Origin of the sequence: Solimonas variicoloris DSM 15731 (genome assembly GCF_000382285.1) — a bacterium.
Lineage (GTDB): Bacteria > Pseudomonadota > Gammaproteobacteria > Nevskiales > Nevskiaceae > Solimonas > Solimonas variicoloris.
In genome coordinates this window covers 1-44691 of sequence record NZ_KB907947.1, presented here as the reverse complement: position 1 = coordinate 44691, position 44691 = coordinate 1, and the positions used below count along the sequence as shown (strand labels likewise).

The 44691-nt window shown below is 69.3% G+C and carries 39 protein-coding genes and 1 pseudogene; 16 read left to right on the top strand and 24 right to left on the bottom strand.

All coding sequences use genetic code 11. From position 1 onward, the window contains the following. The 12 genes and pseudogenes from H149_RS23855 to H149_RS0117140 form a co-directional block, all read right to left on the bottom strand. A pseudogene (locus H149_RS23855) lies at positions 1 to 470 on the bottom strand (MotA/TolQ/ExbB proton channel family protein); the annotation flags it as partial. A 46-nt stretch (positions 471 to 516) separates the two neighbouring features. After that, positions 517 to 1143: an energy transducer TonB gene (locus H149_RS0117190; RefSeq protein ID WP_020651014.1), complete on the bottom strand. Its 627-nt coding sequence runs from the start codon at positions 1141 to 1143 to the stop codon at positions 517 to 519. A gap of 83 nt (positions 1144 to 1226) precedes the next feature. Beyond that, on the bottom strand, positions 1227 to 3029 hold the full coding sequence (locus H149_RS0117185; RefSeq protein WP_020651013.1) for an acyl-CoA dehydrogenase: 1803 nt from the start codon (positions 3027 to 3029) through the stop codon (positions 1227 to 1229). After that, entirely contained in the window at positions 3026 to 4207 is a 1182-nt protein-coding gene (locus tag H149_RS0117180; protein WP_020651012.1) for an acetyl-CoA C-acyltransferase, read from the bottom strand. The genes H149_RS0117185 and H149_RS0117180 overlap by 4 nt, the downstream gene beginning before the upstream one ends. Continuing rightward, positions 4204 to 6342, bottom strand: a complete 2139-nt coding sequence (locus H149_RS21520; RefSeq protein WP_051101890.1) for a 3-hydroxyacyl-CoA dehydrogenase NAD-binding domain-containing protein — start codon at positions 6340 to 6342, stop codon at positions 4204 to 4206. Before H149_RS21520 ends, H149_RS0117180 begins: the two co-directional genes overlap by 4 nt. Positions 6343 to 6374: 32 nt before the next feature. Continuing rightward, positions 6375 to 8078, bottom strand: a complete 1704-nt coding sequence (locus tag H149_RS0117170; RefSeq protein WP_020651010.1) for an AMP-binding protein — start codon at positions 8076 to 8078, stop codon at positions 6375 to 6377. A 127-nt stretch (positions 8079 to 8205) separates the two neighbouring features. Next, entirely contained in the window at positions 8206 to 10719 is a 2514-nt protein-coding gene (locus tag H149_RS0117165; RefSeq protein WP_020651009.1) for a TonB-dependent receptor, read from the bottom strand. A 121-nt stretch (positions 10720 to 10840) separates the two neighbouring features. Next, positions 10841 to 11362 carry a DUF1254 domain-containing protein gene (locus H149_RS0117160; protein WP_020651008.1) on the bottom strand — a complete coding sequence of 174 codons (522 nt, stop codon included), beginning with the start codon at positions 11360 to 11362 and terminating at the stop codon, positions 10841 to 10843. After that, positions 11359 to 11949, bottom strand: coding sequence for a DUF1214 domain-containing protein (locus tag H149_RS0117155; protein ID WP_026353265.1), 591 nt, complete (start codon positions 11947 to 11949; stop codon positions 11359 to 11361). The genes H149_RS0117160 and H149_RS0117155 overlap by 4 nt, the downstream gene beginning before the upstream one ends. Continuing rightward, on the bottom strand, positions 11946 to 13508 hold the full coding sequence (locus H149_RS21515) for a carboxylesterase/lipase family protein (RefSeq protein WP_083931090.1): 1563 nt from the start codon (positions 13506 to 13508) through the stop codon (positions 11946 to 11948). Before H149_RS21515 ends, H149_RS0117155 begins: the two co-directional genes overlap by 4 nt. Positions 13509 to 13758: 250 nt before the next feature. Next, a complete protein-coding gene (locus tag H149_RS22400; RefSeq protein ID WP_020651005.1) occupies positions 13759 to 14433 on the bottom strand; it encodes a GntR family transcriptional regulator in 675 nt (224 codons plus the stop codon). Positions 14434 to 14475: 42 nt separating this feature from the next. Then, a complete protein-coding gene (locus H149_RS0117140) occupies positions 14476 to 15825 on the bottom strand; it encodes a serine hydrolase domain-containing protein (protein ID WP_169518369.1) in 1350 nt (449 codons plus the stop codon). Positions 15826 to 15945: 120 nt separating this feature from the next. On the opposite strand from H149_RS0117140, the gene H149_RS0117135 reads away from it, so the two are divergent. Continuing rightward, on the top strand, positions 15946 to 18096 hold the full coding sequence (locus H149_RS0117135) for a TonB-dependent receptor (RefSeq protein WP_020651003.1): 2151 nt from the start codon (positions 15946 to 15948) through the stop codon (positions 18094 to 18096). A 75-nt stretch (positions 18097 to 18171) separates the two neighbouring features. After that, the gene (locus tag H149_RS0117130; protein WP_020651002.1) at positions 18172 to 19161 is read left to right on the top strand and encodes a hypothetical protein; all 990 of its coding nucleotides are present in this window, start codon (positions 18172 to 18174) and stop codon (positions 19159 to 19161) included. 42 nt (positions 19162 to 19203) lie between these two features. On the opposite strand, the gene H149_RS0117125 is transcribed toward H149_RS0117130, so the two are convergent. The 7 genes from H149_RS0117125 to H149_RS0117095 all read right to left on the bottom strand — a co-directional run bounded on the left by H149_RS0117125 (position 19204) and on the right by H149_RS0117095 (position 27275). Then, the gene (locus H149_RS0117125; protein ID WP_154654900.1) at positions 19204 to 19980 is read right to left on the bottom strand and encodes a GntR family transcriptional regulator; all 777 of its coding nucleotides are present in this window, start codon (positions 19978 to 19980) and stop codon (positions 19204 to 19206) included. A gap of 141 nt (positions 19981 to 20121) precedes the next feature. After that, positions 20122 to 21045: an oxygen-dependent coproporphyrinogen oxidase gene (hemF, locus tag H149_RS0117120; protein WP_020651000.1), complete on the bottom strand. Its 924-nt coding sequence runs from the start codon at positions 21043 to 21045 to the stop codon at positions 20122 to 20124. Positions 21046 to 21047: 2 nt separating this feature from the next. Continuing rightward, positions 21048 to 21608, bottom strand: coding sequence for an L-threonylcarbamoyladenylate synthase type 1 TsaC (tsaC, locus tag H149_RS0117115; protein ID WP_020650999.1), 561 nt, complete (start codon positions 21606 to 21608; stop codon positions 21048 to 21050). Next, a complete protein-coding gene (locus H149_RS21505) occupies positions 21608 to 24073 on the bottom strand; it encodes a DNA topoisomerase I (protein ID WP_020650998.1) in 2466 nt (821 codons plus the stop codon). Before H149_RS21505 ends, tsaC begins: the two co-directional genes overlap by 1 nt. 342 nt (positions 24074 to 24415) lie before the next feature. After that, entirely contained in the window at positions 24416 to 24883 is a 468-nt protein-coding gene (locus H149_RS0117105; RefSeq protein WP_020650997.1) for a Smg family protein, read from the bottom strand. An 80-nt stretch (positions 24884 to 24963) separates the two neighbouring features. Continuing rightward, on the bottom strand, positions 24964 to 26088 hold the full coding sequence (dprA, locus tag H149_RS0117100) for a DNA-processing protein DprA (protein WP_020650996.1): 1125 nt from the start codon (positions 26086 to 26088) through the stop codon (positions 24964 to 24966). A 32-nt stretch (positions 26089 to 26120) separates the two neighbouring features. Next, a complete protein-coding gene (locus tag H149_RS0117095) occupies positions 26121 to 27275 on the bottom strand; it encodes a LysM peptidoglycan-binding domain-containing protein (protein WP_020650995.1) in 1155 nt (384 codons plus the stop codon). A 106-nt stretch (positions 27276 to 27381) separates the two neighbouring features. Between H149_RS0117095 and def the strand changes: the two genes are divergently transcribed. The 9 genes from def to H149_RS0117050 all read left to right on the top strand — a co-directional run bounded on the left by def (position 27382) and on the right by H149_RS0117050 (position 35297). After that, entirely contained in the window at positions 27382 to 27885 is a 504-nt protein-coding gene (gene def, locus H149_RS21500; RefSeq protein ID WP_020650994.1) for a peptide deformylase, read from the top strand. Next, positions 27882 to 28379, top strand: coding sequence for a hypothetical protein (locus H149_RS0117085; RefSeq protein ID WP_020650993.1), 498 nt, complete (start codon positions 27882 to 27884; stop codon positions 28377 to 28379). The genes def and H149_RS0117085 overlap by 4 nt, the downstream gene beginning before the upstream one ends. Further along, positions 28376 to 29305 carry a methionyl-tRNA formyltransferase gene (gene fmt / locus H149_RS0117080; RefSeq protein WP_020650992.1) on the top strand — a complete coding sequence of 310 codons (930 nt, stop codon included), beginning with the start codon at positions 28376 to 28378 and terminating at the stop codon, positions 29303 to 29305. The genes H149_RS0117085 and fmt overlap by 4 nt, the downstream gene beginning before the upstream one ends. Then, on the top strand, positions 29302 to 29484 hold the full coding sequence (locus tag H149_RS0117075; protein ID WP_020650991.1) for an oxidoreductase-like domain-containing protein: 183 nt from the start codon (positions 29302 to 29304) through the stop codon (positions 29482 to 29484). The genes fmt and H149_RS0117075 overlap by 4 nt, the downstream gene beginning before the upstream one ends. 250 nt (positions 29485 to 29734) lie before the next feature. After that, entirely contained in the window at positions 29735 to 30181 is a 447-nt protein-coding gene (locus tag H149_RS21495) for a hypothetical protein (protein WP_020650990.1), read from the top strand. Positions 30182 to 30254: 73 nt separating this feature from the next. Beyond that, on the top strand, positions 30255 to 31574 hold the full coding sequence (gene rsmB, locus H149_RS0117065) for a 16S rRNA (cytosine(967)-C(5))-methyltransferase RsmB (protein WP_051101891.1): 1320 nt from the start codon (positions 30255 to 30257) through the stop codon (positions 31572 to 31574). Between the two features lie 34 nt (positions 31575 to 31608). Then, positions 31609 to 32112 (top strand): hypothetical protein, encoded by a 504-nt coding sequence (locus H149_RS0117060; protein WP_020650988.1) that lies wholly within the window; start codon positions 31609 to 31611, stop codon positions 32110 to 32112. A gap of 302 nt (positions 32113 to 32414) precedes the next feature. Next, positions 32415 to 33791: a Trk system potassium transporter TrkA gene (trkA, locus tag H149_RS0117055; RefSeq protein WP_020650987.1), complete on the top strand. Its 1377-nt coding sequence runs from the start codon at positions 32415 to 32417 to the stop codon at positions 33789 to 33791. A 6-nt stretch (positions 33792 to 33797) separates the two neighbouring features. Then, on the top strand, positions 33798 to 35297 hold the full coding sequence (locus H149_RS0117050; RefSeq protein ID WP_020650986.1) for a potassium transporter TrkG: 1500 nt from the start codon (positions 33798 to 33800) through the stop codon (positions 35295 to 35297). Between the two features lie 13 nt (positions 35298 to 35310). On the opposite strand, the gene H149_RS0117045 is transcribed toward H149_RS0117050, so the two are convergent. After that, positions 35311 to 36201, bottom strand: a complete 891-nt coding sequence (locus H149_RS0117045; protein ID WP_020650985.1) for a MipA/OmpV family protein — start codon at positions 36199 to 36201, stop codon at positions 35311 to 35313. 259 nt (positions 36202 to 36460) lie between these two features. Between H149_RS0117045 and H149_RS0117040 the strand changes: the two genes are divergently transcribed. Then, complete coding sequence (locus H149_RS0117040) at positions 36461 to 37402, top strand: homoserine kinase (protein WP_020650984.1); 942 nt, start codon at positions 36461 to 36463, stop codon at positions 37400 to 37402. 59 nt (positions 37403 to 37461) lie between these two features. Here H149_RS0117040 and H149_RS0117035 read toward each other — a convergent pair whose 3' ends face one another. Continuing rightward, the gene (locus H149_RS0117035) at positions 37462 to 38496 is read right to left on the bottom strand and encodes a fatty acid desaturase (protein ID WP_020650983.1); all 1035 of its coding nucleotides are present in this window, start codon (positions 38494 to 38496) and stop codon (positions 37462 to 37464) included. A gap of 186 nt (positions 38497 to 38682) precedes the next feature. Further along, entirely contained in the window at positions 38683 to 38928 is a 246-nt protein-coding gene (locus H149_RS0117030; protein WP_020650982.1) for a hypothetical protein, read from the bottom strand. 147 nt (positions 38929 to 39075) lie between these two features. On the opposite strand from H149_RS0117030, the gene H149_RS0117025 reads away from it, so the two are divergent. After that, on the top strand, positions 39076 to 40368 hold the full coding sequence (locus H149_RS0117025) for an MFS transporter (RefSeq protein WP_020650981.1): 1293 nt from the start codon (positions 39076 to 39078) through the stop codon (positions 40366 to 40368). Between the two features lie 130 nt (positions 40369 to 40498). After that, positions 40499 to 41800: an MFS transporter gene (locus H149_RS0117020; RefSeq protein WP_020650980.1), complete on the top strand. Its 1302-nt coding sequence runs from the start codon at positions 40499 to 40501 to the stop codon at positions 41798 to 41800. A gap of 9 nt (positions 41801 to 41809) precedes the next feature. On the opposite strand, the gene H149_RS0117015 is transcribed toward H149_RS0117020, so the two are convergent. Continuing rightward, positions 41810 to 42811: an integron integrase gene (locus H149_RS0117015; RefSeq protein WP_026353260.1), complete on the bottom strand. Its 1002-nt coding sequence runs from the start codon at positions 42809 to 42811 to the stop codon at positions 41810 to 41812. Between the two features lie 137 nt (positions 42812 to 42948). On the opposite strand from H149_RS0117015, the gene H149_RS0117010 reads away from it, so the two are divergent. After that, positions 42949 to 43353, top strand: coding sequence for a hypothetical protein (locus H149_RS0117010; protein WP_020650978.1), 405 nt, complete (start codon positions 42949 to 42951; stop codon positions 43351 to 43353). A gap of 8 nt (positions 43354 to 43361) precedes the next feature. Here the strand turns inward: H149_RS0117010 and H149_RS22905 are convergent, their stop codons facing one another. Then, positions 43362 to 43676: a hypothetical protein gene (locus H149_RS22905; protein WP_211213628.1), complete on the bottom strand. Its 315-nt coding sequence runs from the start codon at positions 43674 to 43676 to the stop codon at positions 43362 to 43364. Between the two features lie 104 nt (positions 43677 to 43780). Between H149_RS22905 and H149_RS23440 the strand changes: the two genes are divergently transcribed. Then, positions 43781 to 44257 (top strand): hypothetical protein, encoded by a 477-nt coding sequence (locus H149_RS23440; protein ID WP_154654899.1) that lies wholly within the window; start codon positions 43781 to 43783, stop codon positions 44255 to 44257. Positions 44258 to 44691 lie beyond the last annotated feature (434 nt).

Genomic DNA, 44691 nt, shown 5'->3' with positions numbered 1-44691 from the left:
CCGTCCTTGATGTTCTTGCTGGTCCAGAACTTGGCGTTGGCGTCCTTGGCCTGACCGTACAGCTTCTGCTGTTCGATCAGCTTCATGATCATGATGTACCAGGTCGACGCCGACATGATCAGCATGATGATCAGCACGCCCTTGGCCACGAAGTCGCCCTGCGCCCACAGCGCCGACAGGCCGTACGGGTTTTCGACTTCTTCGCTGTGCGCCGCTTCGGCCAGCGCCGGGCCCTCGGCCGGGGCGGCTTCCGCCGCCGGTGCCGCGTCGGCCGGCGCTTCGACCGCCGGGGCCGGTTCGGCCGCCGGCGTCTCCGGCTCCGCCGCTGCCGCCGGCGCAACCGGCGCCAGATTCTTGAACGCGAAAACGGCGGCCTCGTTGGCGGCAGCAGGCAGCGGCAGCGAGGGCATCGCCATCAGCAGCGCACAGAGCGCGGGAACGGCGAGAATGGTCTTGAACGCCTTGTACATCTGATATCTCCAGATCGGATTCTTTCTTGGCCGAACGCGCGGCCGCTTACTGCTCGGGCTTGAACGTGTACTTCAGCGTGCCCCACGCCGCGGTCGGTACACCCTCCACCACCGCCGGATCGAACTTGCACAGGCTCAGCGCCTTGCGCGCCGCTTCGTCGAGCCGCGGGTAGCCGCTCGTGGTCACGATCTTGCTGTCCGTGACGCGACCGTTGGTGCCGACCAGCAGCTGCAGCACCACCGAGCCGGCTTCGCCCAGACGCTGCGACACCGCCGGATACTCCGGCAGGCGGCAGCGCCGGCTGTCGATCTTCAGCGCCACCGACGGCGGCGCCTTGACCACCGGCGCCGGCGCCGGCGGCGGTGTCGGCACGGTGCTCTGCGCGACGATGGTGTTGGTGCGCGGCGGCGGCGTCGCGATGTTCACTTCCGGCGGCGGCACGAACGGCGGCGGCGGAATGTCCAGCGTCGGCGGCGGCGGCGGCGGCGGGATGTCCTCCGGCGGCCGCACTTCCTCGATGATCCTGGTCTCGATCGGCGCCGGCAGAATCTCGATCGCCTTGCGCGCCAGTCCCGACACCAAGGCCCAGATCAGCAGCGCGTGAAACACCACCACGCCGCCGATGCCGATCAGGCGACGATTGCCGGCGCCCTGCGTGTTACCGAATTCCATGCGCGTCCCTCCGCGGTGACCTCAGGCGCCGCGCCGGGAACGCCGCGTCGGCGGCGTGGCGTTCCCGGCCTGCGGCCGCAGGCTCAGAACTCGTCGTCGGCTGCATTCAGGCAGGTGTCGTCGAACGAGGACAGCATCGCGCACAGCGGTGCGATGCGCGGCACGTCGTAGCGGAAGAAGTAGCGGCAGGCACGCAGCTTGCCGCGCGTGAAAGCCGACTCCGGCAGCGCCGCGGCGACCAGCGCCTGGCGCAGCCAGATCCAGCCGAGCACGAGCAGGCCCATCGCATCGAGGTAGAGCGTGGCGTTGGCCAGCGCCGGCAACACGCGCCCTGCGGCGAGCGCCGCGGTGAGCTCGCCGGTCGTGCGCCGGAACGCGTCGAGCGCGCGCGTCAGCGCCTCGGCTTCCTCGCGCAGGCGCGGCACCGCCGCGGCCTCGGCGATCGCCGCTTCGATCCGCGACAGCAGCAGGCGCAGGCCCTCGCCGTCGTGCATGCGTACCTTGCGGCCGAGCAGATCGAGGCCCTGGATGCCGGTCGTGCCTTCGTGGATCGGGTTGAGGCGGTTGTCGCGATAGAGGCGCTCGACCGGGAAGTCGCGCGTGTAGCCGGCGCCGCCCAGCACCTGGATCGCCAGCTTGTTGGCCTCCAGGCAGTATTCCGACGGAAAGGTCTTGGCGATCGGCGTCAGCATCTCCAGCAGCAGGTCGATCTCGCGACGCACGCGCGGGTCTTCCTCGACGCGCTGGCGGTCGACCAGCATCGCGCATTCGAGCGACAGCGTCAGGCAGCCTTCGACGTAGGCCTTCTGCTGCAGCAGCATGCGGCGCACGTCGGCGTGCTCGATGATCGGCACCGGCGGCGTCGACGGATCACGGCAATCCGGACGCCGGCCCTGCGGGCGGTTGCGCGCGTATTGCAACGCATTCAGGTAGCCGGTGTAGCCGGCGCTGGTGGCGCCGGAACCGACGCCGATGCGCGCCTCGTTCATCATGTGGAACATCAGCGCCAGGCCGGTGTGCGGCTCGCCGACGAGGTAGCCGACGCAGTCGTCGTGCTCGCCGAAATTGAGCAGGCAGTTGGTCAGGCCGCGCTGGCCCATCTTGTGATTGAGGCCGACCAGACGCACGTCGTTGCGCGCGCCGCGCGTGCCGTCGGCCTCGATGCGGTGCTTGGGCACGATGAACAGCGAAATGCCCTTCACGCCGGCCGGGCCGCCGGGAATCTTGGCGAGGACCAGATGCACGATGTTGTCCGACAGCTCGTGATCGCCGCCGGAGATCCACATCTTGGTGCCCTTGATGCGGTAGCTGCCGTCGGCAGCCGGCACCGCACGCGTGCGGATGTCGGCGAGCGACGAACCGGCGTGCGGCTCGGACAGGCACATCGTGCCGAAGTAGCGGCCTTCGACCATCGGCTGCATGAAGCGCCGCTTCTGCTCGGCGCTGCCGTGCGTGGCCAGCAGATGCGCCGCGGCGATGGTCAGGAACGGATAGCCGTTGATGGCCTGGTTGGCGGCGCAGAACACCATGCTGACCGCGGTCGCGATCGTGAACGGCAGCTGCAGGCCGCCATCCTCGTGATCGAAGCTCAGGCTCATGAAGCCGGCGTCGATGTAGGCGCGCAGCGCCTCGGCGACTTCGGGAATCACGTGCACGCGCTCGCCGTCGAAGTGCGGCTCGTTGGCGTCGAGCTTGCCGGCGCTCGGCGCGAACTTGTCCTGCGCCAGGCGATAGGCGGTGTCGATGATGCTGTCGACCGTATCGCGGCCGACGCCGGCGTAGCGCGGCGACTGCAGCAGCGCCTCCAGGCCGAGCATCTGGTACAGCTGGAAGTCGAGATCGCGGCGATCGATCAGCAGCTCGCCCGGGCTTTTTTCCTGCGTCATTTCATCACCTCGAAGAGTCCGGCGGCACCCATGCCGCCACCGATGCACATGCTGACGACGACGTAGCGCACGCCACGCCGGCGGCCCTCGATCAGCGCATGACCCGTCATGCGCGCGCCGCTCATGCCGTACGGATGGCCGATCGCGATCGCGCCGCCGCTGACGTTGAGGCGCTCGTCGGCAATGCCGAGACGGTCGCGGCAGTAGACGACCTGCACGGCGAAGGCCTCGTTGATCTCCCACAGGCCGATGTCCTCGACCTTCAGCCCGTGACGCTGCAGCAGGCGCGGGATCGCGTAGACCGGGCCGATGCCCATCTCGTCCGGCTCGCAGCCGGCGACCGCCAGGCCGCGGAAGACGCCGAGCGGCGTCAGGCCGCGGCGTTCGGCGTCGGCGCGCTCCATCAGCACGCAGGCGCTGGCGCCGTCGGACAGCTGGCTGGCGTTGCCAGCGGTGACGCTGCCGCCCTCGCGCACCGGCTTGAGCGCGGCCAGACCCTGCGCCGTCGTCTCCGGACGATTGCCTTCGTCGCGCGTGAGACAGGTCGTGCGCGCTTGCGGCGCGCCGTCGGCGCCCTTGACCAGCGTGCGCGTTTCGAGCGGCACGATCTCGGCGTCGAAGCGGCCCTGCGCCTGCGCTTCGGCGGTACGGCGCTGACTCTGCAGCGCGTAGGCGTCCTGCGTCTCGCGGTCGATGCCGTAGCGGCGCGCGACCACCTCGGCGGTGTCGAGCATCGGCAGATACAGGCCGGGGAAATCGCGCGCCAGCTCCTCGTCGTGCTCGCGGTAGTGGTTCTGGTGCTCGTTCTGCACGAGGCTGATCGACTCGACGCCGCCGGCGACGCAGACCGGCACGCCGTCGACGATGATGCGCTGCGCGGCGAGCGCGATGGCCTGGAGGCCGGAGCCGCACTGGCGGTCGAGCGTGGTGCCGGCGCAGCCGACGCCGAGCCCGGCGCGCAGCGCCGCCTGACGCGCGACGTTGAAACCGGTCGCGCCCTGCTGCAGCGCGCAGCCGAGCATCACGTCCTCGACCTCGTCCGGCGCCAGCGCGGCGCGCGCGACGGCGTGGCGGATGGCGTGCGCGGCGAGCGCCGTGCCCTGGGTGTCGTTGTAGGCGCCGCGATAGGCGCGGCCGATCGGCGTGCGCGCCGTCGACACGATGACTGCTTCCTTCATGAATGATCCTTCTGCGAAGAACGGGGGGACGGGGTGTAGGAATCGAGCCTGCGGCCGGCCGCCGCCAGCGCGCGCAGCAGTGGCGCCGGCGTCCACTGCGGACCGAAGCGCCCGGCGTAGTGATCGAGCCGCTCGACGACCTGCGGCAGGCCGAGGCGATCGGCGTGGAGCATCGGACCGCCGCGCCAGGCCGGGAAGCCGTAGCCGTTGATCCAGACCAAGTCGATGTCGCTCGAACGCAGCGCGATGCCTTCTTCGAGGATGCGTGCGCCCTCGTTGATCAGCGGCAGCACCAGGCGCTCGACGATCTCGTCGGCACTCAAGGCGCGGCGCGCGATGCCGAGCCGCTGCGCCTCTTCCGCGATCAGCGCCTCGACCTCCGCATCGGGCTGCGGACGGCGGCGGTCCTCGCCGTAGCGGTAGTAGCCGGCGCCGCTCTTCTGGCCGTAGCGGCCGAGCGCGTAAAGGCGGTCGGCAATCACGTAGCTGGCTTCGAGTCCGGGCGCCGGCGGATATTCCTGGCGCACGCGCCAGCCGACGTCGAGACCGGCGAGGTCCTGCATCGCGAACGGGCCCATCGCCAGACCGAAATCGGTCAGCGCGCGGTCCACCGCCTCCGGCGTCGCGCCTTCGAGCAGCAGCGCGCCGGCCTCGCGCAGATAGCCGTCGACCATGCGGTTGCCGATGAAGCCGTAGCAGACGCCGGAGACGATGCCAAGCTTGCCGAGCCGCTTCGACAGCTTCAGCGCCGTCTTCAGCACCGCCGGCGCGGTCGCCGCGCCACGCACGATCTCGAGCAGGCGCATGACGTTCGCCGGACTGAAGAAATGCAGACCGAGCACGCGCAGCGGATTGATCGTCGAAGCGGCCAGCACATCGACGTCGAGCGTCGAGGTATTGGTCGCCAGGATCGCGTCCTGGCGGCAGACGCGGTCGAGTTCGGCGAACACGCGCCGCTTGACGTCCATCGACTCGAACACCGCCTCGACGACCAGATCGGCGTCGGCGAGATCCTCGTAGCGCTCGGTCGGCTGGATCTGCGCCAGACGGCGCTGCAGCGTCGCCTCGTCGATGCGGCCCTTGGCGAGCGCGCCGCGGTAGACCGATTCGATCGTCTTCAGGCCGCGCGCCAGCGCCTGCGGCGAGCCGTCGAGCAGGCGCACCGGCAGGCCGGCGTCGGCGAGGCAGACGGCGATGCCGGCGCCCATCGTGCCGGCGCCGATCACCGCGGCGCGCGCGATCGGCAGCTCCGGCGTCGCCGCGTCGATGCCCGGCACCACGCCGGCGGCGCGCTCGGCGAAGAATACGTGCCACAGCGCCTGCGCCTGCGGCGAGCGGTAACAGTCGATGAACAGCGCGTTCTCGCGACGCAGGCCGTCGGCAAGCGGCAGCGTGCACGCCGCCTGCAGCGCATCGATGCAGGCGATCGGCGCCAGCTGGCCGCGCGCGCTGCGCCGCGCCTCGGCGCGGCCACGTTCGAAATCGGCGGCGCCGAAGCCGCCCATGTCGACGCTGCGCTCGCCGGTGCGCCGCGGCGGCGCGCCGGCCGCCACCAGTTCTTCGGCGTAGGCCAGCGCCGCGGCATCGAGCTCGCCGTCGGCGATGCGGTCGACGAGGCCGATCGCCAGCGCGCGCGCCGCGTCGACCGGCCGGCCCGAGCCGATCATGTCCATCGCCACGCCGAGGCCGACCAGGCGCGGCAGGCGCTGCGTGCCGCCGGCGCCCGGAATCAGGCCGAGGCGCACCTCGGGCAGGCCGAGCTTGGTGCCCGGCGCGGCGATGCGGTAGTGGCAGCCCATCGCCACCTCGAGGCCGCCGCCGAGGGCGGTGCCGTGCAGTGCGGCGATCACCGGCCGCGGAAACGCCTCGATGCGGTCGACCAGACCCGGCAGCTGCGGGCCGGGAATCTCGCCGCCGAATTCGGCGATGTCGGCGCCGGCGAGGAAGGTGCGGCCGCGGCAGCGCAGCAGCAGCGCGCGCACGCCGGGGTCGGCCTCGGCGGCATCGAGCGCCGCGGCAAGGCCCGCGCGCACGGCCGCCGACAGGGCGTTGACCGGCGGGCTGTCGATATCGATGAAGCCGAGATCGCCGCGCCGGCGATACGACACGGGTGCAGCGGAAGCGAGGTGTGACATGAGAGAAAAAGTCCGTCGTGGAAGGGGCGTCCTCAGACGCGGAAGGCGGGATCGGTGTAGAGCCGCACGAGCTCGTCGCCGCGCTGCTCGGCGATGCGGCGCGCGTTGAGCGTGCCCTTGGCGGTGAGCTCGCCGGCCGCCGCGTCCGGTGGCCGCACGGCGACCAGCACGCGACCGATGCGCTCGGTCGCGCCGCGGCGGGCACGGTTGAAGTCGCGGCAGGCGGCGAGCAGCTGCGCCTGCGCGGCCTCGCGCGCGGCGTCCGGTTCGGCGAGCCAGACCAGCGCCGCCGGCTCGTCGCGGTTCTCGCCGAGCACGACCAGATCGGCGGCCAGCGGCCGCAGGTGATCGAGCAGCGCCGCGCGCAGCGGTCCGACGCGCACCCAGCTGCCGTTGGCGAGCTTGAAGTCCTCGCGCAGGCGGCCGGCGTAGATCAGGCCCTGCTCGGGGCATTCGCGGTCGGCGAGCTCGACGGCGTCGCCGGTGACGAAGAAGCCTTCGTCGTCGAACGCCGCGTCGTCGCCGCCGCCGAGATAGCCGTCGAACACATTGGCGCCGCGCACGCGGCACTCCCAGCGGCCGCCGTCGCCGCGCACCAGCTTGAGTTCGATGCCGGGCAGCGGCAGGCCGAGCAGATCGCCGCGCTCGGTATCCCACCAGACCAGCGCGATCACGCCGCAGGTCTCGGTCATGCCGTAGCCGCCGCCAAACGGCATGCGCGTGCCGCGCACGCGCAGCGACAGCGCCTGGAAGCGCTCGATCACCGCCGCGCTCAGCGCCGCGCCGCCGAAACTGCAGACGCGCAGGCGGCTGAAGAAGCGCGCCGCCAGCGCCGCGTCGCGTTCGAGCGCGTCGAGCAGCAGCGGGTAGCCGGTCGGCACCGTCGTGAAGCTGGTCGGGCAGACGTCGGCGAGATTGCGCAGCGTCTGCTCGAAGCGGCCGGCGACCGGCGCGCCGGCGTCAATGTGAAAGCTGGCGCCGCGCAGCAGCGCCCAGTGCAGATTGGCGTTGCCGCCGAAAGCGTGCGTCCACGGCAGCCAGTCGAGCACCACCGGCGACTCGTCGTCGGGCAGCCGCGGCCCGACCTGATCGAGCATCGCCGCCGCCGCCGCGAGCGCGCCGTGCGTATTGACCACGGCCTTCGGCGTGCCGGTCGAGCCGGACGTGAAGAAGATCTTCGCCGCCTGCCGCGATGCGATCGCCGCGGCGCGCTCGCGCAGCGTCGGTACCGCGTCGCTGCCGCCGAGCCGGCGCATCAGCGCGCCGAGCCCGACGCGGCGCGGCGCCTCGTCCCAGGCCGGCAGCGTCTCGTCGTGGAGCAGAACCTCGACGCCGGCGCTGCGTGCCAGCTGGCCGAGCAGCGCCGCGCCGCGCGGATGCGCGAGATAGGCCGGCGACAGCGGCACGGCGACCGCGCCGAGCGCCAGCACGGCGAAGCTGGCGACGGCGTGGGCGATGCCGTTCGGCGCGAGAATGCCGACGCGGCGGCCGGCAGCGATGCCCTCGGCGGCGAGCACCGCCGCCGCCTGCTCGACCGCGGTCGCGAAGGCCGCGAAGCTGAGGCTGCGCCAGCCCTCGCCGTCGCGCTCGGACAGGAAGCGGCGCGCCGCGTAACGCGCGCAGCAGCGTTCGAGCAGCGCCACCAGATTGTCGTCGGCGGCCTGCAGCGGCTCGGGATGGCGCAGGCGCAGGATCGCCTCGCCGTCGGCGCGCAGCTCGGCGCGCGGCGGCAGCATGATCGGTTTTCCGGGACAGGCGAGCGTGGGCAAGACGACTCCTTCGCGCGCCGGCGGCGCACGCAGAAAAGGACAGGGCGAGAGGAGAGCCGCCGCCGGCATCGGGTGCCGGCGGCGGGCGTCACGGTCAGTAGTTCACGGTCAGCTCCACGCCGAAGCTGCGCGGTTCGTTCCAGAAGTAGTCGGCGCCGACGATGTCGAGCACGTAGCGCTGGTTGCCGAGGTTGCGGCCGAAGGCCGACAGCTTCCAGCGCTCGCCCTGCACGCCGAGGCGGGCGTCGAGCAGCGTGTAGCCTTCGTAGCGGGCGGTGTTCTCGGGCGTCTCATAACCGCCGTTGGCGGCCTGGAAGCTGAGTCCGGCGATGCCGGTCAGACGCTCGCTGAGCGGCGCCGTGTAGGCGAGATTGACGGTCAGCTGGTAATCGCGCAGACGCGGCACCTGCTTGCCGCCGAGATCGGCCTGGTCAGGCGTGCCGTCGCCGTTGGTGTCGAGCAGCGCCGTGGCGCCGTCGCGGAACTCGCCATCCTGCGTCGACACCGCCAGCGAGCTCATCAGGCGGCCGGGGCCGAGGCGCAGGTTCTTGCGCAGCTCGAGTTCGGCACCGTAAACGTAGGCGTCGCCGGCGGTCTGCAGCACGAAGCTGCGCGACGTGGTCGACGGCACGGTGACCACCTGCACGTCGCGCGTGTCGGTGTAGAACACCGCCGCCTCGCCCTCGATGCCGCCGAACAGGCTGCCCTTCCAGCCGAGCTCGTAGGAGTTCGCCTTCTCCGGCTTGTAGACCAGCATCGCCTGCAGATCGTCGCGCACCGTGGTCGGCGGCGGCTGCGTGTTGAAGCCGCCCGGACGGTAGCCGGTCGCGAAGCGCACATAGACCGCCTGCTTCGGCGTGAAGCTGTAGTGGAGCGTCGCCGCCGGGGTCCAGAAGGTCCAGTCGCGCGACTGCTTCAGGTGCACGGTCTCGTAGCCGGCCGGGCACTGCGCGGGATCGATCGACGGCGGGCAGAACTGCACCGGTGCGGCGGTGCGCGGACCGGCGGCGCCGTCCGGATCGATGCTGATCGGCGCCATCATGCCGGCCGGCGGTGTGCCGCCGCCGAAGTAGACCAGCGGATCGTCGGCGTAACGAGCGAAGTTGAATTCCTTGCTGTCGCGCTGCACGCGCAGTTCGAGGCCGAGCTTGAGCTTTTCGGTCAGCTTGCGGTCGAGCGAGCCGTACAGCGAGTACGAGTTGAGGTCCTCGGCGAAGTCGTCATGGTTGAGGCCGAGGCGTACCGCCGAACGCACCTGCGCGCCGGTCGCGCTCAGCGTGCCGGCGAGGCCCGGATAGCAGCCCGGCGTCGCCGCGTGCGCGGTGCCGGTGTAGTCCGGGCACAGGTTCGGGCCGTTGGCCACGTCGCTGCGCGACCACAGGCCCTCGATGCCGCCGAGCCAGCTCCACGGCCCGTCGCCGGTCGACGACAGGAAGGCCTGCAGGCCGGTGCGGCGATAGGTCTCGTCCTGGGCGACCGTGTAGTCAGGCCCGGTGGTGTCGGCGCCCGGCGTCACGTCGATGCCGGACTGGCCGGCATAGTGGGCGTTGTCCTCGTTGTGGCGGCCGCCGTCGCGGACCGCATGGCTGAGCTTGACCGCCAGCGCCGCCCACGGCAGCGAGTAGTCGGCACTGAGCAGGCCGTAGTTCTGATCGACCTTCGTGCGGCCTTCGCGGCTCAGTTCGGCGCGGTGATCGCGGTCGGTGTCGAGCGGCGTGCCGTCGACGCGCAGCGGCCGCTGGCCGAGATTGGAGAACGCCGGGCCGTCCGACTTGTAGTACTCGTACATGGCGCCGAGGCGCAGCGCCTCGACCGGCGTGTAGTCGAGCTGCGTGCGCAGGCCGGTGTAGCGCTGGTCGTCGATGGCGTGGCCGGTGCTGTCGTTGATGACGTAGCCGTCGTTCTGATCGTTGACGAGGGCGCCGACGCGCAGGCCGACACTGTCGCTTAGCGGCGCGTTGACCACCGCCTCGACGTCGCGGCGCTCGCGGCTGGCGGCGCGCACGGTGAGCTGGCCGCCGGATTCGGCTTCCGGCCGCTTGGAGACGACGTTGATCGCGCCGCCGACCGAGTTGCGGCCGAACAGCGCGCCCTGCGGACCGCGCAGCACTTCCATGCGATCGAGATCGAACAGGTCCATGCGGCTCAGCGAGCGACCGCCGTAACCGCCACCGGCGGCGTACATGCCGTCGCGGTAGATGCCGGTCGCGGTCTCGGAGAACCCGAGGCGGCCGCTGCCCTGGCCGCGGATCGAGACGTCATTGAGATATTCGGGGCCGGACGTCACCAGCGTCGTACCGGGCACCTGGCGCAGGTAGTCGTCCATGTTGTCGAGCGCCAGCGACTCGCGCATCGCCTCGGTGATCGCGCTCGCCGCCAGCGGCACGTCGCGCAGGCGCTCCTCGCGCTTGCGCGCGGTGACGATGACCTCGGCCATGCTGTTCGCGTCGTCGTCGCCGGCGCTCGCCACCGTTGCCGGCGCCGCCGGCGGCGGCTGGTCCGCAGCAGCGCCAGGCGCGGCAGCCGGATCGGCCTCCTGCGCCAGTGCCGAGAAACTGCACAGCAGGCCGGCCATCGCGCCGCCTCCGATTCGCAGCCAGGTTTTCATGTGTTCTCCTCGAATGATTCTTGTCTTGTGCAACGGGGTGATGTGCGTGCGTCGGGCCGCCGCGGGCCGCAGCCCGCCCGCGGCGCCACCCATGGCGGCACCGGGGAGCGAACGGCCGCGCTCAGGATTTCAGCTGTTCACAGATGTCGTGCCGGCGCGCGGCATTGGCCGCCTCCCAGCGTTCCTGGGTCGGCGCCACGCGGCGCTGCAGGACGATGCCTCGTCGGCTCGGCGATTCGACGACCAGCGCCGCGCCGGGCGGATGCGGCTCGCCCTTGCGCACGATGATCATGTCGACGCCCTGCGGTGCCTGACGGTCGTTGATGACGAAGATGTTGTCGCTGTTGTGCGCGAACACCGACACCGACATGTAGTCGTCCCAGGCCGAAGCGGTGACATGGACCGGGCCGCCGTCGAGGTCGTAGACGCAGGCCGAGTAGGCCAGGTCCGGCGACGGCCGCACGACCTTGCGCGAGGTCTCGGTGGTGCGCGGCGGATGTGTCCAGTGGTTGATGCCGTCGGCCTTGCTGACGCGCGCCATCGCCACGTCCATCAGCACATAGGGTGCGGCCAGCACCGTCGCCAGGTGCGTCACCACGGCGACGACAAACGCGAGGACCGCGTACTTGATCAGGCGCTTCATGCGTGGCCCTCCGAGCAGTTCAGGCGAGTGATCGACGGATACGGAATCGTCGAGACGTCGTCGCGCGCACCCGCATCCGGGTTGTACATGCGCAAGGCGAGGTTGAACGAGCCGGCGTGCCGCGTGGAGATCCAGTTGGCCGCGTCGCCGCGTTCGGCGGCGATGCGCACGCGCCAGCGGCCGTCGGCATCGCGCTGCAGCTGCGTGGCGTCGACCGAGTAGGCGCCATCGCCGTTGACCGGCAGGAAGTCGTCGCCGGCGTAGGCCGTGATCGACCACCAGCGCGCCGGCAGGTTGCCGCCGCTCATCTCGTAGACGCAGCCTTCGCGCAGCTGACGGCCGTCCTGATCCTTGTAGCGGTGGAAGTAGATCGTCTCCGAACGGTTCAGCGCGAGCAGACCGATCTTGGCGATGATGCCGCGCGTGTACGGATCGGCTGCCGTCGAGCCGGCCTTCTCGTTGCCGAACCAGTAGTCGTACTCGGTGCGGCTGAGCAGCTGGCCGTTGTCGAGCACCAGCCAGGCCGAGCCGAAGCCGGCGGCGATGCCGACCAGCACGGCAGCGAATACCGCAAACGCAGATCTCATCGTGCACCTCCTGTTTCCTGTTCGAATCGTTGTTGCTGGAAGTCCAGCGCCGCCGCGCGGAAGCGCTCGCGCAATGCGCTCGGCGCGCCGAACTCCAGCAAGGTATCGGTCTTCGGCTGATAGGCCGGCCAGGCCGGCGCGCCGGCGCAGGCTGGTACGCCGCTGCGCGCGAACGCCACCCAGCAGGCGCTGATCGTGTCGCTCATCGCGCGATCGCGGTCGCGCAGGAACAGACGCAGCGCCGGCAGCACGCCGAGCGTCTTGAACACGTACGGAATCTCGGCGCCATGGCTGGCGCCCGGCGCGCCGGGGCGCAGCGTGTAAGAGAAGCGGTAAAGCCAGGACGGCGCGCCGTCATGCGCGTGCGCCGCGATCCAGCGCGCCGGCGCCGCGAAGGAGGCGTCGGCGAAGTAGGCACGCGCCAGCGCATCGTCGTCGCCGGCCAGTTCCGGATAGACCGCGCGCAGGGCCTTGAGGTCCGCCGCGGACAGGCGCTGCAGCAGCGTCGCCGGCGGCACGCCGACCGTGTCGAGCAGCGAGGCCTCGTAGCTGTTGCTGCCGATGATCAAGGGCACGTCGAGCGCGTGGCCGGCGGCGAAGCGCTGCGCCGGCGACGCCGTCACCGTGCGGCCGTCGACGAACGGGCCGAAGCTCAGCACCGGCGCCACCGAAATCGCCCGGTTCAGCGCCTCGACCGGCAGCGCGCGCAGCGCGGCAGCGCTGGCCTTGGCGCCGTCGAGGCCGGCCGCGTTCGCGGCGCGCACGCCTTCGGCTTCCTTGTCGGCCAGCGCCAGCGAGCGCTGCCAGCCGCCACCGGATTCGACGATCGCCTGCGCGAACAGACCATTCGCAGCCGGCGTCGTCAGCAGATAGAGGATGCTCGCGCCGCCAGCCGATTCGCCGAACACCGTGACGCGCGCCGGATCGCCGCCGAATTGCGCGATGTTGCGCTGCACCCAGCGCAGCGCCGCGAGCTGGTCGAGCAGGCCGTAATTGCCGAACGCACGCTCGGCGCCGGCTTCCGCCGTCAGCGCCGGATGCGCGAAGTAGCCGAACAGGCCGAGCCGGTAGTTGAGGCTGACGAGCACCACGCCCTGCCGCGCCAGCGCGGCGCCGTCGTAGAACGGCTGCGAGGCGGCGCCGTAACGATGCGCGCCGCCGTGGATCCAGACCATCACCGGCGCCTTGCCGGCCAGCGACGGACTCCACACGTTGAGGCTGAGGCAGTCCTCGGACTGCCGCTCCGGCTCGCCACCGAGACCGTCGCCGCGCTGCCCGCCCTTGCCGCGCGGCGGCTGCGGACAGGCCGGACCGAACGCGCGCGCCGCACGCGGCGCGGTCCACGCTTCGACCGGCTGTGGCGGCTGCCAGCGCAGCGCGCCGAGCGGCGGTTGCGCGTACGGAATGCCGCGGAACACCGCCACATCGCCGTCGGCGAGGCCCTGCACGACGCCGCTGTCGAGACGCACCGAGGGCTCGGCCGCGCCGGCGACGCTCGCCCAGGCGCAAGCCGCCGCCCAGACCATCCATCCGCCGATGCCAACCGCCGTTCGCCGCATGCCGTTCTCCTCCTGCAAATGCGCCGGCCTCCATGGGCCTTCGCGTTTATTGTGTACAATTTTTAGCAGTGCACTGCGCGGAAGTCAAACTTTCTTATTGATATTGCCTACGGTCCGGTCAGAGCGCTTACCGGAGTCTTGATTATTGAGCACAATTTTCAGGAATGGTCCGCGGCGCGCACACCGGGGGCGGACGGCGGCGACGCCCGGCCCCGCAGCGGATCGCGGCGGGCCATCGGCAAAATCTGCGTCAGGCGCCGCCGGCGGCCTGCAATTGCGCGAGCAGCATGCGCTGCAGCGCGGCCTCGACGATGGCGCGGCCGGCCGCTTCGGCGCGCACCGGATCGCGCAGGCGGAACGCGACCGCCAGCGCCTCCCAGCGCTGCGCCGCTTCAAGCCGCGCCTCGGCACTCGCCACCGCCGGCGCGGCGTAGCCCGACAGTGCGCCGCGCGGCACCGGGCCGATGATGTCGTCGATACAGCGGTTATCGGCCAGCGCGATGATGTAATAGCCCGCCTCGCGCGCAGCCGCGGCAAAGGCCTCGGCGCTCGCCGCCTCGTCGCGGCCGAGCTGCACGACGCGGCGCACGCGCGCGAAGAACGCTTCCACCTCGGCATCGCGCGCCTTGGTGACAGCGAAGCGGCAGGCCAGGCCGAGCATCGCCGCGCCGATCAGCGCGGTCTCCAGCGCCGGCGCGCGCTCGCGGTGCGCGACGCGCGCGCCGTGGCGCGGCAGCAGGTCGATCCAGTTGCGCGCGGCGAGCACCTTCAGCGCATCGCGCACCGGCCCGCGGCTGGTACCGAATTCGTCGGCCAGCGCTTGCTCGACGATGCGCTCGCCGGGCCGCAGACGACCGTCATTGATGCGCTGCACGAGTTCGGCGGCGATACGTTCCGACGGCGGCATTTCGAGCGGAGTCGACATCGTCCTCGGGCCCCGGAGATGACGCACGACCTTAACGCGCGCTCACAGCGAGCGGTAGACCAGACGCCGGAACTCGTCGCGCAGCGGGCGCACGCCGGACGGCAGCTTCTGCGTCATCAGCACGGCGCCGAGTCCTTCGCGGCGATTGACCCAGAAGGTCGTGCTCGCCGCGCCGCCCCAGCTGTACTCCCCCGCCGAGCCGATGCCGCCGGCCAGCGCCGCATCGCGCAGCACCGAGCCGCCGAGCCCGAAGCCCAGACCCTTCACTTCGCCACCGAGGCCGAAGCGCGCCGCGCCCGACAGCGGCTCGGTGCCGAACGACGGTCCGAGCTGGTCGGTCATCATCTGCCGCACGCCGGATTCGGCGAGCACGCGCACGCCGTCGAGCTCGCCGCCGTTCATCAGCATGCGCACGAAGCGCGAGTAATCCGCGAGCGTCGAGAACAGGCCCATGCCGCCGGTCGGCACGACGTGCTCGTCGCCCCAGGACGGAATCTGCTCGGGCGGCACGCGGCGCGTCTCGGCGTCCGGCGCGGCGATGTAGAGCGCGGCCAGTCGCGACTTCTGCGCCGCCTGCAGCTGGAACGTGGTGTCCGCCAGCCGCAGCGGCGCCAGCAGCTGCTCGCGCATCAGCTGCGCGAATTCGACGCCGGACGCGACTTCGGCGACGCGACCGGCGATGTCGAGCGACGTGCCGTAGATCCAGCGCGTGCCCGGCTGCGCCGCGAGCGGAATCTGCGCGATGCGCCGCGACAGCGCAGCGAGGCTGTCGACCGTGCCGTCGGCGCACTCGTGGCCGGCGACGAGGCCGGCCCGCTTGTAGAGCGCGCCGGTCGGCTCGATGCCGTCGTTGAAGCTGTGGCTGAGCCCCGAGGTGTGCGTCAGCAGGTGGCGCACCGTGATCGGCCGCTGCGCCGCCTCGGTTACCGGCGTCTCGCCGTCGAAGCGCACGAAGACGCGTGGCGCCGCGAATTCCGGCAGGAAGTCGGCGATCGGCTGATCGAGCGACAGCTTGCCGCGCTCGACCAGCTGCATCACCACGACGGCCGTCAGCGGCTTGGTCATCGAGTAGATGCGATAAATCGTATTGTGTTCAATTTTCTTCCGGGCCTCGCGATCAGCCCAGCCTTGCGCGGCTTCGACGTCGAGCCCGCCGCGCGTGAACACGCGGGCGGCGACGCCGACCACCCAGCCTTTGTCGACAATTTCGGCGAGCCAGCCGTCGAGCGCCGCACGCAGGCGCGACGCGCCGGTGTCAGGCGCTGCGGACCAGGCACTTTTCGGCGAAATTGCTAGGGCAAGCGCGGCACCGGACAACAGCGTCAGCGCTTCGCGGCGACGCAGATCCGGCGTTTCACACAGCGGCGCACACGACTTCAGCAGGGGGTACATGAGCATCTCCTCGATGGTCGCCGGGCAGCTTTGTCAGCGTTTCGGCGTTTTGTTGACAATGAAAAACATTGTGCACAATATCGCCGCAAAATAAATACTCAAAGCGTGGAGGAGAGACCCATGTCCAGATTCATCCGTCTGGCGCTGTCGGCCGTGCTCGGCAGCAGCGCCCCTGTCCTGGCACAAAGCGCAGCGCCGCCCGACGTCGCGGCGGAAGCCGGCCCGGCGCCGGCCGCCGCCGGCGCTGCGGCCGACAGCGCCGTACACGTCGAGGAAATCGTCGTCACCGCGCGCAAGCGCGAGGAACGCCTGCAGGACGTGCCGGTCGCGGCGACGGTGCTGGGCGCCGGCTCGCTCGAGGACCGCGGCATCGACAACATCAAGGAACTCGTGCAGCTGGTGCCGAACGCGACCACTGCCGACCTCGGCGCCAGCCACAGCGACGAGATCATCATGCGCGGCCAGGGCACCGGCCGACACATCAACGCCGACACCGCCACCGGCCTTTACCGCAACGGCATCTTCATCGCCGGCGGCAATACCGGCGGCCGCAACTTCAGCGACATGGACATGTTCGACGTCGAGCGCGTCGAAGTGCTGCGCGGCCCGCAGGGCGCGCTGTACGGCCAGAACGCGGTCGGCGGCGCCATCAACGTGATTTCGCGGCGGCCGCTCGCGGAACTCGGCGCGGCGCTGAACGCGACTTACGGCAACAAGGACTATCTGCTCAACACCGGCATCGTCAACGTGCCGGTGTCGTCGGACTTCGGCGTGCGCGCCGGCTACCGCTTCGTCGACCGCTCGGACGGCTTCTTCACCAACACCCGCGACGGCAAGGCGCTCGACCAGGAGAACTTCCTCGGCGGCCGCGTCGCCGCGCAGTGGCGGCCGGCCGAGCGCCTGAACCTGGTACTGACCAACGACTACTACAAGGACGACGGCCCGAGCTACGCGGTGGGCACCTTCAACCCGCTCGCGCACGAGAATCCGTACCACTCCTACCAGGACGACACGAGCCGTTACGACCGCCACGAGCTCAGCTCGATTCTCGAAGTCGAATACGAGCTGGGCTTCGCGCAGCTCAGCGCGGTGACGCTGCTGCGCAAGCGCTCGGCCACCACGCGCGACGACCTCGACGCCTTCTTCAACCTGCCGATCACCGGCTTCACGCGCGTGTCCGACGAGGACTACCGGCGCATCGGCCAGGAAGTGCGGCTCGCGTCGACCGGCACGCAGCGCCTGACCTGGCTGCTCGGCGGCTCGTACGCGAAGACCGACGGCACCTTCGAGGTCATCACCAACAACTCGAACCTGTCGCGCACCGAGACCGACAACTGGTCGGCGGCGGTGTTCGGTTCGCTCGGCTACGACCTGACGTCGCAGCTCAACGCCACCGCCGAGCTGCGCTACACGCGCGAACACAAGGCGCAGGACCTGCTGTCGCGACTGACGGCGGTCTCACTCCCGGTCAGCCAAAGCGACGACGTGAGCTTCAACAAGCTCTCGCCGGTGGCGACGCTGAGCTACCGGCCGAACGAAGCGCTGAACCTGTACGCGCGCTACGCGACGGCCTATCGCGCCGGCGGCTTCAACAGCGTGCCGGACGACAACGCGCCGGCCGCGCCGCGCTTCGACCTGCCCTACGACAGCGAAACCATCAGCTCCTACGAACTCGGCGCCAAGACCAGCTTCCTCGACCGCCGCGTCGTGCTCAACCTCGCCGCGTTCCGCTCGCTGACGAACGACCTGCTGATCGTCAACCAGGCGCCGTCGGCGACCGCGCCGGGCACCAACCTCAACTACCTGTCCAACGCCGGCGACGCGACGCAGTGGGGCATCGAGCTCGACGGCTCCGCCGCGTTCCGCGTCGGCGGCGGACGCCTGAGCCTGGATCTGAGCGGCAGCTGGGCGCACAGCGAGATCGACAGCAACGGCCCCTACGACGGCACCGAGGTGCCGTACGTCTACCACTGGAAGACAGCGGCCTCGGCGACCTACCGGCGCCCGTTCGGCACCCGCGGCACGATCGGCTTCCTGCACTACGGTTTCCGCGGCGCCTGGGGCGGCTATCAGGACGAGGTCTACAAGCGCGAGCTCGACAATGTGCTGCTGCACGACCTCGGCCTCGGCATCGAGCAGGGCCGCTGGAGCCTGACCGGCACCGTCGACAACCTCTACAACTACTTCTACGTCACGCAGATCGTCACGCCGATGGTGTCGCGCGCGAGCACGCCGCGGACCTGGAAGCTGAACCTGAAGGTCGATTTCTAGCGATCCGGCGCCCGGGCGGCGCGCCGTCCGGGCTCCGCTGCATCACCGCTGTCCCAAAACCATGGAGGAGAGAACATGCTGAAGAAATCGAAGGCTACGCGGATGCTCGGCGGCGCCACACTCGCATTGCTGGCGGCGCCGACCGCGGCGTTCGCCTATGACATCGCCGCGGCGACCGCCGCCGCCGAAGGCGCGGCCTGCACCGACGCGCGGCCGTTCTACTGGGAGATCGGCGGCTCCAGCGGCGCCCCGATCGCGTCCGGCCAGGTCGGCGGCACCGACTTCGCGCGCAACACCACGGTGACGCTGGCCTCGGCATCGAAGTGGGTGTTCGCCGCCTATGTGCTGCAGCGCTACAGCGGCATTCCCACCGGCAGCGGCGGCGCCCAGATCGTCGACGCGCTGAACATGAAGCTCGGCTACACCTCGCTGAACGACTACCTGTGCCAGCTCACGCTGACGGTGTCGGGCTGCTTCACCGTGGGGTCGAACGACAATCACGACAGCGCCGCGGACGGCCACTTTTTCTACAACAGCGGCCACGGCCAGTACGTCGCCTCGCAGGCTTCACTGCTCAACCTCGGCAACAAGACGCGCAACACCCTGTTCACTGAAGTGAACAGCTATCTCAACCTCGGCTCCAGCTTCGGCTATGCCAACCTGCCACTGTCGAGCGGCATGCAGGGCAACGCTGCGGACTACGCGACTTTCCTGCAGCGGATCATGACCGGCTACTACGTCATTTCCAGCTACCTGAACTACTCGCCGGTCGTCACCTACCCGTGCGCGAGCGGACTCAGTGGCTGCACGCCGCTCGGCAGCGTCGACTTCCACTACTCGCTGCATCACTGGATCGAGGACAACACCGGTGGCACGCTGTCGAACGGCAAGACGCTCGGCCCCGGCGACGGCGCGCATTCGAGCCCCGGCGCGTTCGGCTTCTATCCGTGGATCACCGCCGACAAGCAGTACTACGGCATCCTCTCGCGCGAAGCCTCGTCCGGCGCGCCCGGCGACAGCATTCCGTGCGGCCAGGCGATCCGCAAAGCCTTCCTCGGCACCTGAGCGGGGTCGCGGTCCGGGCGTCGCGACGGCGCCCGGACCGCTTCAGGCTTCGCGCGGCTTGCGCGGTGCCCTGGGCTTGCGCGCCGGCTTGCCGTCGGCGGCGGCGCGCTCGGCAGCCGCCAGACGGATGCGCGGCACCAGGAAGCTGCGCGACAGCGCGACGATCTCGCGCGCGGCGCGCTCGGCGGCTTCCGGCCGGCGCGCCTTGACCGCCTCGATCAGCTCGCGATGCAACTGCAGCGAGCGCTGCGCGGCGGCCGGCACATCGAAGTCGAAGAAGCGGTGCTGCCACTGCGCGAGGCTGGCGACGCGCTCGACCATGTCGTACGCCAGCTGGCTGCCGCTCCAGCGCGCGAGGCGCCGGCCGATATCGAACGCGACCTGAATGCGGTCGCGCATCGAATTGCGCGCGGCGGCGTCCTCGCCGGCGCGCATCATCTTGTCGAGCGTCGGGAAGTAGCGCTCCGGCACGCTCTCGGCAGCGATGCGCATGGCAGCGCCGTAGACGACTTCCAGCATGTCGAGCACATGCCGCGTGTCCTCCGGCGACAGCTCCAGCACCTGCGCGCCGCGCCACGGCCGCACATCGATGAAGCCGGCCCGCGCGACCTGGCGGAAGGCATTGCGCACCGGCGTGCGGCTGACGCCGAAGCGCGAGGCCACTTCCTGCTCGCGGATCCACTGCCCCGGCGCGTAATGGCCCTGGACGATGTCGCGAATCAGGCGCCGGGCGATGGCCGCATCGAGCGGCAGGTCGTGCAGCTTGCCCAGCCCTTCGGCAGCGGGCTCGGCGGAAGTCTCGGGGTCAAGTTCGTCCATGAAGGCGGCAGCGATGGCATTGTGCACAATCTTGCCGCAAATTACGGCCACATGACAGATGCGCGCGCCGCCGGCGGCAGCGGCGCGGCGGCGCCTGCGGCCGTTCAGGCTCCGGCACCGGCGTGCGCGAGCAGGCCCGCTTCAGAGCCAGTCGCGAGGGCGCAGGTAGCGCTCGTAGAGCTCGGCTTCCGGCGTGCCGGGTTCGGGGCGGCGGTCGTACTGCCAGGCCGCGAGCGGCGGCATCGACATCAGGATCGACTCGGTGCGGCCGCCGGCCTGCAGGCCGAACAGCGTGCCGCGGTCCCAGACCAGATTGAATTCGACGTAGCGGCCGCGCCGGTAGAGCTGCCAGTCGCGCTCGCGCTCGCCCCAGGCCATGTCCTTGCGACGCTCGACGATCGGCAGGTAGGCCGGCACGAAGTGCTCGCCGACGCTGCGCAGCAGCGCGAAGCTCTGCGCGAAGCCGCCGCGATCCCAGTCGTCGAAAAACAGGCCGCCGATGCCGCGCGGCTCGTCGCGGTGCTTGAGGAAGAAGTAATCGTCGCACCAGCGCTTCAGCTGCGGATGCACGTCATCGCCGAACGGCGCGCAGGCGGCGCGCGCGGTCGCGTGCCAGTGCCGCGCATCGTCCTCGAAGCCGTAGTACGGCGTCAGGTCGAAGCCGCCGCCGAACCACCAGACTGGCGCTTCGCCGGCCTTGTCGGCGACGAAGAAGCGCACGTTGGCATGCGAGGTCGGCACATAGGGATTGCGCGGATGGATGACCAGCGACACGCCCATCGCGCGAAAGCCGCGCCCGGCGAGCTCGGGCCGGCCGGCGCTCGCCGACGGCGGCAGGCGCGCGCCGCGCACCTCGGAAAACGCCACGCCGGCGCGTTCGAACACGACGCCGCCGCTCAGCACGCGCGTATCGCCACCGCCCTGCAACGGGCTGTCGGCCGGCTTGGTCCAGACGTCGCGCTGGAAGCGCCCGCCGTCGACGCCTTCGAGCGCCGCGCAGATCTGGTCCTGCAGGCCGCGCAGGAAACGTTCGACGGCGACGGAATCGACGGCTTCGGTGTTCATGGCTAGCGGCGCAGGATGTGGCCGGTGGCGACGTCGCGGATCGTGGTCGGCTTGGCCAGTCCACCGAGCAGTCCCGGCACGATGGCGTCGAGTTCGTTGCGGAAATAGCGGCGCACGTCGAAGGCGCTGCGCGCCGGTTCGCGCCCGGCCGGATTGGCGCTGGTCGATACCAGCGGACCGCCGAAACGCTTGCACAGCGCGCGCAGCACCGGATGCGCGGTGACGCGCACGGCGACGCCGTCGTGATCGCCGCTGATCCACATCGGCGTCTCGTCGCTGGCCGGGAAGATCCACGTCGCAGGGCCCGGCCAGGTCGCCGTGGCGCGCTTCATCGCGTTGTTCGACGGCACGATCACGTACGGTTCGAGCTGCGCGAAATCGGCGGCGACCAGGATCAGGCCTTTTTCCCAGGGCCGGTCCTTGAGGTCGAGCAGGCGCATCACCGCGCGCTCGTCGAGCGGATCACAGGACAGTCCCCAGACCGCTTCGGTCGGACAGGCGATGATGCCGCCGCGATCGAGCGCGGCAATCGCCGCGCGCAAATGCCAGGGCGCGACGTCCATCAGGTCTTCTTCGCTGCGGCTTTCTTGGTGGCTTTCTTCGCGGCCTTCTTGACCACCTTCTTGGCCGCCGCCTTCTTGGCCGGCGCCGCGCCGGCGTCCGCCGCTGCGGTCTTGGCCGCAGCCTTCTTGGTCGCGGTCTTCTTCGCGCCCTTCTTCGGCGCCGCCGCCGCTTCAGCGAGATAGGCCTCGCACTCGAACACGCTCAGCGATTCGGCTTCGCGGCCGCGCGGCACCGGCGCGCGGCGCGCGCCGTCGCTGATGTACGGGCCGAAACGGCCCTTGATGATGCGGATGCCGGTACCGTCGAAGCTCTTGATGGTCGCCGCTTCGAGCGCCGCCGCCTTCTGCTCGATCAGCTCGACCGCGCGCGGCAGTTCGATCGTGTACGGATCGTCGTCCTTCTTCAGCGACACGAAACTCTTGCCGTGGCGCACGTACGGGCCGAAGCGGCCGATGTTGACCTCGACCTCCTCGCCGTTCGGCAGCGTGCCGAGCTTGCGCGGCAGCTGGAACAGCGCCAGCGCGTCGTCGAGCGTGATCGTGTCGATGCGCTGGTTGGCGCGCAGCGAGGCGAAGCGCGGCTTGTCGCTGTCTTCCTTGGTGCCGATCTGCACGAACGGCCCGTAGCGGCCGAGGCGCGCCGACACCGGCTTGCCGGACGCCGGATCGATGCCGATCTGCCGCGCTTCCGAGACTTCGGCGCGCGACAGTTCCATCTTCTCGTCGACGCGCGGCTTGAAGCCGCTCCAGAAGTCGGCGAGCAAGGGCTTCCACTGCTTCTCGCCGCGCGACACGGCGTCGAGCTGGTCCTCGAGATGCGCGGTGAATTCGTAGTCGACGTACTGCGTGAAGTGATCGGTCAGGAATTTGTTGACGATCATGCCGACGTCGGTCGGGATGAAGGCCTTGCCGTCCAGGCGCACGTAGTCGCGCGCCAGCAGCGTCGAGATGATCGACGCGTACGTCGACGGGCGGCCGATGTCGTATTCCTCAAGCGTCTTGACCAGGCTCGCTTCGGTGTAGCGCGGCGGCGGCTCGGTGAAGTGCTGATCGGCGATCAGGTCGAGGAGCTTGACCAGATCGCCGACCGCCAGCGCCGGCAGGCGCTTGTCGTCATCCTCGTCTTCCTTGCCGCTCGGCGTGTCGACGCCCTGCAGATAGGCGGCGATGAAGCCCGGCTCGACCAGCGTCGAACCGGAGGCGCGGAAGGCGTGCGCACCGCGGCTGCCGGCCGGCGCGTCGCCGGCGCGCAGCTCGGCGGTGACGGTGTCATAGACCGCCTGCTCCATCTGGCTGGCGATCGTGCGCCGCCAGATCAGCTCGTAGAGCTTGGCCTGGTCGGGCGCCAGATACTTGGCGACTTCCTTCGGCAGACGGCCGGCCGAGGTCGGGCGCACGGCTTCGTGCGCTTCCTGGGCGTTCTTGCTCTTGGTCTTGTAGAAGCGCGGTTCCGGCGGCAGGGCCTTGGCGCCGAACTGCTGCGGGATCACCGAGCGAATGTCGGCGAGCGCGTCCTGCGCCAGATTCACCGAGTCGGTACGCATGTAGGTGATCAGGCCGACGGTCTCGCCGCCGATGTCGACACCTTCGTACAGCTGCTGCGCGGCGCGCATCGTGCGGCTCGCCGAGAAGCCGAGCTTGCGGTTGGCCTCCTGCTGCAGCGTCGACGTCGTGAACGGCGGCGCCGGATTGCGGCGGCGCTGCTTCTTGTCGACACTGGCGACGCGCAGCGAGCCGTTCGCGGCCTTCTGCACCGCCGACTTCGCCGCCATCGCGCCGACCACGGTGTTCAGCGTGAACTGCTCGACCTTGCGGCCGTCGAACTCGACGAGCTTGGCACTGAAGCTCTGCGTCGCCTTCTCGACCTGCGCCTCGAGCGTCCAGTACTCGCGCGGCACGAAGGCCTTGATCTCTTCCTCGCGCTCGCAGATCAGGCGCAGCGCCGGCGACTGCACGCGGCCGGCCGACAGGCCCGGCTGGACCTTGCGCCACAACAGCGGCGAGAGATTGAAGCCGACCAGATAGTCGAGCGCGCGGCGCGCCTGCTGGGCGTTGACGAGATCCTCGGAAATATCGCGCGGATGCTGGATCGCGTTCTGCACCTCGCGCTGCGTGATCTCGTAGAAGACCACGCGCTTGACCGGCTTGCCCTTCAGCGCATTCTTCTCGCGCAGCAGTTCGGCCAGATGCCAGGAGATCGCCTCGCCCTCGCGGTCAGGGTCGGTCGCGAGCCAGAGCTCGTCGGCGTCCTTGAGCGCGGAAACGATCGCCTTCACATGTTTTTCGTTGCGATCGATGATCTGGTACTTCATGTCGAAGCCGTGCGCGACATCGACGGCGCCGTCCTTGGGCACCAGGTCGCGAACATGGCCGTAGGAGGCCAGGACTTCGAAGTCCTTGCCCAGATACTTCTTGATCGTCTTCGCCTTGGCCGGCGACTCGACGATGACCAGATGCTTGCTCATTGACGCCCAGGTTGGGGGTGACGGCCGCGCGGCCGCAGTTCGGCGCCTTATAAGCGGAAGGCTCCACCACTGTCCAGCCAACCGCGCGTGCGCGCGTGCGCGCGCGAGACGGCGGTCATGAAATGCGCAAAGCGGGAAGCCGCCGGGCCCGCCGCCTGCGGCCCTCCATGCGCAGCGCGAGGGTGGCCGAACTCAGCGCGCGGCCGCTGCTCCAAGGACGCGGCGCCGGCGAGCGAGCGTCGGGAGCGAGGACGAGGTCGCGGCTGCCGCGCGCCGCTGTGCTGAAGCCCAGCGCGCACGAAAGTCGCGAGATCGGCCCGCACAGCCGCTCGGCCGCTGGCGCTAGTGCTTGAACTCGCCGTGGTAGTAGACCATCTCCTCGAGATGGCCGAAGGCTTCCTCGGCGTCCGGCTGATTCATCAGCACGAGCAGGCAGACCCACTTGACGCGCTCGAGATCGATTTCCTCGGTCAGCGCCATCAGGCGGTCGACGATCAGCTCGCGCATCTCCTGCGTGATGATGCCCAGCTGCTCGAGGTACATGATGAAGCCGCGGCATTCGGTCGAGATGCGCGCGGTCTCTTCGCGGGTGTAGAGGCGCATCGCCCGGCCCGGCCCGAAGACCAGCGGCAGCTGCCGCTGCTGGGCGAGACCGTCGAGCCAGGTGAAGGCGTGGCCGACTTCTTCGCCGGGGAATCCGGCGGCAATCAGTTCCTCGCGCAGCGTGCCCTGATTCTCGGCGTCGGAAAATTCGCCTTCCTGATAGTTTTCGAACAGGTACATCAGCACATCCAGGACCGTTTCTTTCATGTCGAGTCTCCAGTGCTGTGAACGCAGTGTAATGCCTTTCGCGGCGCACGTCGGTCCGCCCGGACCGCGACGGCGACCGCTCAGACGTCCCGATGCAGGCGCTGGTAGCGTCCTCCCGGCGCCAGCGCGACGAGGCCTTCGAGTTCGAGCCGCGTCAGCGCCGATTGCACGGCGACCAGCGGCTGGGCGGTACGCGCCAGCAGCGCGTCGAGGTCGAGCAGCTCATCGCCGAGCGCGGCGAGCACCGCCTCCATCTGCGGGTCCCGACCGGCCGGCGCCGCTTCCGCCGCCGGCGAGGAATCCTTCGCAACTCGCGTGCCGAGCAGCGGCCCCAGCAGCGGACCGAGCTCCTCGAAGATATCGTCGACCGTCTCGACCAGCTTGGCGCCCTGGCGGATCAGCGCGTGGCAGCCGCGCGCCTGCGGATTGTGGATCGAGCCCGGAATCGCGAACACCTCGCGGCTCTGTTCGAGCGCGTAGCGGGCGGTGATCAGCGAGCCGGACTCGCGCGCCGCCTCGACGACCAGGGTGCCGAGCGACAGACCGGAAATGATGCGATTGCGCCGCGGGAAGTTCTCGGCGAGCGCCTGTACGCCGATCGGGAATTCCGAGACCAGCACGCCGCGCTCGACGATCTCGTGGGCGAGCGCCTTGTGCCGGGCCGGATAGACGCGGTCGAGGCCGGTGGCGCAGACCGCGACCGTGTAGCCGTCGGCCGCGAGCGCGCCGCGATGCGCGGCGCCGTCGATGCCCAGCGCCAGCCCGGAAGTGACGACGAAGCCACGGCGCGCGAGTTCGGCAGCGAAGGCCTGCGCGTTCTCCAGCCCCTGCGGCGTCGCCGTGCGGCTGCCGACGATGGCAATCTGCGGCAGACCGAGGAGTTCGGCGTCGCCCTGCCAGAACAGCACCGGCGGCGCCTGCGCGATGTCGCGCAGCGCGCGCGGGTAGGCGGCATCGGCGAGCGTCAGCAAGCCGCGGCGCGGTCCCGCCAGCCAGTCCAGATCCCGGGCGATCGCTTCGTCATCCGGCTTGCGCAGCGCCTCGGCCTGCGCCGTCGACAGGCCGGCACCGCGCAGGGCCGCGGCCGATGCGGCGCAGGCCGCCTCGGCGCTGCCGAAGGCTTCGAGCAGTTTGGCGACGGCGGCGCTGCCGACGCCCGCGGCGCGGCACAGGACCAGCCAGGCGTTCAGCGCGGCGGCGTCCACGCCTCGACGCCGATGGCGGCGGCAAGCGCCATCTACAGGCGCTCGCCGTCCTGCGGCTTCTCGACGCGGTCGAGCGTGTGGATCTCGCGCATCGCCTTGAGCACCAGCGCGTAGGAAACGCGCGACTCCACCTTGAACACCATCAGCGTGCCGGCATAGAGCTCGGGCAACCGCACCAGCTTGCCGGTGTACGGATCGCGAGCGTTGCGGTTGGCCTGCAGGATGCTCAGCACGTGGCCGGGCTCGATGCCGTTGCGGGCGCCGCGGTTCAGCGTCACGACCTGATACTGGCCGATCTGCGAAACGCCGTCGTAGACCGACAGGATGCGCCCGCCGACCTTGTGCGCCGGCGCGTGCGGATAGAAGTTGGCGGCCAGCGTTTCGATCTGCGGCTTGATCAGGCGGTCGCCGGCGCGGACCTCGCGCTCGCTGTCGGTGACCAGCCCGGTGGCCGGCGAACCGAACTGGCGGATCTCGATGCCGCCGACCGGCGTGCCCTCCCAGCCGAGCACCTCGCCGCTGTCCGGATCGACGAATTTCTGGCCGAGGCGCACCGTATCCCAGCGCGTGTCGCCGCGGGCGGGCACGTTCTGCAGATAGAGCAAGCTGCCGGTGCCTTCGACCACGTGCGGGTCGACGAAGCTGAGCACGTACGGCGCCTGGCGCAGCTCGTCGGCGTCGACCAGGCGCGGATTCTTGAGGAAATCGCGGATCGCATCGAGCGGGATCGCCGGGATCGCCTGATCGAGCGGCAGTTCGCGCACCCGCGGCGACAGGTAATCGACGTCGGCCGACACGCCATCGGCGGCGACGATCATCGGCCGGCCGTCGCGCCAGACCAGGGTCAGCACGTCGCCCGGATAGATCAGGTGCGGATTCTTGACCTGGTCGTTGACGTACCAGATTTCCGGCCACTGCCAGGGCTGTTCGAGGAAGTGTCCGGCGATGCCCCACAGCGTGTCGCCCTTCTTGACGACATAGCGCAGCGGCGCGTCGCTGCGCAGCGCGACCGCCGCGCTCGGCGCGGACGGCGCCGCGGCGACGGCTTCCGGCACCGCGCTCGACGGCACCTGCGGCGCCTCGGCGGGCGCCGCCTCGGTATGCTCGGCGGGCCGGCTCGCGCAGGCAGTCAGCAGCGCGGCGAACAGCGCGCCGTGAATGATCGTCAAGCCGTTATACTTGCGCATGGCGGCGCTTCCCCCGGAGGCTCTGCCAGTACCAGACAACTCTGGCAAACTCTAGACGGCTCAATCGTTTGCCGTCAACTTCGCGGGTTGTTTCTCAAGGCCGTTCATGTCGCTGCTGACCATCCTCCACCACCCCGATCCGCGTCTGCGCCAGAAGGCCCAGCCGGTGACCGTCTTCGACGCGGCGCTGCAGACGCTGATCGACGACATGTTCGAGACCATGTACGACGCCCCCGGCGTCGGCCTCGCGGCCACGCAGGTCGGCCTCGCGCTGCGCCTGGCGGTGATGGACTGCAGCGAGGACAAGGACAAGCCGCAGCCGATGGTCATCATCAATCCGGAAATCCTCGATCCGGACGATCGCGTCGAAATGGAGGAAGGCTGCCTGTCGGTACCCGGCATCGCCGACAAGGTGCAGCGCTACAACCGCCTGACGCTGCGTGCGTTCGACCGCAACGGCCAGCCGTTCGAACTGGCGGCCGAGGGCCTGCTCGCGCAGGCGATCCAGCACGAGATCGACCACCTCGACGGCAAGCTCTACATCGATTACCTGTCGGCGCTCAAGCGCGAGCGCATCACCAAGAAGCTGGCCAAGGCGCGCCGCGCATGAGGGGCGTTCTCGCCGCCCTCGCGTTCGCTCTTGCCGCCACCGGCGCAGCCGCCGCGCCGCTGCCGGTCGAGACGCTGGCCGGCCGCAGCCTCACGGTGCCCGACGGACTGGCCGGCGATCCGCGCCTGCTGGTCGTCGCCTTCACGCACGACGCGCGCCAGCTCACCGAGCAATGGGGCCAGCGCCTGGCGCCGCTGTGCGCCGGCCCTGCGCCGAGCTGCTACGACGTCGCCATCATCGAAAAGATGCCGGGCTTCGTGCGCGGCTTCGCGATCGGCCGGATGCGCGACAAGGTCGCGCCGGCCCGCCAGCCGTACTTCCTGCTCGCGAAGACCGACACCGCCGGCTGGCGGCAGCTCGCCGGCGCGCCGGACGAGCCGGGCGACGACGCCTATCTGATCGTGCTGGCCAGCGACGGCAGCGTGAAATGGCGCGGCCGCGGTGCCTGGAGCGCATCGCTGGAAGCCGAACTCCGCCAGGCGCTCGCGCCGTGAGGCTCGTGTTCGCCGGCACGCCCGACTTCGCGGTCGCGGCGCTCGACGCGCTGCACGCCGCCGGACATGAGATCGTCGGCGTCTACACGCAACCCGACCGCCCCGCCGGCCGCGGCCGCAAGCTGACGCCGTCGCCGGTCGCCGAGCGCGCGGCGGCGCTGGGCCTGCCCTTGTTCAAACCCGAACGCCTGAAGGGCGAAGCCGAGCAGCAGCAGCTGCGCACGCTGGCGCCCGAGGTGATGGTGGTGGTCGCCTACGGCCTGATCCTGCCGCAGGCGGTACTCAACATCCCGCGCCTGGGCTGCCTCAACATCCACGCCTCGCTGCTGCCGCGCTGGCGTGGCGCGGCGCCGATCCAGCGCGCGATCGAGGCCGGCGATACCGAGAGCGGCGTGACCATCATGCGCATGGATGCCGGCCTCGACACCGGCTCGATGCTGCTGCGCGAAGCGGTGCCAATCGACGCGCAGACCACCGCGGCGACGCTGCACGACGCGCTCGCCGCGGTTGGCGCGCGCCTGATCGTCGAGGCCCTGCGCCGCCTCGCCGACGGCACGCTGGCCGAACAGGTGCAGCCGGCCGACGGCGTCACCTACGCGCGCAAGCTCGACAAGGATGAAGCGCGCATCGTCTGGCACGAACCGGCGGCGCAGATCGCGCGCCGCATCCGCGCGTTCAATCCGGTGCCGGTCGCCTGGAGCGAACTCGACGGCGAACGCGTGCGCTTCTATGCCGCCAGCGCGGCGCCCGGCGCCGGCGCCGGCGCCGAGCCCGGCCACATCGTCCGCGCGGATGCGCACGGCATCGCGATCGCCACCGGCGACGGCCTGCTGCTCGCCGAAACCCTGCAATGGCCGGGCGGCAAGCCGCTGTCGGCCGCCCAGATCGCCAGCGGCCGCACGCTGGCCGGACGCTGCTTCACATGAATCCCGACACGCCGGAAACGCCAGCCGACGACGATCTGCCGCCGCCGCCCGATCATCCGGACTGCTGCTTCAGCGGCTGCGCGCAATGCGTGCTCGACGACTACACCGAGGCGATGCGGCGCTGGCGCGCGGAAGTCGAGGCCATCCGGCAGCGCCGCGCCGACGAACGGCGAGGCTAGCGCCGCGCGATCGCGGCCCTGCGCAGTTCGGCGGTCAAAACACTGCCGTGCATCCGCCGTGCCCGCGCCGGCGCCGGCGCCCTCCTTATGCTGCAGTCATTCAATGCGGCGCCCGTGCGGTACCGGGGGGAGATCGGGCATCCGGCCTGCGCCTGCTTGAACGGCGCCGACGCGCGGTCATCCGGACCCTGCGAACGGCATTCAGGTCCGGCCGTTTTCGGCCGCAAAGACTGCAAAGCCGGAGCGTACTGTGCTGAGCCAATTCGTCGTGGTGTTTGGTCCGTTGAAGCTGGTCATCGCCGGCATCCTGTTCTTCAACCTCGCGTGGATCGCCGTCCGCAAGTGGTTCGTGCTCGGCGTCGTCGGCGTCAGCGCCGGCGAGATTTCGCTGCCACATCTGTGGGCGCAGGCCCAGCATCTGGGCGTGCGCGCCGCCGAAAATCCAGGCGGCCTGCTCGCCAGCGCGCAGCAAGCCGGCAGCGGCGAGATCGCCTACATCGTGCTCGGCAACGTCCTCCTCGCCATGGCGATCTGGTTCGCGGTGCGCAGCCTGCAGCTGTGGGCACGCGCCACCGTGAAGCGCCACGAAGAGGAGTTCTGGGAACTCGTCGAGCACGACGAGCGCCAATGGCGCGGCGTGCCGGCGGCACGCTATGAGCCCCGCCCCGGCGACGCGGTGCCACGGCGTCCGTCCTGAAGGCGCGGGCGCGGCGCCACGCGCCCGCACCGCGCGCGACTATCATGTGCGCCCGCTGCCGCTGTCCGACGCCATGAAGCCCGCCGCCGTCCCGCCGTCCCGCCATCACGCCAACGTGCGCGCCAGCAGCGCCCGGGCGATCAGCCGCGTGCTGCGCGGCGCCAGCCTCGACGATGCGCTGCTGCCGGCGGCACGCTTCCGGATGCCGGCTGACGCGGCGATGACGCGCATGCTCGCCTACGGCGTGTTGCGCGAGCTGAGCCTGCTGCAGGCGCTGGCCGCCCAGCTGGTCGACAAGCCGCTGGCGCAGGACGACGAAATCCACGGCCTGCTGCTGGTCGGTCTCTATCAGCTGCGCAACCTCGCCACGCCGCCGCACGCGGCGATCAACGAAACCGTCGCCGCCGCCGAAGTCCTCAAGCGGCCGCAGGCCCAGGCCTTCCTCAACGCGGTGCTGCGCCGCTACACGCGCGAACAGGCGGCGCTGGAGGCCGCGCTGCCGGCCGAGCCGGCGGTGCGCTATTCGCACCCGGGCTGGCTGGTGCAGCAGATCCGCAGCGACTGGCCGCAGCACTGGGAAGCGATCCTCGCCGCCAACAACGCGCAAGGCCCGCTGACGCTGCGCGTCAACCGTCGCCGCCTGCAGCGCGACGAATACCTGAAGCGGCTTGGCGAAATCAACATCGCGGCGCTGCCGGTCGCGGCGGCGCCGGACGCCGTGACGCTCGCCGAGGCGCGCCCGGTCGAGAAGATTCCCGGCTTCAACGGCGGCCAGGTTTCGGTGCAGGACGCCTCGGCCCAGCTCGCGGTCGAGCTGCTCGATCTCGCCGACGGACAGCGTGTGCTCGACGCCTGCGCGGCGCCCGGCGGCAAGACCGCGCACATGCTGGAGCGCGCGAACGTGGAAGTCACCGCGCTGGATCGCGACCCGCAGCGTCTGATCCGCGTCGACGAGAACCTGCGCCGCCTCAGGCTCGACGCGAAGCTGATCGCCGGCGACGGCGGCGAGCCGCTGCGCTGGTGGGACGGCAAGCCGTTCCACCGCATCCTGCTCGACGCGCCGTGCTCGGGCACCGGCGTCATCCGTCGCCACCCGGACATCAAGTGGCTGCGCCGCGAATCCGACATCGCCGGCCTGCAGGCCCAGCAGCTGCGCCTGCTGAAGAGCGCGTGGAGTCTGCTCAAGCCGGGCGGCCGTCTGGTCTACGCAACCTGCTCGCTGCTGCGCGCCGAGGGCGACGAGATCCTGCAGCGCTTCCGCCTGCTGCAGGACAAGCTCGAGCTGGTGCGCATCGACGCCGACTGGGGCGAGGCGACCGAATTCGGCCGGCGCCTGCCGCCGGGCGGCAGCCACGACGGCTTCTACTACGCCGTGCTGCGCAAGGCCGGCTAGCCACCGCACAGTTCGCGAGGCCTACACTGCCGTCATGGAAAGCCTCAAGGACTGGCTCGAACTGCTGAGCTATCTGGTCACGGTGATCGGCCTGCCGTTCGCGATCGTGGCCTTCCAGCTCGAGCAGCGCAAAGAGCGGCGCAACGAGCGCGACGAGATCTTTCGCCAGCTGTCCGACGAGTACGCCAACTTCCTGCGGCTCGCCCTCGAACACAGCGACCTGCATCTGTTCCGTCAGCCGCCGCCGCCGCTCGACAGTGAGCAGAACGAGCGCAAGCAGGTGCTGTTCGGATTGCTGGTGTCGCTGTTCGAACGCGCCTTCCTGCTGCTCTACGAAGAACGCATGGCCCCGGGCATGCGGCGCCAATGGTCGTCGTGGGAGGACTACATGCGCGAATGGTGCCGGCGCGGCGACTTCCGGGCGGCCCTGCCCGGCCTGTTGCGCGGCGAGGACGAGGCCTTCCGCCGCCTGATCGAGCGCTTCGCCCGCGAAGAAGCGGGGCCGGCCGGGCCGCCGGCACAAAAAAGCCCCGCATGAGCGAGGCTGTTCGAATAAAGCGGAGAGTGGCGGCCGGTCAGTGCCTCCCCCGAAGCCATGACCGCCCGCCGAACTCCCCAGAACCACGCAACCACTCCCCCCGATTCAGCGGCGAGGCCGCTGTCGATGTGGGCGGACTATACGGCTGCGTTTCCGGCGCTCGGCATAGTAAAAATTCACTTATGGGGAACTTCCTACAAACTCCTCATCGAGTCGCCGCTGTCGGCCGTGCGGGGTGGCCACAGGCCCGTCGGACCGTGATCTTGCAGCGCAGCATGAAGCCGGCGTAAGGTGCGCCCCCCATGAAAATCGTCATCCTCGGCGCCGGTCAGGTCGGTTCGACCCTCGCCGAGAACCTCACCAGCGAGCGCAACGATGTGACCGTCGTCGACACCGACGCGGCCGCGCTCGAGGATCTGCAGGAGCGTCTCGACCTGCGGACGATCCACGGTCATGCCTCGCATCCGAGCACGCTGCGCGAGGCCGGCCTCGACGACGCCGACATGGTCATCGCCGTCACCGACAGCGACGAGACCAACATGCTGGCGTGCAAGATCGCCGACACGCTGTTCAAGACCCCGACCAAGATCGCCCGCATCCGCGCCACCGATTACTTGCGCGAGGAAAAGCTGTTCGGCGCCGAGGCGTTGCCGGTCGACATGCACATCTCGCCGGAACAGCTGGTCACCGACCAGATCCGGCGCCTGATCGAGTACCCGGGCGCGCTGCAGGTCGTCGACTTCGCCGACGGCAAGGTCCGTCTGGTCGGCGTGCGCGCCTGCTATGGCGGCCCGCTGGTTTCGCGCCAGCTCAAGGAGCTGCCGCAGCATCTGCCGGGCGCCGATGCGCGCGTCGCCGCGATCTACCGCCGCGGCCGGCCGATCATTCCCGAAGGCGACACCGTGATCGAGGCCGAGGACGAGGTGTTCTTCGTCTCCGCCGCGCACCACGCGCCGAAAATCATTGCCGAGCTGCGCCGCATCGACAAACCGGTGCGCCGCGTGATGCTCGCCGGCGGCGGCAACATCGGCTTCCGTCTCGCGCGGGCGCTTGAAGACAGCCGCATCCAGGTCAAGATCATCGAGCGCTCGCGCGAGCGCGCGCGCTACCTGTCCGAGAACCTGCGCAACACCGTCGTGCTGGCCGGCGACGGCGCCAACGAGGCCTTGCTGCGCGAGGAGAACATCGAGGACATCGACGTCTTCTGCGCAATCACCAACGACGACGAGGCCAACATCCTCTCGGCGATGCTCGCCAAGCGCCTCGGCGCGCGCAAGGCGCTGTGCCTGATCAACCGCCTGTCGTACGTCGAGCTGGTCGAAGGCGGCAGCATCGACGTCGCCATCTCGCCGCAGCAGTCGACTGTCTCGGCGCTGCTGTCGCGCGTGCGCCGCGGCGACGTAGTACGCGTGCACTCGCTGCGCCGCGGTGCCGCCGAAGCGATCGAGGCCGTCGCCCACGGCGACCGCAACAACTCCAAGGTCGTCGGCCGCCGCCTCGAGGAGATCAAGCTGCCGCCGGGCTCGACGATCGGCGCGATCGTGCGCGGCGACGAGGTCATCATCGCCCACCACGACACCGTGATCGAGGCCGAGGACCACGTCATCCTCTTCATCGTCGACAAGAAGCGCGTCGGCGAAGTCGAGAAGCTGTTCCAGGTCGGCTTCTCGCTGCTGTAGCCGCGCATGCGTCTGGCGCTCACGAGTTCGTCGTCCGCCACGCAGCCACGGCGCCGCTTCGCCGCCGTGCAGCGCGTCATGGGCCTGCTGCTGATGGGCTTCTCGACGACCATGCTGCCGCCGGTCGCGGTCGATCTCTGGTACGACGAAGGCGCCTGGCGCGCCTTCCTCGAAGGTCTGTGGATCTCGCTCTCCATCGGCGCGCTGATCTGGTGGCCGGTGCGGCACTACCGCAGCGAGCTCAAGGTCCGCGACGGCTTCCTCATCGTCGTGCTGTTCTGGGCGGTGCTGTCGGCGTTCGGCGCGGTGCCGTTCATCGAAACGCACGCCGGCTGGCACTCCTACACCGAAGCGCTGTTCGAATCGGTGTCCGGCCTGACCGCGACCGGTTCGACGACCATCGCCGCCGGCCTCGACACGATGCCCAAGGCCATCCTCTATTACCGCTCGCAGCTGCACTGGTTCGGCGGCATGGGCATCATCGTGCTGGCGGTCGCCGTGCTGCCGATGCTCGGCGTCGGCGGCATGCAGCTGTACAAGGCCGAGACGCCGGGCCCGATGAAGGACGCCAAGCTGACGCCACGCATCACCAGCAGCGCCCGTGCGCTGTGGACCGTCTACGTGGTGCTGACGCTGGCCTGCACGCTGGTCTACTGGGCGCTCGGCATGAGCCTGTTCGACGCCATCTGCCACGCGATGTCGACGGTCTCGACCGGCGGCTTCTCGACGCACGACGCCAGCCTCGGCTACTTCAACAGCCTCGGCATCGAGATCGCGGCGATGTTCTTCATGCTGGCCGGCGCATCGAACTTCGCGCTGCACTATCTGGCCTGGGAGAACCGCTCGCTGCGCGGCTACTTCCGCAACACCGAGTTCCGCGCCTTTCTCGCCACCTACCTCATTCTCGGCCTGATCGCCTGCACGACGCTGTACCTGCACAACACCTACGACAGCCTCGGCCTGACGATCCGGCGCGGACTGTTCCAGGTCGTCGCCTACGGCACCGACGCCGGCTTCGCGACCGCCAATCCGAGCAGCTGGCCCGGCTTTCTGCCGCTGCTGCTGGTGCTGGCGACCTTCATCGGCTGCTGCGCCGGCGGCACCGGCGGCGGCGTCAAGGTGATCCGTCTGGTGCTGTTCATGAAGCAGGCCGGGCGCGAGATCACGCGCCTGATCCATCCGAACGCCGAAGTGCCGATCAAGCTCGAGAACAAGATCGTGCCCGATACCGTGGTCTACGCGATCGGCGGCTTCTTCTCGATCTACATCGGCTTCACGATCATTCTCAGCTTCGCGATGATCATGACCGGGCTCGATCCGACGACCGCGTTCTCGGCCGTGGCCTCGTCGATCAACAACGGCGGCCCGGGCCTCAACGAGGTGGTCGCCAACGTCGCCGCGGTGACGCCGTTCGGCAAATGGGTGCTGATCGTCGGCATGCTGATCGGCCGCCTCGAAGTCTTCACGCTGCTGGTGATCTTCACCCCCGCCTTCTGGCGCCGCTGAGACGAGCGCCGCCTCAGTCCTCGGCGGCGCGTTCGCGCGAACGCAGGAACGACCAGGCCAGACCGATCGTCGCCGAATAGCCGTTGGCCCGCCGGAACAGCGGGCTATCCTCGTTGGCGGCGCCGTCGTGGTTGTACCAGCGCACGCTGATCAGGCCGCGCAGGTTCGGCGTGAACGAGTACCAGGCGCGCGCGCCGAGCGAGCTGCCGAGGTAGCCGGCTGACGCGCGATAGGCCGGTCGTTCCGGCGTCGCGTAGACCGGATCCACCTCGTAGAAGTAGCGCTGCAGGCGCTCGCTCGCGAACTCGCTGACCAGCGAGACGTTGAGCGCCAGACGGCCGTCGAGGAAGCGCTCGTTCACGTACGCCAGCTCGGGCGCGAAGCGCATGCCCTGCCAGTCGAGGCCGGAGCCGACCGAGACCACGCCGCGCAGCGGCAGGTTCACGACGATCAGCGACTTCGGGTGCGGGCCGGGATAGCTGAGGCGCAGGTTGGGCCCGAGTTCGACGAGATAGTCGAGATCCGGCATGCCACGACGCGCCTCGGTATCGCTGGCGTCGCTCGACAGCGAGCCGCCGCCGCTGATGTCGATCTCCAGGTTCGGCGCGAGCCGCCGGCGCAGGCGCGAGCCGCTGTCGTCGGCGCGCAGCACGCGGCCGCGGTAAATGAAGTACGGCACCGGCAGCAGCAGATGGCGCGACTCGTCGGCCGCCGGATAGTCCGGAATCGTCAACGCCGCCAGCAGCACGCCGGCTTCCCAGCGCGGCCGTTCGGCCGGCGACGAAGCGCGCGTTTCGGTCGCGATGGGTGCCGTCTGCGCGAGAACGCACAGCGGCGCGGCGAACAGGGCAGCGAACAGGGCGAACTGCGCGCGCGGGCCGGCGCGGCGTGCGGGCGAGGTCATGCGGACCAGATCTCGAAGGCAGGTGCGAGCCGCTATCGTGCCCGATCATTGCGTCAGGCGCGCGAAGCGCTGCCGCATTCGCCGCCGCACCGCTTCGCGCTCGAGGCTCGCCCGCCACGGCATCGGGCGCGGCGGCGGCGGTCAAAGACGCGCCGAAAGGGGTAGGCCGATTTTCCGCATGCCGCGCGCGTGGCGCGTCCGCCCCCGCTCTGGTCTAATTTCGGCGACGCTGCGCCCCCTCCATCACCTGCCCATCGCCATGTCGGTCTTCACCAAGGTCAGTCACACCCAGCTGCGCAAGTTCCTGAAGCAGTATCCGGTCGGACCGCTGATCGGCTTCCAGGGCATCGGCGAGGGCGTCGAGAACACCAACTATTTCGTCGACACCGAGGACGGCCGCTGGGTGCTGACGCTGTTCGAGCGCCTCAACTACGCCGACCTGCCGTTCTTCCTCGGCCTGATGGACCACCTCGCGTCGCGCGGCTTTCCGAGCGCGATGCCGGCGCGCACGCACGACGGCAAGAATCTGGTCACGCTCAACGGCAAGCCGGCCGCGCTGGTGCGGCGCCTGGTCGGCCAGAGCGTGCTGTTCCCGAATCTGGAGCAGTGCAGCCAGGTCGGCCGCTCGCTCGGCGAACTGCACGTCGTCGGTCAGTCCTACGCCGGCCATTGCGACAACTCGCGCGGCGCGCTGTGGCGCGAACAGACCGGCCGCCTGCTGGCGCGCAAGACGCGCGAGGCGAGCATCCGCAAGCTGATCGACGACGAGCTCGCGCAGCAGATGTCGATCGATCTCGCGGCGCTGCCGCAGGGCGTGATCCACGCCGACCTGTTCCGCGACAACGTGCTGTTCGTCGACGACCGCCTGACCGGCATCATCGACTTCTACTACGCCTGCAACGACGCGCTGCTCTACGACCTCGCCGTCACCGTCAACGACTGGTGCTTCGAGCCCGATGGCACGCCGAACCCGGCGCGCTGGGACGCGATGGTGTCCGCCTACCGCTCGCGCCGCGAGCTGAGCGAAGCCGAACGCGCCGCCTGGCCGCTGGTGCTGCGCGCCGCGGCGCTGCGCTTCTGGCTGTCGCGCCTTTACGACTGGACCTTCCCGCGCGAAGGCGACGTTGTGCACATCAAGGATCCGGAGCAGTACCGGCGCATCCTCTCGTACCACCGCGAGCACGCGCCGCCGGCGCTGTAGGCGCGCAGCAAAAAGGGGGCGCTTGCGGCGCCCCCTTTTCGTTTGGCCCGGCGGCCGGCTCAGCGGCCCCGACGCGCCTGCCGGATCTGCCGGAAGCTGACCAGCCTGCGGCTGGCTTCATCCCACAGCGCCAGGCGCATGGTGCCGAAGCTGCCGAAGAAGGTGATCGCCTTGACCTGCTGGAACAGCGGATCGGCCTCGTGGCATTGCTGCAGGTAGTAGTTCGGGATGCGCGCGCTGAGATGATGGATGTGGTGGAAGCCGATGTTGCCGGAGAACCACTGCAGCACGCGCGGCAGCTTGTAGAACGAACTGCCCTTCAACGCCGCGCTCACGTAGTCCCAGTTGCTGCCACGCGCCCAGTAGACGTCCTCGAACTGGTGCTGCACGTAGAACAGCCAGACGCCGATCGCGCCGGCCACGGCCAGCACCGTCAGTTGGATCACCAGATACGCCCAGAACCCGAACAGCGCGCTCATCGCGATCGCGCCGCACAGCATCGCCAGATTGGTCCACCACACCGAATGGCGCTCGCGCACGCCGGCGCGCGGCGACGGGTAGCGCTGCATGATGAGAAACACGAACAGCGGCGCGATCACGAACAGGATGATCGGGTTGCGCGCGAGCCGGTACGCGAAGCGCTTCCAGCGCGACGACTCCAGATACTCCTGCACCGTCATCGTCCAGATGTCGCCGGTGCCGCGCTTGTCGAGATGGCCGGCGGTGGTGTGATGAATGCCGTGCTGCCAGCTCCATTGCTGGAACGGCGTCACCGTCAGCACGCCGGAGATGAACCCGACCACGTTGTTGGCGCGCAGCGAGCTGAGATAGGAGCCGTGGCCGCAGTCGTGAAAGATGATGAAGATGCGCACCAGCAGCGCGCCGGCCAGCACCGCGAGCGGCACCGTCAGCCACCACGACACCGACAGGCTCCAGTACAGCAGCGCCCACAGCAGCGCATACGAGCCGAACGTGTTGGCGATCTGCCACGCGGCGCGACCGTTGGACGGCCGCTGGTAGCGGGAAACGATTTGCCGCCAGGCGGCGGCGCTGTGCGGGGATGTGTCGGTTACCTGCTGCGTACCACTGCTCATCGATGTCTCTTGCCCGACCGGGGGCGTTCATGGGTTGCCGCCACGACGGACGGAGCCGGCCGCGCTCATGCCGCGCGCCGGTCCGCGCATCGCGGCTTCAGCGTATCCGGCGCCAGGCACGGCGCTTGTACGCCGGCGCAGACGCCGTCCGGCGACTCCGCGCCGCCGACGGCGCGCACCGTACCATTATCGCGTCTGTTCTGCCTCGGCGGCGTCGAGCTTGCGCTTGGCGGCGTCGCCGGCGTCGAGCGCGGCATCGACCTTGTCGGCGATCGCATTGCCGGCGTAGCCGACGCTTTCGGTATTGCGGATGCCGCGCGTCTCCTCGCGACCGGCCGGCGGATCATCGACGTGCGGCGGCTTGTCCTTCGGATGGCAGCCGGCGGCCAGCAGCGCTGCGGCCAGTCCGAGCATGACGATGGAACGATTCATCCCGATCTCCTCGACCTGAGGCCGCGAGTCTAGCGCGGCGCGCGCTCCGTGCCGCACAATCGCGGCCGCCTTGCCCCGCGCCACCGGCCGCGGCACGCAGCAGCCGGCGCGTGCGCCGCCGGACTATCGAACGAGTAGGGAGCAGCGATGAACGATCCGAACGCAGCGGCGGCTGCGCTCAATTCCCCGCGCCGCGTGCTGTTCGCGAGCCTGATTGGCACGACGATCGAGTTCTTCGACTTCTACATCTACGCGACCGCGGCCGTTCTCGTCTTCCCCAAACTGTTCTTCCCGGCGTCCGATCCGGCATCGGCAACGCTGCAATCGCTGGCGACCTTCGCGATCGCCTTCTTTGCGCGGCCGATCGGCTCGGCGCTGTTCGGCCACTACGGCGACCGCATCGGCCGCAAGGCGACGCTGGTCGCGGCGCTGCTGACGATGGGCCTGTCCACCGTCGTCATCGGCCTGTTGCCGACCTACGCGACGATCGGCGTACTGGCGCCGATCGGCCTGGCGCTGTGCCGCTTCGGCCAAGGCCTCGGCCTCGGCGGCGAATGGGGCGGCGCGGTGCTGCTCGCCACCGAGAACGCGCCGCCCGGCAAGCGCGCCTGGTACGGCATGTTCCCGCAGCTCGGCGCGCCGCTCGGCTTCATCTGCTCCGGCAGCATTTTCCTGCTGCTGTCCGAGCTGCTCAGCGACGAGCAGTTCTTCGCCTGGGGCTGGCGCATCCCGTTCATCGCCAGCGCGCTGCTGGTGCTGATGGGCCTCTACGTGCGCCTCAAGATCACCGAGACGCCGGCCTTCCAGAAGGCGCTGGACCGCGAGGAGCGCGTGCGCGTGCCGATGCTCAGCGTGTTCCGCCACCATCCGCGCGCGCTGGTGCTCGGCACGCTGCTGGCGGTGGCGACCTTCGTGCTGTTCTACCTGATGACGGTGTTCGCGCTGTCGTGGGGCACCACGGCGCTCGGCTATCCGCGCCAGCAGTTCCTGCTGATCCAGCTGTTCGGCATCCTGTTCTTCGCGCTGACGATCCCGTTCTCGGCCCAGTTCGCCGACCGCCATGGCCGCCGCCGCACGCTGCTCTGGGTCAGCGCGGCGATGGCCGCGTTCGGCCTGATCCTTGCGCCGCTGTTCAGCGCCGGCCTGCCCGGCGTGCTGCTGACGCTGGCGCTCGGCCTGTCGCTGATGGGCCTGACCTACGGCCCGCTCGGCACCATCCTCTCCGAGCTGTTTCCGACCGCCGTGCGCTACACCGGCGCCTCGCTGACCTTCAACCTCGCCGGCATCGTCGGCGCGTCGCTGGCGCCGTACATCGCCACCTGGCTCGCCAAGACCTACGGGCTGCAGTACGTCGGCTACTACCTGACCGCCGCGTCGCTGCTGACCTTCGTCGCGCTGTGGCTGACGCACGAAACGAAGGAAGAGGACCTCACGATTTGAAGTTCCCTGCCCCGGACACGGGGCAAGGATCGGAGAGGGATTTTCGCGCCGCGTCGGCAGCGCAGGCCCCTCATCCAAACCGCTGCCCGCAGGCGGGCAGAGGAAAACAAGAGATACGGAGGAGTAGAAGATGCTGAGCCTGACGCGTTACCAGTGGATCGTGCTGTTCGCCGCCTGGCTCGGCTGGGGCTTCGACCTGTTCGACAGCATCCTCTTCAACTTCGTCGCACCGAACTGCGTGCCGACCCTGCTCGGCCTGCCGATCGGCTCGCCGGAAGCCAAGCAGGCGACGCTGTACTGGACCGGCATCCTGACCTCGCTGCTGCTGGTCGGCTGGGCCGCCGGCGGCGTGCTGTTCGGCTACATCGGCGACCGCATCGGCCGCACGCGCACGATGCTGCTGACCATCCTCATGTACGCGCTCGGCACCGCCGCCTGCGCGTTCGCGCCGAACATCTGGGTGCTGCTCGTGTTCCGCCTCGTCGCCAGCCTCGGCATCGGCGGCGAATGGGCCGCCGGCGCCTCGATGGTGGCCGAGGTCATGCCCGAGAACAAACGCGTCGAGGCCGGCGCGCTGCTCTACACCTCCGCGGCGTTCGGCACCACGCTCGCCACGCTGCTCAACCTGCAGATCGCCGGACACTGGTTCGCCGACCAGCCGGAAGTCTCCTGGCGCTACGTCTTCCTGTGCGGCCTGATTCCCGCCGCCGTCGCCTTCGGCGTGCGCCTGTTCGTGCGCGAGCCGGAACGCTGGATGCACGCAGCCCGGCACGCCGCGCCGCCGCGCATCGGCGAGCTGTTCTCGCCGCAGATGCGCCGCCTCACGCTCAGCGGCTTTCTGATGGCGCTGATTGCGCTGATCACCTGGTGGAGCTGCAACGCCTTCCTGCCGACCTTCGCGACCGGCCTCGCCCAGGTGGAAGCCGCCGCGCGCGGCCTCGACCGCACGATGACGCTCAAGCTGGTCGAGGACTGGAAATTCACGGCGACGATGGCCTTCAACGTCGGCGGCCTGATCGGCACGCTGCTGACGATCCCGGCCGCCAAGCTACTCGGCCGCCGGCCGATGTTCGGCATCTACTTCGCCGCATCCGCCGCCGCGATCTTCCTCACCTTCGGCGCCGACCTCACCCCGCAGGCGCGGCTCTACTGCTACTTCCTGATCGGCCTGTCGGTGTTCGGCATCTTCGGCAGCTTCACCTATTACCTGCCGGAATTGTTCCCGACGCGCCTGCGCGCGACCGGCGCCGGCTTCTGCTACAACATCGGCCGCGTCATCGCCGCCGGCGGGCCGTTCATCGTCGGCCTGTACGCCTCCAAGGTCGCCAGCGGCGCAGTCGGCGTGCTGTTCTGGATCGGCGTCGTGCCGCTCGCCGGCCTGCTGCTGATGCCGCTGGTCGTCGAGACCCGCGGCCGCGCGCTGGCGGATTGAGGGGCCCCCTCAACGCCGCGGCGGCGCGCGATCGAGCGGACTCAGCGTGCCGCGGCCGCCGCGATGCAGCACATGCGTGTAGATCATCGTCGTGCCCACGTCGGCATGGCCCAGAAGCTCCTGCACGGTGCGGATATCCGCGCCGCCTTCCAGCAGATGCGTCGCAAACGAGTGCCGCAGCGTGTGCGGCGTGACCGGCTTGGCGATGCCGGCGCCGCGCGCGGCGTTGCGCACGAGCTTCTGAATGCCGGACGGATCGAGATGATGCCGCTGCATGCGGCCCGATCTCGGATCGCGCGAGAAGACATCCGACACGAAGACGTACTGCCAGCCCCATTCCGTCGCCGCGTTCGGATACTTCGTCGCCAGCGCGTCGGGTAGCCAGACCGTGGCGCGCCCCGCCGCGAGATCGCGCTCGTAACAGCTGCGCCGCTGCGCGACGAGAAGCTGCAGCGGCTCGCGCAGCGAATCCGGCAGAACCGTCACGCGGTCCTTGCCGCCCTTGCCGTCGCGAACCACGATCTGCCGCTGGTCGAAATCCACATCCTTCACGCGCAGCCGCAGGCCTTCCATGAGGCGCATGCCGGTGCCGTACAGGAGCTTCACCAGCAGCGCCGCCGGTTCCGGCCCGCTCACCGCATCCAGCAGGGCAAACACCTCGGACGAGGACAGCACCGCAGGAAGACGCGCAGACTTCTTGGCTCTGCTCACGTCCTGGAGCCGCGGCAGATCGATCTCCAACACCTGCCGATAGAGGAACAGCACGGCAGCGAGCGCGAGATTCTGCGTGCTCGCCGATACCTTGCGGTCCAGGGCGAGGCTGGACAGAAACGCCTCCACTTCCGCCACCCCAAGCTCGCGCGGATGCCGCTTGCCGCTGAACAGGATGAAGCGTTTAATCCAGTGCCAATAGGTCTCTTCGGTGCGCAGGCTGTAATGCAGCGTGCGCATCTTGCTTCGGAACTGATCCACCAGACGAGGAGAAGCCGACGATGCCGTCGCGTCCGCCATCGTTTCCGCCCCTAAAAACGCGAACTCCGCGCAATCAAAGTCTTGCAAGCGGGCTCGGCGAGTTATGCGGACTGCATCACGGATTAGGCGGACAGCCTCGTCCGTCTAATTGGCGTTAGCGCTCAATGCCGCTGCGAATGAGCCGTGCGCTGCTTTTGATTGAAGCTCTGCTATGCGCGTACGTCACGTTTCTGGGCGTCATGATCGCGCTCGGCGCAATCATTCCACCGTTTCTCGGCGCGAGCTTTCAAGCGTCGGACATTGCCCTCGGTATCATGGTTCTTGTTTTACTCACAGTCGCTTGGAGACTGTTCTTCGTCTTCATGCGTGGAGGCCAGCGGTCGGCACGCTCCATAAACAAAGCATGGTGGGTGGTGGCATCTATGGGCGCCTTCGCATGCTCTGTATCGGCGGCCATCGTGCAGTTCGGAGAAGAGTCGTCGGTAAATGGGCAAAGCTTTTCACTGCTGGCGCCCGGCGTCTTCTTCGTCGTCCCTTTTCTTCATTTGGCCGCCGAGGTCTGGCTCCGTGAGCAGCGCTAACCAAAGCTTCAACCCGACGTCCACGCCTCCGCTGCGCTACGGCGCGGCCGCAGGTTAAGCTCAGCGTTGTACGTCTCGGGCGCGTACTGAGCTGCCCACGCGGCCACGCTGCCGTACCGCTCCACATATTCGGCCCTCGTCCCGGTCAACGGCACGCCCATTTCCTTCATCCAGCGCATGCCAATTTCGGCAATACCGATCTGACGTTCGTATTCAGACTTCTTACGGCTCTTGAGCATCGCCATATGACTCACCGTTGCGAGCGTGCAGTCGGTGATATATGCCAGCGCATCTGCCGGTGTTCGCACTTGGTGTTTCAGCATGTCGCGTCCTCGTACAACTATCGCTTCAAGCCGAAGTCCCTGACGGGCCTCGGCTTAAACTGTCGTTGGGCGGCCGTGAAGACATGAGAACTGCGAGGCACGTAATGGTGATCCGTGCGGCCACGGCGTTCGGCCTCTTCCTCATTGGGTCCGTGGCTTGGGCGTCCGAGAAGGCCTCACTAAGCGGTGTTTATCCTCATACACACCAAAACATCATCTTTAACCCTAAAACCCAGAAGGACGACCCAATACAGACGGAGGACTGTCTTGAACTTCGTTCGGTTTGGGAGAATCAGTTGGCCTTCCATTTCTATGTCTACGGGGCAAATGGCCATACCTGCGAGATGCAAGGCATCGCCATGTCGATGAAGCCCGGAATCTACGAGTACCGAGAAAGAGTTGGAGACGATCGTGCTCAGGAATGTGTATTACGCATCCATGTGTCGGGTGCCGAATTCCAGTTGGAGAGCGGTACCGATGAATGTCGCCAGTTCTGCGGCGTACGAGCTGGATTCGATGGTGTCACTTTCCCTCGCAAGAGAAGCACCTCGCGCCCCCAGTGCCGGGACTGGATCAAATGAATATGGCTTGGTTTGGTGCAGTGCCGCCCAACCAGGCGCTCAAGCCGACGGCCCCGCCTTCGGCGGGTCCGCGGCTTAGCTGAGGCGTTGATATGACTTCCGCCGTCAAGAACGAGAGATGAATTTTTTGCTGTTTTCAGCTCATCTCGATTTACGACTCCTCTGAAGGCGGCGCAGCCAGCACGCTCGACGGTTGCTCACGCTGATATACGCGGGTTGGATACCGCAGTGCTGTGATCCGTCCATGCGCCTGCCGCGGTCTAGGCTCGCGAGTCGGCGATGCTCTGCCGTCGCCCAACGCCAGCGCGGATTGCGCATATTCACCGGGCTGCGCCGCCGTCAGAAGACTCGCCCTCCTGGGTTTGGGTGGATGGGGGAAGTGCGAGGTGCCGCTACGCCATCGCCGATGCGATCCGTGCAAGGTCCCAGACGAA

Excerpts from the sequence above, each read along its gene's own strand:
- H149_RS0117170 (WP_020651010.1), bottom strand. The coding sequence starts at position 8,078 with ATGCTGCCGCCGCGCGCCGAGCTGCGCGCCGACGGCGAGGCGATCCTG.
- H149_RS21505 (WP_020650998.1), bottom strand. The coding sequence starts at position 24,073 with ATGAGCAAGCATCTGGTCATCGTCGAGTCGCCGGCCAAGGCGAAGACG.
- H149_RS0117105 (WP_020650997.1), bottom strand. The coding sequence starts at position 24,883 with ATGAAAGAAACGGTCCTGGATGTGCTGATGTACCTGTTCGAAAACTAT.
- rsmB (WP_051101891.1), top strand. The coding sequence starts at position 30,255 with ATGAAGCCCGCCGCCGTCCCGCCGTCCCGCCATCACGCCAACGTGCGC.
- H149_RS0117185 (WP_020651013.1), bottom strand. The coding sequence starts at position 3,029 with ATGACGCAGGAAAAAAGCCCGGGCGAGCTGCTGATCGATCGCCGCGAT.
- H149_RS0117075 (WP_020650991.1), top strand. The coding sequence starts at position 29,302 with ATGAATCCCGACACGCCGGAAACGCCAGCCGACGACGATCTGCCGCCG.
- H149_RS0117095 (WP_020650995.1), bottom strand. The coding sequence starts at position 27,275 with ATGCGCAAGTATAACGGCTTGACGATCATTCACGGCGCGCTGTTCGCC.
- H149_RS0117060 (WP_020650988.1), top strand. The coding sequence starts at position 31,609 with ATGGAAAGCCTCAAGGACTGGCTCGAACTGCTGAGCTATCTGGTCACG.
- H149_RS0117085 (WP_020650993.1), top strand. The coding sequence starts at position 27,882 with ATGAGGGGCGTTCTCGCCGCCCTCGCGTTCGCTCTTGCCGCCACCGGC.
- H149_RS0117050 (WP_020650986.1), top strand. The coding sequence starts at position 33,798 with ATGCGTCTGGCGCTCACGAGTTCGTCGTCCGCCACGCAGCCACGGCGC.
- H149_RS0117045 (WP_020650985.1), bottom strand. The coding sequence starts at position 36,201 with ATGACCTCGCCCGCACGCCGCGCCGGCCCGCGCGCGCAGTTCGCCCTG.
- H149_RS0117030 (WP_020650982.1), bottom strand. The coding sequence starts at position 38,928 with ATGAATCGTTCCATCGTCATGCTCGGACTGGCCGCAGCGCTGCTGGCC.
- tsaC (WP_020650999.1), bottom strand. The coding sequence starts at position 21,608 with ATGGACGTCGCGCCCTGGCATTTGCGCGCGGCGATTGCCGCGCTCGAT.
- H149_RS22400 (WP_020651005.1), bottom strand. The coding sequence starts at position 14,433 with ATGTCGACTCCGCTCGAAATGCCGCCGTCGGAACGTATCGCCGCCGAA.
- H149_RS0117165 (WP_020651009.1), bottom strand. The coding sequence starts at position 10,719 with ATGAAAACCTGGCTGCGAATCGGAGGCGGCGCGATGGCCGGCCTGCTG.
- H149_RS0117130 (WP_020651002.1), top strand. The coding sequence starts at position 18,172 with ATGCTGAAGAAATCGAAGGCTACGCGGATGCTCGGCGGCGCCACACTC.
- H149_RS0117020 (WP_020650980.1), top strand. The coding sequence starts at position 40,499 with ATGCTGAGCCTGACGCGTTACCAGTGGATCGTGCTGTTCGCCGCCTGG.
- H149_RS0117125 (WP_154654900.1), bottom strand. The coding sequence starts at position 19,980 with ATGGACGAACTTGACCCCGAGACTTCCGCCGAGCCCGCTGCCGAAGGG.
- H149_RS21520 (WP_051101890.1), bottom strand. The coding sequence starts at position 6,342 with ATGTCACACCTCGCTTCCGCTGCACCCGTGTCGTATCGCCGGCGCGGC.
- def (WP_020650994.1), top strand. The coding sequence starts at position 27,382 with ATGTCGCTGCTGACCATCCTCCACCACCCCGATCCGCGTCTGCGCCAG.
- trkA (WP_020650987.1), top strand. The coding sequence starts at position 32,415 with ATGAAAATCGTCATCCTCGGCGCCGGTCAGGTCGGTTCGACCCTCGCC.
- hemF (WP_020651000.1), bottom strand. The coding sequence starts at position 21,045 with ATGAACACCGAAGCCGTCGATTCCGTCGCCGTCGAACGTTTCCTGCGC.
- H149_RS0117025 (WP_020650981.1), top strand. The coding sequence starts at position 39,076 with ATGAACGATCCGAACGCAGCGGCGGCTGCGCTCAATTCCCCGCGCCGC.
- H149_RS0117035 (WP_020650983.1), bottom strand. The coding sequence starts at position 38,496 with ATGAGCAGTGGTACGCAGCAGGTAACCGACACATCCCCGCACAGCGCC.
- H149_RS0117155 (WP_026353265.1), bottom strand. The coding sequence starts at position 11,949 with ATGAGATCTGCGTTTGCGGTATTCGCTGCCGTGCTGGTCGGCATCGCC.
- H149_RS0117180 (WP_020651012.1), bottom strand. The coding sequence starts at position 4,207 with ATGAAGGAAGCAGTCATCGTGTCGACGGCGCGCACGCCGATCGGCCGC.
- H149_RS22905 (WP_211213628.1), bottom strand. The coding sequence starts at position 43,676 with ATGCTGAAACACCAAGTGCGAACACCGGCAGATGCGCTGGCATATATC.
- H149_RS0117140 (WP_169518369.1), bottom strand. The coding sequence starts at position 15,825 with ATGTACCCCCTGCTGAAGTCGTGTGCGCCGCTGTGTGAAACGCCGGAT.
- H149_RS0117010 (WP_020650978.1), top strand. The coding sequence starts at position 42,949 with ATGAGCCGTGCGCTGCTTTTGATTGAAGCTCTGCTATGCGCGTACGTC.
- H149_RS0117040 (WP_020650984.1), top strand. The coding sequence starts at position 36,461 with ATGTCGGTCTTCACCAAGGTCAGTCACACCCAGCTGCGCAAGTTCCTG.
- H149_RS0117190 (WP_020651014.1), bottom strand. The coding sequence starts at position 1,143 with ATGGAATTCGGTAACACGCAGGGCGCCGGCAATCGTCGCCTGATCGGC.
- H149_RS0117135 (WP_020651003.1), top strand. The coding sequence starts at position 15,946 with ATGTCCAGATTCATCCGTCTGGCGCTGTCGGCCGTGCTCGGCAGCAGC.
- H149_RS0117160 (WP_020651008.1), bottom strand. The coding sequence starts at position 11,362 with ATGAAGCGCCTGATCAAGTACGCGGTCCTCGCGTTTGTCGTCGCCGTG.
- H149_RS23440 (WP_154654899.1), top strand. The coding sequence starts at position 43,781 with ATGGTGATCCGTGCGGCCACGGCGTTCGGCCTCTTCCTCATTGGGTCC.
- H149_RS21515 (WP_083931090.1), bottom strand. The coding sequence starts at position 13,508 with ATGCGGCGAACGGCGGTTGGCATCGGCGGATGGATGGTCTGGGCGGCG.
- H149_RS0117015 (WP_026353260.1), bottom strand. The coding sequence starts at position 42,811 with ATGGCGGACGCGACGGCATCGTCGGCTTCTCCTCGTCTGGTGGATCAG.